This is a genomic window from Streptomyces coerulescens (assembly GCF_042657965.1).
GTDB lineage: Bacteria > Actinomycetota > Actinomycetes > Streptomycetales > Streptomycetaceae > Streptomyces > Streptomyces coerulescens.
This window is the reverse complement of sequence record NZ_JBHSKM010000039.1, coordinates 57,672-100,400: the sequence shown is the minus strand read 5'-3', so window position 1 is coordinate 100,400 and position 42,729 is coordinate 57,672. Positions and strand designations below refer to the sequence as shown.

Sequence of the window (42,729 nt, the reverse complement as noted above, 5' to 3'; positions counted from 1 at the left end):
CGAGCCTGCACGTCTCCGCCCACTGTCCATGACGGCTTACCGGAACCGGCCCCTGAGGCACCGTCAGCCCGCTAAGCTCGAAAGACCGTCTCTGACCAGCGGGAATGGTGAAGTACCACTGGAGTACTAGGGGTCGGGACTACGTGAGCGACGGCGGGTGCGGGTCGTGGGGGCTGGTCGCGCGGTTCCCCGCGCCCCTGAGGTCGGCTCCGGCGTCGCCTGCTCACCCCGCGAGGCTTCGACGCACAACCCCAGCGGCCGGCTCAACCCACCGGACTGGCCACACCCACCTCAACCCGTTCCGCCACCAACCCCCGCGCCTCCACCGGCAATTCGGCCGTCACCACGAACCCCTGACGCGGCCCACGCCCCGCCGTCAGCGTGCCCCCGGCCGTGGCCAGGCGCTCCGTCAGCCCCTTCAGGCCCGTCCCACCGACGGCCCCCGGCGGCATGGCCTGCCCCCGGCCGCCCCCGCCGCCCCCGTCGTCCGTCACCGTCAGCCGAACCCGCTCCCCACCACTGCCCGCCACCACGATCTCGCACCGCGCCGCGCCACTGTGCCGGACGACGTTCGTGACCGCCTCCCGCACCACCCACCCCAACAGGGCCTCGGTCTGCGGCACGAGCGGCGGCCCCGAGCGGCGTACGACGGGCTCGATGCCGGCGGCCCGCAGGGCCGACTCCGCGCGGTCCAGCTCGTCGCGCAAGGTGCCCTGCCGGTATCCCGTGACAGCCTCGCGGATCTCCGTGAGCGCCTGCCGGCCGACCGCCTCGATGTCGTTCAGCTGTGCCTGGGCCGCCGCCACGTCCCCGGCGGCGAGGCGCCGGGCGGCCTCCGACTTCACCACGATCACCGACAGCGTGTGGCCGAGCAGGTCGTGCAGATCCCGGGAGAAACGCAGCCGCTCCTCCTCCACGGCACGCCGGGCCAGCTCCTCGCGGGCCGTGCGCAGCTGCCGTACCGCCTCCGACAGGGACAGGATCGCCGCCGTCACCATCGTCGAGATCCAGGTGGCGTAGGCGATGTCCAGGCCGCTCCAGCCGTCGTGGAACATGGAGACCGCCCCGGCCAGCACACCCACGACCAGGCCGACCGGGCGCAGCCGCGGCATCCGCACCGCCGCGCCCGTGGCCAGCCCGAGCAGCGGGAAGAACAGCAGCCAGTTGCCGCCGTACGCCAGCGCCAGCGCGCAGGTGACCAGGCCAAGGAGCGCCAGGGCCACTCGGGTGGAGGTCGCCTCCCGGGTCTCCTGTGCGAAGGAGCGGAAGGAGACGTAGATGTAGAGCGAGTTGAAGGTGAGCAGCCCGAGCCCGCCGATCCACGGGTCGGGGGTCTCCCCCTGGAAGAGGTTGGAGAAGGCGCCCATGCCCATCAGCAGCCAGGGCAGCAGGCTGTAGCCGTTGGGGCTCCGCTCGTCCCTGAACGTCTCGCACGAGGTCCCGCGGGTCTTGCGCAACCAGGCCATGCCTGCCCCCTGTCGGATGAGAACCGATGACACCGACGGTACGGACCGGGGGCGCCGCGCGGCAGTGGCGGCCGTACGCGATACGGCAGGACAAATGTCACGGCATGTCACTGCACGCCGATCCGGCGAACCGGATCTGATGCCGCGTCAGGAGCCTTCACAACTGCGGTGCGCTCGGCTATACAGAGGTCGCCGGACTGGAACGCGTTCTAGAACGGCCCGTGACGACCTCGGTGCGGCCGACGGTGCGGACGGCCGTACCGAGGTCTTGCTCCGCCACTCGCAGAACCTCCGCCAATGTCAGGAGCCGTATGCCCATCGACGCAGCCAAGGCTCTCGCCGCCGAACCCCGGACCGGTGAGATCTCCTGGAACTCCAAGGACGTCCAGCTCTACCACCTCGGCATCGGCGCCGGTCTGCCCGCCACCGACCCCGATGAACTGCGCTACACCCTGGAGTCCCGGCTGCACGTCCTGCCGAGCTTCGCCACCGTCGCGGGCTCCGAATCACCCGGTGTGATCAGCGGCCTGTCCATGCCCGGCATCGAGGTCGACCTCGCCCGTGTCCTGCACGGCGGCCAGAGCATCGTGCTGCACCGGCCCATCCCGGCCACCGGCACGGCCACCGCCACCAACCGGATCGCCGCGATCTACGACAAGGGCAAAGCGGCCGTCCTCGTACTGCGCACCGAAGTGGCCGACGCGGACGGCCCGTTGTGGACGAACGACTCCCAGATCTTCATCAAGGGCGAGGGCGGCTGGGGCGGCGACCGGGGCCCCTCGGCCCGTCTCGAACCCCCCGCCGGTGCCCCGGACCGGACCGTCGAGCGCACCGTCCGCGAGGACCAGGCCCTGCTCTACCGCCTCTCCGGCGACTGGAACCCGCTGCACGCCGACCCGGAGTTCGCCAAGGTCGCCGGCTTCGAGCGGCCCATCCTGCACGGCCTGTGCACCTACGGCATGACCCTCAAGGCGGTCGTCGACACCCTGCTCGGCGGCGATGTGACCCGGGTGCGCTCCTACGTCACCCGGTTCGCCGGGGTCGTGTACCCGGGGGAGACCCTGCGGATCCGCATGTGGCCCGGCGAGGGCTCCGTGCGGGTCGCCGTGAGCGCGGTCGAGCGGGACGACGCGCCCGTCCTCGCCGACACCGTCGTCGAACACACCTGAGTCCGTACGCCCTGGAGGGGAGCCGCACCATGCGCGCAGCCGTATTGCACGAGATCGGCCAGGACAAGCTGGAGGTCCTCGACGACGTCGAGGCGGTGGGCTTCGGCCCCGGGAAGGTCAGGGTCCGGGTGCGGGCCACCGGGCTGTGCCACTCCGACCTGTCCGCGATGAACGGCGTCCTGCCCCAGCCCGCGCCCTTCGTCCCCGGACACGAGGGCGCGGGCGAGATCCTCGACGTCGGGGAGGGCGTACGGAACCTCAAGCCCGGCGACCGGGTCGTACTGTGCTGGCTGCCCGCCTGTGGCGCCTGCCCCGCGTGCAAGCGCGGCCAGACCGAGCTGTGCCTGGCCGGGTTCATGAACGCCGGGACCCCCAACTTCAAGCGCCCCGGCGGTGACCTGTTCGGCTTCGCGGGCACCGGTACCTTCACCGAGGAGGTCGTCGTCGACGCGGGCTGCGCGGTGCCCATCCCCGACGACGTGCCCTTCGACATCGCCGCCCTGATCGGCTGCGGCGTCACCACCGGGCTGGGCGCGGCCCTCAACACCGCCGACCTTGAGGCAGGTTCGTCGGTCGCCGTCATCGGCTGCGGAGGCGTCGGCATCTCGGCGATCCAGGGCGCGAAACTCCGGGGCGCCGCCGAGATAGTCGCCGTCGACCCGGTCGCCTCCCGCCGCGAGGCCGCGCTGAAGTTCGGCGCCACCAGGGCCGTCTCCCCGGACGAACTGGCCGACGCCAAGCAGCAGGTCACCGCCGGCGAGGGCTTCGACTACGTCTTCGAGGTCGTCGGCAGGTCCGCCACCGCCCGCACCGCGTACGAGAACACCCGCCGCGGCGGCACCCTCGTCGTCGTGGGCGCCGGCGCCATGGACGACTTCCTCCAGCTCAACATGTTCGAGCTGTTCTTCGACGAGAAGCGCATCCTGCCGTCCATGTACGGCGGCGGCGACGTGCTGCGCTCCTACGAACGGACCATCGCGCTGTGGCGGGCCGGCCGGATCGACCTGAACGGCCTGATCACCCACCGGGTGCCGCTGGCCGAGATCAACGAGGCCCTGGACCAGATGCGTACCGGGACGGCCCTGCGTACGTGCATCGAGATCTGAGGACGGTGCCGATGTCACTGCCACTTGAGGGGCTGTCGGCCGTCGTCACCGGTGCCGGTCGGGGCCTGGGCCGGGGCGAGGCGCTCGAACTCGCCCGGCTCGGCGCCGCCGTCGTCGTCAACGACTTCGGGCAGCCGGGCCGCGACGGCTCGGGCGATGCCTCCGCCGCTCCCGCGGAGGAGGTCGCCGCCGAGATCCGCGCGGCGGGCGGGAAGGCGCTGTCGCACACCGGCGACGTGGCGGACTTCCGGCAGGCCGGGGAACTGGTCCGACTGGCGATCGCCGAGTTCGGCAAGCTGGACGTCCTCGTCAACAACGCGGGCATCCTGCGCGACCGCATGGTCTTCTCCATGACCGAGGAGGAGTGGGACTCGGTGATCCGGGTCCACCTCAAGGGCCACTTCAACACGACCCACTTCGCCGCCGCGCACTGGCGCGAACGCTCCAAGGCGGCGGGAGGGCCGGTGTACGGGCGGATCGTGAACACCTCCTCGGAGGCGTTCCTCGCCGGATCCGCCGGGCAGCCCAACTACGCGGCGGCCAAGGGCGGCATCGTCGGCCTCACCACCTCCACCGCCCTCGCACTCGCCAAGTACGGCGTCACCGCCAACGCCATCTGTCCGCGCGCCCGCACCCGGATGACCGAGGACGTCTTCGCCGGCCTCGAACAGCCCGAGGACGGACTCGACCCGCTCGCCCCCGAGCATGTCGCCCCGCTCGTCGGCTACTTGGCGTCCCCGGCCGCCGCCCGCGTCAACGGGCAGCTGCTCGTCGTGCACGGCGGCATGGTCGCGATCGTCGAACGGCCGCGGGTGGCGGCCAAGTTCGACAGCAAACAGGAGACCTTCACCTACGACGAGCTCGACACGCTGCTCACCCCGTACTACGGGGAGCGGCCGTCGGGAGAGACCTTCGCGGCGGCGGAAGTACTGGGCCTGAAGCGGGCGTAGAGACGGAATCGGCCCCGCCCCCCGAAGGGGAACGGGGCCGTACGCCGTTGCTCGTGCGCGGCGTCAGGCCGCAGCCGTCTCGGTCTCCTCGACCGGCTTGCGGTGACGGCCGCGCGGAGCCGTCTCGCCGTCCTGGGCCGACACCGGGCCCCGGTGCCTGCCGTGACCGGCGTCCTTGGAAACGTCGTGAACGTCGGCCGGCCCCGGCTGGGTCGTGCTGGCGTTGCTCATCGGAAAACTCACCCCGTCAACATGATCTTTCTTACAGCCGGGCGAGTTTAACCGGACGACCACGGGCCGAATCCAGGCGGGCACGCCAACCGGCACTACTTCGTTACAAGACCGCCCAATGGGGCTTGCTGCAACGGCACGGGGCGCTTCTGCGCGGGGGCCGAGGGGGGATCTGTGGGTGCCGCGTCATGTCGGTGGTCTGGTGCGGCGCCGTCGTGGTTTGTCGCGCCCGCGCGGCGGTAGCCGCAATTCGAATCCAGCCCCGCGCCCCCTTGGGGCGCTTCACATCGCGCCACTCCACAAGGCACCGCCCCCGTCGCGTACGGCAGTTGAAGCACGCCATCCCTCGTCCACCACCCGGCACCCGGCAACCACCCCTCGGGCGCGGCGAGATGCCGTAGCTCCCGTTCGGCGGGCCGCCACACCCCGACCCAGCTGGCGAGCGGCCCCTCGATGTGCAGCGCCACGCCGCAGCTCTCCGGCGTCAGCACCTGCCCCGGCTGGATCGCGAACGGCGTCACCGCGCACTCCGGCATGCGCAGGCACTCCGGGAAGCGCACCGGCAGCGTGCTGCCCAACACCCCCCAGCCCAACCGTTCCTGCCCGGGCGAGGGCGCGTCCGAGCGGATCAGCAGCAGCCCGCTGTCCGGGTCGGCGAGCAGCACCCGGTCGTCGCTGCCGTCCGCGATCTGCAACAGCGGCGACACCTCGCCGCCCCGCCCCAGATCGACCACCACGGCCTTGGTCCGGCCCTCCGACTCCCGGTCGAGGACCAGCATCCGCCCCTCCCGGTCCAGCCACACCCCGCCCGAACAGCGCCCCGGGATCCGCGCGACGGGCTCCGGCCCGAAGGCGCCGCCCGCCACCAGCCACACCGCGCTGGAGTGCGCGCCCACCGCGAGGGCGTACGCCTTGTCGCCGCCCGGCGCCGGGGGCAGCATCCGCAGCCGGGTCCCCTCCTCGGGGCACTGGACCGCGCCCAGCGGCAGCTCTCCCGTGCCGGGCCCGGTCGGATACAGCAGTGAGAAGACGTGCCGTCCGTCGGTGGGGCGGCGGATGAGGACCCGCCCGTCGCCCATCGGCTGCACCTCGGTGCCGGGCTCCTCCGGCTGGTGGGCGGGCAAAGGCACGGCGTACGGCTCGGGGCCGTCCAGGGTCCAGCGCTCAGGGAACCAGCAGTCGCCGTCCAGGGCTAGACGGGCGGCGTAGGAACCGTCCGCCGTGATGGTGCACCCCGCCCGGGGCGCGTCACCGCCCGCGTGCTCCGCCGCGGGCGGTGGGGATCCCTCCTTCCCGGACTTCTCGAACGAAGCCGAGAGCTCGGGGGACGCACTGGCCGTCATGGTCCGGTCACCTCCGGTGACGACGCTAGTTTTCGCACGCACAGGCGTGGGACCGGGGGAGTTCCGCTTCACACAAAGGTGTGGCAGAGGAACGATTCGCCTGAGGAAACAGGGGTGGATGTGCTGAGCGGAGCCGGCCGTGCGCGCGGGCGGCCACCGGGGCGGACGAGCGGCTCCGGCACCGGTACATCCCCGGGGACCAGCCAGGTAGCCTTGCCCTCGTGCCCCGTCTGTCTGAAGTCATCGCCGCGCTGGAGAACCTGTGGCCCGCCGAACGGGCCGAGTCCTGGGACGCGGTCGGCACCGTCGTGGGCGACCCCGACCAGGAGGTCTCCCGGGTCCTGTTCGCCGTCGACCCGGTCCAGGAGATCGTGGACGAGGCGGTCAAGCTCGACGCCGACCTGCTGGTCACCCACCACCCGCTCTACCTCCGCGGTACGACGACGGTCGCGGCCTCCCACTTCAAGGGCCGGGTCGTGCACACGCTCATCAAGAACGACATCGCGCTCCACGTCGCGCACACCAACGCCGACACCGCCGACCCCGGAGTCAGCGACGCCCTGGCCGGCGCGCTGGACCTGCGCGTCGTGCGCCCGCTGGTGCCGGACCCGACGGACCCCTCCGGGCGCCGCGGCCTCGGCCGGATCTGCGAGCTCGACCACCCGCTCACCGTCCGCGAACTCGCCGCCCGCGCCGCAGAGCGGCTGCCCGCCACCGCGCAGGGCATCCGCGTGGCCGGCGACCCCGAGGCGACGGTCCGCACGATCGCCGTCAGCGGCGGCTCCGGCGACAGCCTCTTCGACCAGGTGCGAGCGGCCGGCGTGGACGCCTTCCTCACCGCGGACCTGCGCCACCACCCGGCCTCCGAGGCCGTCTCCCACAGTCCTCTCGCGCTGCTCGACGCGGCGCACTGGGCCACCGAATGGCCCTGGTGCGAGCTGGCCGCCGCCCAGCTCGACGAGATCTCCGACCGCAAGGGATGGGGACTGCGCGTCCACGTCTCCGACACGGTCACCGACCCCTGGACCGCCCACGCGGCGTCCAACCCGCCCACTAGAAACACGGGAGCCCCCAACTGAACGCCGCGCCGGCCGACCAGATCCGACTCCTCGACGTCCAGGCCCTCGACGTCCGCCTCCAGCAGCTCGCGCACAAGCGGAAGTCGCTGCCCGAGCACGCCGAGATCGAGTCGCTGACCAAGGACCACACCCAGCTGCGCGACCTGCTCGTGGCCGCGCAGACCGAGGAGAGCGACTGCGCCCGCGAGCAGACCAAGGCCGAGCAGGACGTGGACCAGGTGCGCCAGCGCGCCGCCCGCGACCAGCAGCGCCTGGACTCCGGCGCCGTCACCTCCCCGAAGGACCTGGAGAACCTCCAGCACGAGATCGCCTCCCTCGCCAAGCGGCAGGGCGACCTGGAGGACGTCGTCCTGGAGGTCATGGAGCGCCGCGAGTCCGCACAGGAGCGGGTCGCCGAACTGACCGAGCGGGTCGGCGCGGTCCAGGGCAAGGTCGACGACGCGACCGCCCGCCGGGACGCCTCCTTCGAGGAGATCGACGGCGAGGTCGCCTCGGTCACCAAGGAGCGCGAGGTCATGGCCGGTTCGGTCCCCGCGGACCTGCTCAAGCTCTACGACAAGCTGCGCGCGCAGCAGGGCGGCATCGGCGCGGCCAAGCTGTACCAGCGCACCTGCCAGGGCTGCCGCCAGGAGCTCGCCATCACCGAGCTCAGCGAGGTCCGCGCGGCCGCGCCCGACACGGTGGTGCGCTGCGAGAACTGCCGCCGGATCCTGGTGCGCACGGCGGAGTCCGGTCTCTAGGACCCGGTCGGTAAGGGGCTTTGGTCGTGCGGGAGTTCATCGTCGAGGCCGACGGCGGGTCACGGGGCAACCCGGGGCCCGCGGGCTACGGCTCCGTCGTCATCGACGCGGCGACGGGGCAGACGCTGGCCGAGGTGGCCGAGTACATCGGCGTCGCCACGAACAACGTCGCCGAGTACCGCGGCCTGCTCGCGGGCCTGCGTACCGCGCACGAACTCGACCCGACGGCGACCGTCCACGTCCGCATGGACTCCAAGCTGGTCATCGAGCAGATGTCGGGCCGCTGGAAGATCAAGCACCCCGACATGAAGCCGCTGGCCTTCGCGGCGTCGAAGGTCTTCCCGGCCCCTCAGGTGACGTACGAGTGGATCCCCCGGGAGCAGAACAAGCACGCGGACCGGCTGGCCAACGAGGCGATGGATGCCGGGAAGCGGGGGGAGCGGTGGTCGGCTTCGGCGTCCACGGCAGAGCTGGAGGCGGCTGACGCGAGGGCGGCCAGGGCCGCCGCGCAGACGGTTCCCTCGGTTCCCGCCGCCGGCGCCAAGACCGAAGCCGATGTCAGGGCCGCGCGTACCGTGGCCGCGCCCTCCACCGGTTGGGGCCCCGCCGACATGGGAGCGCCCGCCACCTTCGTGCTGTTGCGGCACGGGGAGACGCCGCTCACGCCCCAGAAGCGGTTCTCCGGGAGCGGCGGGACCGACCCGTCCCTCTCCGACGTCGGCCGGGAGCAGGCCGAGCGGGTCGGCGCCGCACTCGCCCGGCGCGGCACCGTCCAGGCCGTCGTGGCCTCACCGCTCGCCCGCACCCGGGAGACCGCCGGTATCGTCGCCGCCCACCTCGGCCTGGACGTCACCGTCGACGACGGTCTGCGCGAGACGGACTTCGGCGCCTGGGAGGGCCTCACCTTCGGCGAGGTCCGCGAACGCTACGCCGACGACCTGGGCGCCTGGCTCGCCGACCCCGAGGCCCGCCCCACCGGCGACGGCGAGAGCTTCGCGGCGACCGCGACCCGGATCGCCGCCACCCGCGACAAGCTGGTCGCGGCGTACGCGGGCCGCACGGTCCTCCTCGTCAGCCACGTCACACCGATCAAGACGTTCGTACGGCTCGCCCTGGGCGCCCCGCCCGAGTCCCTGTTCCGCATGGAACTCTCGGCGGCCTCCCTCTCCGCGGTCGCGTACTACGCCGACGGCAACGCCAGCGTCCGTCTCTTCAACGACACCTCACACCTGCGTCCGTAGCCCCGCCGCCGCCCGGGCCAGCGCCTCGACGCGCCCCCAGTCCCGCGCGGCGACCGCGTCCGCCGGAAGCATCCAACTGCCGCCCACGCAGCCGACGTTGGGCAGCGCGAGATAGTCGGGCGCGGTCGCCGGACCGATCCCGCCCGTGGGGCAGAACCGGGCCTGCGGCAGCGGTCCGTTCAGCGACTTGAGATAGGCGGTGCCGCCCGCCGCCTCGGCCGGGAAGAACTTCATCTCCCGCACCCCGCGCTCCAGCAGCGCCACCACCTCGGACGTGGTCGACACCCCCGGCAGATACGGCACCCCGGACGCCCGCATGGCCTCCAGCAGCAGATCCGTCCAGCCGGGGCTCACCAGAAAACGCGCCCCCGCCTCGACCGCCCGCGTCACCTGCTCCGGCGTGATCACCGTGCCCGCGCCGACCACCGCGTCGGGCACCGCGTCCGCGATGGCCCCGATCGCCTCCAGGGCGGCCGGCGTCCGCAAGGTCACCTCGATCGCGGGCAGCCCGCCATCCACCAGCGCCCTGGCCAGCGGTACGGCGTCGGAGGGGTCGTCGATCACGACCACGGGGACGACGGGCGCGAGATCCAGGACTGAGGTCATGGCCTCATCCTGCCGACGAGATGCATCCTGCGCAAAGCTCGTTGCACAGGATGCAATAGAGAGATGGGGGTGGCCTGGTTAGTGGATCTCCGTCACCAGCACATCCAGCGTCCACGCCCTCCCGGCCCTGGCCGGCGCCTCCACCTCGACCTCGTACCCGAGGTCCCGCAGCGCCTCCACCAGCTCCGCCGGTCCCTGCGGCACGGCACCCGCCGTCAGCAGGCTCCGTACGATCCGCCCCTTGGTCGCCTTGTTGAAGTGGCTGACGACCTTCCGCGTCGGCGCGTGCAGCACCCGCACCGACGCCGTCCGCCCCGCCACCTCACCCTTCGGCTTCCACGCCGCCGCGTACGCCGACGAGCGCAGGTCCAGCACCAGCCCGTCCCCTGCCGCCTCCGGCAGCACCTCCGCCATCGGCGCCCGCCAGTGCGCCCCGAGCGCGCCGAGGCCGGGCAGCTTCACCCCCATCGAGCAGCGGTAGGAGGGGATGCGGTCGTTGACGCGCACCGCGCCCCACAGCCCCGAGAACACCAGCAGCGACCGGGTCGCCCGGCGCTTGGCCGCGGCGTCCAGCGACGCCAGGTCCAGGGCGTCGTACAGCACCCCGGTGTAGATCTCCCCGGCCGGCCGCGCGCCCGCCGTCGGCAGCCCGGCGTTCTTCGCCACCTCGCCCCGCAGGCCCTCGCTCAGCCCGAGCACGTCCCGCGCCTTGTCCTCGTCACCGGCACACAGCTCGACCAGCTCGCGCAGCACCGCCTCCCGCGCCTCGCCCAGCCCCGGCAGGGACAGCGACTCCAGCTTCAGCGGCGCACCACGACCGGACGAGGCCTTGCCTTCGGACGGCGGCAACAGGACAAGCACACGTACTCCCTCACTCGAACTCCGCCACAGCGTACGGCGTGCCGCCCGGCGACCCTCGCCCTACGCTCGACACATGCCCCGCCGCCACATCCGGGTGACCGGCGCCCCCGAGGCCCCCCTCCGGGCCGCCCTCACCGCCCTGCGCCACGAGCTCGGCGTCCCCACCGGCTTCCCGCCCGAGGCGCTGGCGCAGGCCGAGGAGACGGCGAAAGCCCCGGCCCTGCCGCCGGACGACGCCACCGACATCCCCTTCCTCACCATCGACCCTCCCGCCTCCACCGACCTCGATCAGGCGATGCACCTCTCCCGGCACGGCACCGGCTACCGCGTCCGGTACGCCATCGCCGACGTCGCCGCCTTCGTCGTACCGTCCGGCCCGCTCGACCAGGAGGCCCACCGGCGGGTGACCACCCTCTACTTCCCGGACCTGCGCGTCCCGCTGCACCCCGAGTCGCTGAGCGAGGGTGCGGCGAGCCTGCTCCCAGGCCGGGACCGGCCCGCCGTGCTGTGGACGATCGACCTCGACGGGGACGGCCGTACGGTCGCCGTCGACGTCCGCCGGGCCCTGGTGCGCAGCCGGGCCAAGCTGGACTACGCGGACGTACAGACGAAGATCGAGGCCGGGACCGCCGAGGAGCCGCTGGTGCTGCTGCGCCAGATCGGGCGGCTGCGGGAGAAGCTGGAGGTGGAGCGGGGCGGGGTCTCGCTCGCCGTACCCGAGCAGGAGATCGTCGAGCGCGACCACACCTACGAGCTCGTCTACCGCGCCCCGCTGCCCGCCGACGGCTGGAACGCGCAGATCTCCCTGCTCACCGGCATGGCCGCCGCCGACATGATGCTCTCCCTCGGCACCGGCATCCTGCGCACCCTCCCCGCCGCCCCCGACGGCGCGGTGGGCCGGCTGCGCCACACCGCGCACGCCCTGCACATCGACTGGCCGCACCACGTGTCGTACGCGTCGCTGATCCGCTCCCTGGACCCGCGCCGCCCGCACCACGCGGCCTTCCTCCAGGAGTGCACGACCCTGCTGCGCGGCGCCGGCTACACGGTCTTCCGCGGCGGCGCCCTGCCGCCCATCACCACCCACTCGGCCGTGGCCGCCCCCTACGCCCACTGCACGGCCCCGCTGCGCCGCCTCGCCGACCGCTACGCGTCCGAGATCTGCCTGGCGGCCGCCGCCGGCCGACCGGTGCCCGAGTGGGTGACGGCCGCCCTGGACGCGCTGCCCGCCCGGATGGCCGAGGGCAGCCGGCGCGCGGGCACGGTCGAGCGGGAGTGCCTCGACATCGTGGAGGCGGCACTGCTGAAGGACCGGGTGGGAGAGGTCTTCGACGGCTGTGTGGTGGAGGTGGAGGAGCGCCGGCCCGCCGTCGGGACCGTGCAGGTGGAGTCCCCGGCGATCATCGGCCGGGTCGAGGGGGCGGACGGTCGACCGCTGCCGCTGGGGGAACGGATCCGGGTCCGGCTCACCCGGTCGGATCCGGGATCGGCGAAGGTGCGGTTCGAGCCCGTGTGATCGCCTTGACGAGGCTGTCGGCGTCGTCGGCGTGGAAGCGCACGAGCCGTATGTCCTGACGCCGCCCGAGGAAGGTGAAGTGGGCGACTGGCTCGGTGAGTTCGAGGGTCACGGTGGTCTGGGAGCCGATGGCGAGGTTCAGTTCGCCCTCGGCCTTCTCATGGGTGGTGCGCAGCTCGCGGCGGGCCCGGGCGATCTTCTCCAGCGGTATCCGCAGATCGACGTGCGCGGCACGCCGCACGCGCAGGAAGCCGGCATCGAGGACATGCGGTCGTACGACGGAGGCGGCGTGCATCCCGACGATCAGCACCAGGGTGTAGACGTCCACCGTGAACCACGCCCGCTGCACGGCCGGGTGGTTGCGCAGCAGCACGGACATCATGATCGACTCGATCACGATCACGAACCCGAATCCCAGCAGCATGGTGCCCTGGCCGCGCGCGTACCCGAAGCCGGTGCCGGTACCGATCCCGTTCGGGCGTCGGGCCACCCACAGCCCGATACTCACGAGGAGCCGCAGCTCGTGCCGGACGAGGAGGAAAAAGGTCCGCATCAAGGCACGTCTCCTTCCGTTTCCGTTTCCGTTTCGGTTTCGGTTTCGGTTTCGGTGAGGATGCGCAGGGTGCGGCGGATGGCCTCCGCCTGGGCCGGGGCGAAGTCGGCGTAGAAGGCGCGCAGGAACGGGTTGTCGGGGTCGACGGTCAACGGCTCCGGGAACAGGTCGCGGGGCAGGCAGTCGGCGAGGGCGCGGGCCGCCTCGGCCACGCGCGGGTCGTCGGGGTCTGCGTCGGCGAGCCGGTCGAGCAGGGCGTAGGCGGCGAGGGCCCGCTCCTGGCCACCCGGCCGGGCGAGCGCATCGCCCAGTGCGCCCATGAGCTGCTCCCGCGCCGCGGGACCGGCCGTGGTCTCGATCAGCGCGAGCATCTCGCGATCCTTGGCGGCCATGGGGGAGTCGGCGACAAGATGCGCGGTGTCCTTGAACAACGCGGCCAGCTGCGGCGACACGGGCCCCTCGGCGGGCAGCCCGCCCTCCGCCTCCAGCAGCACCCGCAGCCGTTCCCGCCGCTCCCGGATGGCGGCCTCCTGCCGGGCCAGATCCTCATCCAGCTCGCTGAGCACCTCGACGAGATCCTTCCCGGCGTCCTCGGCGAGCACGTCCCGGATCTCCGCGAGCCCCAGCCCCAGCTCGGCCAGCCGCCGGATCCGCGCGAGCACGACGGCATGCCGCAGCGTGTAGTCCCGGTAGCCGTTCGGCCGCCGCTCCGGCTCGGGCAGCAGGCCCTGATGGTGGTAGTGCCGCACCGTCCGGGTGGTGACACCGACGGCGGCGGCGAGTTCTCCGATCCGCATGGGATCAGTAGAGACGTTGACGTTGCGGCAAGGTCAAGCGCGACCGGGTCGCGGTCGGTCAGGTCCTCGGGGGCGGTGTGCAGGTAGTAGCGGGACGCCGCCCCGGGCATGGAAACAGAGCCTCCGTTGTTGAGCCGCTACGGGAGAGGGGGCGTGAAGTGCGCGAACAGGCACTGTGGACGAGGGCCCGGCTCGGCCGGGACGGTCCGCCCCTCGACCTGCTCACCGCCCGCTTCGACCGCCATGTCTACGCCCCGCACGCCCATGACGAATTCACCATCGGCGTCTGTGTCGGCGGCAGCGAGATCATCGACTACCGGGGCGGCCACATCCGTCCAGGACAGGGCTCCATCGTCGTACTGGCACCGGGAGAGATGCACACGGGCGGTCCGGCGGCGACCGGTGGTTACGCCTACCGAGCCCTGTACGCCGAGCCGTCCCTCCTGACCGACGGCACCCTGGGCAACGGCGTTCCACACTTCCACGAGCCCCTCCTCGACGACCCCCAGCTCTCCACCGCCCTGCGCCTCACGCACGCCGAACTCGCCGCCTGCCCGGACCCGCTGGAGGCCGAGTCCCGTATCCCGTGGCTGATGACGGCCCTGACCCGCCGCCACTCCACCGCCCGGGCGACGACGGACACGGTCGCGGGCGCCGGCCACATAGCGCGCACTGTCCGCGACCGCCTCGCCGACGAGCTCACGGCACCACCCTCCCTCGCGTCCCTCGCCACCGACCTCGGCCTCTCCCGCTACCAGCTCCTGCGCGCCTTCCGTACGACGATGGGGGTGCCGCCGTACGCCTGGCTGGCCCAGCACCGCGTGAACCGGGCCCGCGGGTTGCTGGAGTCCGGCCTGCGCCCGGCCGAGGTAGCCGGCCTGGTCGGTTTCGCGGACCAGGCACACCTCACGCGCTGGTTCCGCCGCGTCCTGGGCGTGACCCCGGCGGCGTACCGCAACAGCGTTCAAGACGACGGGCGGTGAAGCGGCCGAAACTCTCCGCATGACTGCACGCGGCTGGTTCCTGTTCGCCCTGATGAGCGTGATCTGGGGCGTCCCCTATCTGATGATCAAGGTGGCGGTGGACGAGGTCTCCCCGTCCATGGTGGTGTTCACGCGCTGCGCACTGGGCGCCGCGCTGTTGTTGCCTTTCGCGATCCGGCAGGGAGGCCTGACCCCGACGGTACGACGGCACTGGCGCCCGATGCTGGCCTTCGCGTGCATCGAGATCATCGGCCCTTGGTGGACCCTGACGGACGCCGAACGCCACCTGTCCAGCTCCACGGCAGGCTTGCTGATCGCCGGCGTACCGATAGTCGGTGTCGCGCTCGCCCGCTTCTTCGGCACGGCAGAACACCTGGGCATCCGCCGTCTGACCGGCCTCGGCCTGGGCCTGGCGGGCGTGGCGGTCCTCACCGTCCCGCACCTGACGGGCGGCGACGCCCGCTCGCTGGCGGAGGTGCTGCTGACGGTGCTCGGCTACGCGACGGCTCCGCTGATCGCGGCGCGCTGGCTGAAGGACGTACCGTCCCTGCAGCTCACAGCGCCATGCCTGGCCCTGGCGGCGGTGGTCTACGCTCCCGCGGCGGCGGTGACCTGGCCTGCTTCGGTCCCCTCGGCCGAGGTCCTGACGGCGCTGGCCGCCCTGGGCGTGATCTGCACGGCGGTCGCCTTCGTGGCGTTCCTGGAGCTGATCAAGGAAGTGGGGCCGACGCGGGCGACGGTGTTCACGTACGTCAATCCGGCGGTGGCGGTGGCGGCAGGGGCCGTGTTCCTGGACGAGCGCCTCACGGCGGGGATCGCTGCGGCGTTCGCCCTGATCCTGGCGGGCTCGGTACTGGCGACGTCCGCACCCCGCAGGCCGGTACCATGGTCGACACGGCAGACGAGCCGGGCGGACGGCCGCGTGAAGTCCCTCAGGGGGCTTCCCGAGGAACGTCCGGGCTCCACAGGGCAGGGTGGTGGCTAACGGCCACCCGGGGTGACCCGCGGGACAGTGCCACAGAAAGCAAACCGCCGGGGACCTCGGTCCTCGGTAAGGGTGAAACGGTGGTGTAAGAGACCACCAGTGCCCAGGGTGACCTGGGCAGCTAGGTAAACCCCACCCGGAGCAAGGTCAAGAGGGGCCGCGGTAAAACGTGGCTCTGCGCGGACGATCGAGGGCTGCCCGCCCGAGTCCGCGGGTAGACCGCACGAGGCCGGTGGCAACGCCGGCCCTAGATGGATGGCCGTCGCCGGGGGCTCCGCGAGGAACCCCCGGAACAGAACCCGGCGTACAGCCCGACTCGTCTGCCTTTCCGGCTCTCGCGCCCCGCCTACGATGGGCCTCCACTCGGACCCGGCGCGAGAGGCAAGGCGGCATGGATGTCCTCGGGATCGACGCCTGTGGCAAGCAGGGATGGGTCGGGATCAAGCTCACGGACGGCGCCTACGCGGGCAGCCTGGTCGACGTCCGGCTCGAGGCGTTGATCGAGCGTGCCGGCAGGGTTGAGGCCATCGCGGTGGACATGCCGCTCGGCCTCGTCGAGAAGGGCTGGCGGACAGCGGATCTCCAGGCGAGGGCGCTGCTACGGGCGCGACGCAGCAGTGTTTTCCTCGTGCCGCCGCGGCCGGTGTGGTGGCAGCTGGACTATGTGGCGGCCGGCGATCTGTGCCATGAGCTCACCGGTCGTCGGCCCAGCCGGCAGGCGTGGGCGCTGGCTCCGAAGCTTCTCGAGGCTCGGGCGTGTTGGCTGGCCGATGAGCGGGTCCATGAGGTGCATCCCGAGGTGTCCTTCCTTGCCCTGGCCGACGGCGTGCCACTTGCCTACGCCAAGAAGACATGGCGCGGCCAGAATGTGCGCCGCCACCTGCTCGCCGCAGCCGGGCTCACGCTGCCCGACGAGCTCGGTGAGGCGGATCGCATTCCTGCCGACGACGTTCTCGACGCCGCTGCCGCGGCCTGGTCTGCGCACCGGATCGCGCTGGGCGCCGCGGGCCGGATTCCAGAGGTCCCTGAGGTGGACGCGGAAGGGCGCGTCATCGAGATCCGGTACTGACGGCCCGCCAGGCGCTCCGTCGGCCGTCAGAGTGCGTCCACCGCGCTCACCTTCCAGCCTCCGTCCGTCCGCGTCATCGTCATCCGCACCCGGTTCAGGTCCACCCGCGCCCCCGACACCTGCGTGCTCTCGGTGACCTGGTTGACGAAGAGCAGGACCACGACCCGGTCCGGGGAGGCCGAGACGACCGAGGCCGCCGGGGTGCCGCCGGAGGAGGGCGCGGCGACCGTAGCCTTCACCACACCCTTGTACTTCGTGGCCGTCGGGCCGACCACCGTCTTCGTGGTCTTCCCGTACTCGTCGCGGAAGTCGCCGGTCAGATGGGCGCGGGCCTGCTCGAAGTCCTCGTCCAGGTGGCGGTAGTCGTACGACAGGACGACCGGCGCCGCCTTCCGCGCGGCCGCGACCGCCTCGGCGCGTGCGTTCTCCGTCTGGCGTCCGTCCCGGTACTGCCAGCCCAGTACGGCAGTCGCCGCCACGCCGGCCGTCAAGAGGACGCCGAGGACCGCCGTGAGCAGGCGGCGTCGGCGAGGCTGACCCTCAGCGTCCGGCGCGTCCTCCTCGAACGGCTCCGGCGACGGCGACGGCTCCGGCGGGTCCTCCCAGCCGTTCTTCGGGGCTTCGATGAGTACCGTGCGTCCGGCGACGGTGGGGGCCGGGTCCGGTTCGCGGTGGCCGCGTTCCGCTCGCTTGGCCGCCGCGCGAGCGGCCGCTGTCATGGACCGCGTCTTCGTCATGGTCGTACTCCTCAATCTTGCTTGTCAGCCGACGAACTCGACGTCGGACGTCAGCCAGCGGCCGTCCCGGTGGACCAGGTCCAGCTGGAGTCGGTACGTGCGTGCCTCGCCCTTCGGTACCGCCGTGTTGGTCACCTTGCTGTCGGCCACCACCAGGACGCGGGCCGAGGTCGCGTCGTAGCGGACGATGCCCGCCTCCAGGACCTGGCCCTCCGAGACCGACTTGTTCTGGGCCACCAACTCCGTCAGCTGCTTCGTCTGTGCCGCGAACTGCTTCTTGAAGTCGCCGGTCGCGGAGGACAGGACGTTCGCGCTGTCGCGGTCGTAGTGGCGGTAGTCGAGCGAGGTGAAGTTCAGGGCGGACTGGCGGGCCGCGGCCAGGATGTCCTGGCGGCGACCCTCCGCCTCGCGTTGGCCGTGGAGGCCGAGAGCCAACCAGATCGACAGCGCCGTGGTCAGGACGGTCGCCGCGATGAGTCCTGCCGTCAGCAGCCTGGGTCGCCTCAGCCTCAGCCCCAGCCCCAGCCTCATGCCATCGGGCCAACGAGCAGCCATTGCCACGACTCCTTTCCGAACACGGCCTGCTGGCCGCCCGTCGAGCCCATCTCGACGGCACTTCCGTCCGGGCCGGTGGCGGTGCCGGTCTCCGGGTCGTACGGCGTCACATATGCCGCCTGGTCCGCGCCGCCGTAACCGGCAGACGCACCCGGCGCGTTCTGCGCGCCCCTCACCGACGACTCGCTCCCGCGCGGCAGCGTGCAGCGGGCCTGCGTGTTCGGCTCGCGGGTGCTCGTGTCCGCCGGGTCGCGGCGCGGCGTGCCGTAGCCCTGCGTGCAGGCCGGGGGATCGTCGGCGTTCACCACCAGGCCGAAGTGGGTCGTGCCGTCGCCGGGGACGACCGTGTAGCTGCCCGCCACCATCACCGGGAAGGTGACCAGGGCCTGCTCAACGCCGGGCAGCCTCGCCAGCGTCACCTGGCCGCCGCTGATCAGGTTCGCCAGCAGGACCGACAGCTCGGGCCCCGCCGACTTCAGCAGCGAGTTCACCTCCTGCGCCGCCGGGCGAGCATTGCCGATCAGCCTGCGCAGGTCTCCGTCGCTCGCCTTCAACTGGGCCGTCAGCGCGGCCAGATCACCCGCGAAGGACTTGATCGACGAACCCTGGTCCGCCTGGGTCTTCAGGACCTTCCTCGAGTCCTCGATCAGCGCGATCGTCTCCGGGAGCGCCTCCGACGCCGACTCGACCAGCTCGTTTCCCGAGTCCACCAGACGGTTCAGATTCGGGCCGGTTCCGGCGAAGGCCTCGCCCAACTCGTCGATCGTCACCCGGAGGTCTTCCTTGCCCACCGAGTTGACCAGGCGGTCCAGGCTCAGGACCAGGTCCGTCGTCGGCAGTGGTACGCGGGTGTTCCGGCGCGGGATGCTGCTGCCGTCCAGCAAGTACGGGCCACTGGACGTGCGCGGCTGCAGGTCGACGTATTGCTCGCCCACCGCCGAGCGGTTCGCCACGACAGCGAGGGTGTTCGCCGGGATGTGCGGCGCTCCGTCCTCGATGTTCAGGGCCACGGAAACACCCTTGCCGCCCGTCAGGCGCAGGGCGCCCACCCTCCCCACCGGCACCCCGCGGTACGTCACCTCGGCACCGGGGAATACGCCCCCGGAGTCGGGGAAGTCGGCGCGGACCGTGTAGCCGCGGTCCAGGGCCTCGTCCACCAGGCCCGTGTACTCGGCGCCTACGTACGACACACCCATGGCGGTGATCGTGGCGAAGGCCAGCAGCTGGATCTTGACCGTACGGGTGATCACGGCTGAACCCCCTTCAGCATCAGCTCGGCCAGTTCGAGGTTGATCCCTTCCGGCCGGTCGCCGCCGGGCGCATAGCCGGCCGTGCACACCGGCGGGCACAGCAGGTCGCCGCCCCCGGAAGGGGCCGAGGGTGCGCTCGGGCTGCTCGGCAGCGCCGTTGGCGTCGGCACCCCCGGCAGCTCCGGGAGGTCCGGTACGTCCGGCAGGTCGGGGGTCCCGGGCAGCTCGGGTCCCTCCTCCTTGTCCCCGTCCTCGCCACCCCGCTCCTCCGTCAAGTTGCCGTAGATCCCCGCCAGATCGAGGTCCGCCGTGATGTGCAGGTTGACGTAGTCGCCCTTGATCGCGTCCACCACATTGCGCGGGAAGGGGTAAGTCGTCAGCAGCTCCAGGGAGTTGGGCAGGTTGTCACCCGCCTTGTTGAGCTGTTGCAGGATCGGGCGAAGTGCCCTCAGGTTGGCCACAGCGTCGTCGTGCGAGGCGTTCACCACCCTGGTGCCCGTCTTGCCGAGCTTCGACAGGGCCGTCAGCATCCTCGTCAGGTCGCGGCGCTGGTCCGCCAGGACCTTCAGCGCGGGCGGCATCTCCTCCACCGCGTCCGCGATGGTCTCCTTCTCCTTGCCCAGCCGCTTGGCGAGGCGGTCCACGGCCTTCAGCGCCCGGACGATGTCGTCCTTCTGCCTGTCCAGGCCGCCGAGGAACGTGTTCAGCTCCTTCAACAGTGACTTGACCCGGTTCTCCCGGCCCTCCAGCGCCTTGTTCAGCTCCACGGTGATCGTCTTGAGCTGGGCCACTCCGCCGCCGTTGAGCAGGGCGGAGAGTGCGGACAGCACCTCCTCGATCTCCGGGTTTCGGCCGCTGCGGGACAGGGGGATCACATCGCCGTCGCCGAGCCGGCCGACCGGCGCCGTGCCCACGGGCTGTGACAGCGCCACGTACTTCTCGCCGAGCATGCTGGTCTGCCGTAGTTCCGCGATCGCGTTACCGGGCAGCTCGACCGAGTCGGCGACCCGCAGCCGTACGCGCGCGTGCCAGCCGTCCAGCTCGACCTTCTCCACCGCGCCGACCGTGACGTTGTTGACCTTCACCGCCGACTGCGGCACCAGGTCCAGGACGTCGCGGAACTCGACGGTGACTTCGTACGCCTTCCCGTCCGCCGCGGCGCCGCCGGGCAACTGCACGTCGTACAAGCCATTGAACTCGCAGCCGGTCACCAGCAGCGAACCGGCCGCCGCCCACGCGGCCGCGGCACCTCTGCGTCGTACGCTCATGCGCTCGCCCCCAGGATTCCGCCGAGGGTGCGGTCGACCGTGCCGGTGACCGCGCCGCCCTGCGCCGGCACCTCCGGCAGGGAGTCGAAGAGGTCCCTCAGTTCCCGGCAGTCGTTCCGCCCACCCGTCTCTCCGGTCGTCCTGAGGATCGAGCACAGCAGGGACGCCGGGTCCTGCGGCTGGTTGGGGTTGTTGCGGGTGTCGAGGGTGCCGGCCGACGGGTTGTAGGCGTTGTTCAGGTTCGACATCCCGGTCGGCGCCACCTCCAGCAGCTCCTCCAGCGCCGCCCGTTGTGTGACGAGCACCTTGGTCACCTTGCTGAGGCCCTCCACGTTCGAGGTCAGCGACTTCTTGTTCTTCTTCACGAAGGCGGACACGTCGCCGAGTGCCGTTCCGAGGTTCTTCAGGGCGGCCGCCAGGTCTTTCCGCTCGGCCGCCAGCTGCTCGGCGACCTTCGCCAGGCTGCTGTTGAACGACCGCACGCTCTTGTCGTCCGCCGCCAGCGCCGCCGTGAACACCTGGAGGTTGCGGACCGTGCCGAACAGGTCCGTGCGGCCGTCGGAGAGGGTGGTGACCGCCGCCGACAGGTCCTCGACCGTCCGGTGGAGGTTCTTGCCCTGGCCGTCCAGGTTGTCCGCGCTGACACCGAGCAGGCGGGACAGAGCGCCGTCCTTGTTGGCGCCGTCCGGGCCGAGCGCCTCGGCCGTGGTGTGCAGACTGTCGAAGACACGGTCCAGCTCGACGGGTACGGCCGTGCGGGACTCGGGGATCTCGTCGCCGTCCCGCAGTACCGGTCCGCTGCCGCGGTACACCGGGAGCAGTTGTACGTAACGGTCGCTGACCACCGAGGAGTTGATGATCGCCGCCTGTGCGTCCGCCGGGACCTTGCGGCCCGCGTCGTACTCCAGCTCCACCCGCACCCGGCCGCCCTCCGGCGTGATCTGCTTGACCTCGCCGATGCGGACACCGAGGACGCGGACGTCCGAGCCCGGGTAGATGCCGACCGTGCGCGGGAAGTACGCCGTGACCCGGACGGGTTCGGGGCGCGGCCACAGAACGTAGGTGAGCCCGGCGACCAGGACCAGGGCCAGCAGCAGGGCCGCGCGCTTCTTCCAACGGTTGCTCACTGGGCTCCTCCCGTCCGCGGCACGACCGGAGCCGCGACCAGGTTCTGGACGTAGGAGTCGAACCAGCGGCCGTTGCCGAGGGTGTTGGTGAAGACCCGGACGAAGGGCGCGAGGAGCTTGATGCTCCGGTCCAGGCCGGATTGGTTCCGTTCGAGCATCTCCACGACTCGGTTCAGGCCCTTGAGCGCGGGGCCGATCTCCTTGTCGTTGTCCTGGACCAGGCCGGAGAGCTGGATGCCGAGCGCGGCGGAGCTCTTCAGCAGGTTGTGGATCGCCTCGCGCCGCTTGCTGATCTCCTTGAACAGCTTGTCGCCGTCCTTGACCAGGGTGGTGAAGTCCGACGACCGGTCGGCCAATACGTCCGTGACGCCGTTCGCGTGGGCGAGCAGTTCGCGCAGCGCCTTGTCGCGGGACGCCACCGTCCTCGAGATCTGCGACAGGCCCTTGATGGACGCCCGTACCTCTTCCGGCGAGTCCTCGAACGTCGTGGAGATGGTGTCCAGCGCCTTCGCCACACGGTCGGTGTCGACCTTCTCCGTTGTCGTGGTGAGGTCGCTGAAGGCCTGTACGACGTCGTACGCGGGGACCGTGCGCCTGAGCGGTATCTCGCTGCCGGGGGCCAACTGGCCCCGGCCCCTGGGGTGCAGGGCCAGGTACTTCGCGCCGAGGATCGTCTTGACCCGGATCGACGCGCCGGTGTCGGTGCCGAAGGCCGGCTCGCCCTTGATCTTGAAGGTGACCTTGACGTGGTCGCCGTCCAGGTCGACCTCCTTCACCTTGCCGACCTTGACCCCGGCGATCCGCACCTCGTCGCCCGGCTTGAGGCCGCCCGCCTCGGCGAAGGCCGCGCTGTACGTCTCTCCGCCGCCGATCACCGGCAGGCGGTCGGCGTTGAACGCGGCCACCGTCAGCAGCGCGAGGGTGGTGAGGCCGACGGCGCCGATGACGACGGGGTTTCGCTCGCGGAAGGGCCTCAGGCGCGGGCGGCGGATGCGCGGGAGCCGTATGCGGGGCGGCTCCACGCGCACCTTGAACAGCGGCTCCGGGCGGCGCGGGCGCGGCCTGCGGCGCGGCAGAAGCCGTATTCTCGGCAGCTTCGGCGGCTCCACCCGCACCTTGAACAGCGGCTCCGGGCGTTTCTTGCGGCTCATGTCCCACACCTCGCCCTCGCCACATGCAGCTCGGGTGTGAGTACCTGCTCGGACTTCGAGCCGGGAGTCGCCGGGAGCACGATCCGGCCGTCGAAGTCGCACAGGTAGAAGTTGAACCACGAGCCGTAGGACGCCGTCCCCGTCAGCTCGGTGAGCTTGTTCGGCAGCCGCTTCAGGACGCCCTCCACGGTCTTCTCGTTGTCGTTCAGCGTTCCGGTGAGCTCGGTCAGCTCGGCGATGTCGTCCTTGAGCGGCGGGCGCGCGTCCTTCAGCAGGCCCGAGGTGGCCTCCGTCAGATCGCCGATGTTCACCAGCGACGCCCCGATGGGCTTGCGGTCGGCGGACAGGCCCGAGACGACCCGGCGCAGCTGCTTCAGCAGGCCGGAGAAGCGGGTGCCCCGCTTGTCCAGCGTCTCCAGCACGGTGTTGAGGTTGTCGATCACCGAGCCGATCAGCTTGTCCCGGCCGGCCAGCGTCGAGGTCAGCGAGGCCGTGTGCGCGAGCAGGCTGTTGATCGTGCCGCCCTCGCCCTGGAGCGTGCGAATGATCTCCGTCGCGAGCTGGTTGACGTCCTTCGGGCTGAGCGCGGCGAACAGCGGCTTGAAGCCGTTCAGCAGGGCGTTGAGGTCCAACGCGGGCTGCGTGCGGGACAGCGGGATCGTCGCGCCGGGCCGCAGCAGCCGGGTGCCGTCGCCCGCGCCCTCGGTCAGCGCGACGTAGCGCTGCCCGACCAGGTTTCGGTACCGGATGACCGCGCCGGTGGCGGTGAGCAGCGGCCGGTCCCTGCTGACCGTGAAGGTGACCTCGGCCAGCGTCCGGTCCTTGATGCGGATGTCTTCGATCTCGCCGACCCGGACCCCGGCCACCCGGATGTCGTCGCCCTCCTCCAGGCCGGTGACGTCGCTGAACACCGCGCGGTACGTGTGCTCGGGGGTGAAGGAGATGTTCACGATCGTGGCGGCCAGCAGGGCCGTCGCCAGTACGGTCACCACCGCGAAGAGGCTGAACTTGATGAGCGGAGCAGCGGTCTGCCTCATGCCACACTCACCGCCGCTCCGCGTGCCAGCGGCCCGAACAGCAGCGTCGCAACCGGCGGCACCTCGTCGGCGGGCACGCCCAGCACCGGCGCCACGAGCGAACCGACCGCCCGCTGCTCGGCCCGGGTGGCGGAGACCCCGAGCGGGCCGCCCGCCGACGGACCCCCGGACTTCGAGCCGTCGTTGAGGTGGACCCCGGGTGCCGGCACCGGCGGACCCGGCAGATCACGGCAGTTGGGCCCCGACCGCTCGCCGTATCGCGGCTCCTCGCCCGGTTCGTACGCGCCCTGCGGCCGTACGACCTCCAGCGTGATGTGCATTTTGCCGCCCCGGAACGCCTCCTCCGAGGCCCTCTCCTGGCGGACCAGCCCGGCCAGCAGGCACGGGTACTCGGGGGAGTAGCGGGCGAACAGCTCCAGGGTCGGGCGGGACACGCGGCCGACGGTGATCAACCGGTCGCCGTTCACGGCGAGGAAGTCCTCCGTCGTACCCGCCACGGTCGCCGTGCTCTTCAGCGCCGCTGCCAGCCGGTCCTCCTGGTCGACGATCGTGCGGCTGGTGGTGACGGTGTTGCGCAGGATCTCCATCAGATCGGGCGCCGCGTCGCCGTACACCTCGGCGACCTCGGCGAAGCGTGCGATGTCCTCCGTGAGGGACGGCAGATGGGGGTTCAGGCGGCTCAGGTAGGCCTCCAGGCGCGTGAGGTTGTCGCCGATCCGGTCGCCGCGGCCTTCGAGTGCGGTGGCGAGGGCGGAAAGGGTGGCGTTGAGCTTGCCGGGCTGGACGGTTCGCAGGAGGGGCAGCAGGTCGTTCAGCAGGTGCTGCACCTCGATGCCGGCCCGGGTGCGGTCCTGGGTGATGACGTCACCGGCGCGGATCGGGCGTGTGGACGAACGGGCGGGCGGCACCAGGTCGACGTACTTCTCGCCGAACAGCGTCTTGGGCAGCAGCCGCGCCCGCACGTTCGACGGGATGGACCGGACGTGCTCCGGCTTGAGCGCGATGTCGAGCGTCGCCTTCGTCCCGTCCGCCCGTACCTCGCGCACCTCGCCGACCAGCAGCCCGCGCAGCTTGACGTCGGCCCGCGGATCGAGCTGGTTGCCGAGGGTGTCGGCCTCCAGCGTGATCCGTACGACCGGCGTGAACGCCTGCTGATAGACCGCGACCGACAGTCCCAGCAGAGTTGCGAGTACGGCGATGAAGACGACGCCGTACAACCGCAGTCTCAGCACGCGCATGCCCCGGTTCACCCCGCGATCCGTACGGTCGTGTTGGCGCCCCAGATCGCGAGCGACAGGAAGAAGTCCAGGACGTTGATCGCCACGATCGACGTCCGCACCGCGCGGCCGACCGCCACGCCGACGCCCGCCGGGCCGCCGCTCGCGTAGTAGCCGTAGAAGCAGTGGACCAGGATGATCAGGACGGCGAAGACGAGCACCTTGCCGAAGGACCACAGCACGTCGACCGGCGGGAGGTACTGCTGGAAGTAGTGGTCGTAGGTGCCGGCCGACTGCCCGTAGTAGCCGGTGGTGATCGTGCGGGCCGCGAGGTACGACGACAGCAGGCCGATCACATACAGCGGGATGACGGCCACGAACCCGGCGATCATCCTCGTCGTCACCAGGAACGGCAGCGAGGGGACGCCCATGACTTCGAGGGCGTCGGTCTCCTCGCTGATCCGCATCGCGCCGAGCTGTGCCGTGAAACCGGCGCCAACGGTCGCGGACAGCGCGAGCCCGGCCACCAGCGGGGCGATCTCGCGGGTGTTGAAGTACGCGGACAGGAACGCCACGAAGTTGGACGTGCCGAGCTGGTTGAGGGCCGCGTAGCCCTGGAGGCCCACCTCGGTGCCGGTGAAGAAGGACAGGAAGGCGATCACGCCGACCGTGCCGCCCACCACCGCCAGCGCGCCGCGGCCGAAGCTCACCTCGGCGAGCAGCCGCAGGATCTCCTTCTTGTAGCGGCGCAGGGTGCGGCCCGTCCAGGCCAACGAGCGGCCGTAGAAGGAGAGTTGGGTGCCCAGTTCCTCGAGTGAGCGCAAAGGGCGTTGCAGCAGTCTCATCGGCTAACCCCTCTGCGGGACGACCTGGAAGTACACCGCGGTCATCACGAAGTTCGTCACGAACAGCAACATGAAGGTGATCACCACCGACTGGTTCACCGCGTCGCCCACGCCCTTCGGGCCGCCTTTCGCCGTGAGTCCCTTGTACGAGGCGACGATCGCGGCGATCGCGCCGAAGACGAGTGCCTTGAGCTCGGCCGCCCACAGGTCGGAGAGCTGGGCGAGGGTGGTGAAGGAGGCGAGGTAGGCGCCCGGAGTGCCGTTCTGCAGGACGACGTTGAAGAAGTAGCCGCCCGCCACCCCGACCACCGACACCAGGCCGTTGAGCAGCACCGCCACCAGCATCGACGCCAGCACGCGGGGGACGACGAGGCGGTGGATGGGGTCGATGCCCAGCACCTGCATCGCGTCGATCTCGTCGCGGATCTTCCGTGCCCCGAGGTCGGCGCAGATCGCCGTGCCGCCCGCGCCCGCGATGAGCAGCGCGGTGACGATCGGCGAGGCCTCGCGCAGCACGGCCAGCACGGAGGCGGCGCCCGAGAAGGACTGGGCGCCGAGCTGGCGGGTCAGGCTGCCGATCTGCAGCGCGATGACCGCGCCGAAGGGGATGGAGACGAGGGCGGTGGGCAGGATGGTGACGCTTGCGACGAACCACGCCTGCTGGATGAACTCCCTTGCCTGGAAAGGCCGTCGGGGGATGGTGCGGACGACGTCCAGCGCCATCGCGAACAGGCTCCCCGAGTGCCGCAGCGCTCCGATCGGTGACAGGCTCATGCGCCGGTCACCTCCTTCTGGTGCAGTGCGGCCTCGCGCCGGGCGATCGCCTCCCAGCGGGGCGGGCGCGGAATGCCGGGACCCGGCAGCAGGCGGGGAGTCATGGCCTGACTGCCGGGAGACTGGGTGCTGCCCTCGCCGTCGCCCAGCGCCGCGAGCTCCTGCTCGACCTGCGCCGCGTCCTTCTCCTCCGCCATGCCGATCGGGCCCTGCATCCGGCCGTTCAGGAACTGCCGTACGACCGGCTCGTCGCTGGTCAGCAGCTCCTCGCGGGGACCGAACATGACCAGTTCGCGGCGGAACAGCAGCCCGATGTTGTCCGGGACCTGGCGGGCCGAGGCGATGTCGTGCGTCACGATCAGGAAGGTCGCGTCGATCTGGGCGTTGAGGTCGACGATGAGCTGATTGAGATACGCGACGCGTACGGGGTCGAGGCCCGAGTCCGGCTCGTCGAAGAGGATGATCTCCGGGTCGAGGACGAGGGCCCGGGCCAGCCCGGCCCGCTTGCGCATGCCTCCCGAGATCTCGCCGGGCAGCTTCCCCTCGGCGCCGATCAGGCCGACCATGTCCATCTTCTCCAGCACGATGCGCCGGATGTCGCTCTCGGACTTGCGGGTGTGCTCGCGCAGCGGGAAGGCGATGTTGTCGTACAGGTTCATCGAGCCGAACAGCGCGCCGTCCTGGAACAGCACGCCGAAGAGCTTCCGCACCTCGTACAGGTCGTGCTCACGGAGCTTGGTGATGTCCCGGCCGGCGACCTTCACCGACCCCCGCTCCGGCTTCAGCAGTCCGACGAGCGTCTTGAGGAACACCGACTTGCCCGTGCCCGAGGGGCCGAGCATGACCGAGACCTCCCCGGCGGGCAGCGTCAGCGAGACGTCCTGCCAGATGACCTGGTGACCGAAGGACTTGGTCAGCCCTTCCACACAGATCTCGACACCCATCCGGTCCCACCCTTCGCCCGTGCCCGTGGAGCAGCTCTGACATCTGCTCTACGGGGAGGGGGCGGGCGTCCGTCGTTTTCGTGGCGGATTTTTTTCGGGCGGGTTTCGGGTGGGGGGTTTGCAAGGGTTTACGGCAGCGGGGTCGCCGTCGGGAGGGGGAGCGAGGCGGACGGTACGCCCGAGGGCTCGACCGGCAGGTCGGGTGTCTCGGGCAGTTCCGGCAGCTCCGTAACCTGCGCGACCTCCGGCGCGGACAGCACCGGCAGCGGCGACACCGGGACCTCGGGAACCGACGGCTCCGGCAGCGGCGGCAGGGGCGGCACGGACAGCGGAAGGATCGATTCGCCGGACCGCGACTCGACCGCCTTCCGCTCTGCCGCCGTGGCCGCGGGGGCGTTCCCCTGAGGCGTACGGCCCTCTCCGGCCCCGTCCGGCCGCAGCGTCTCGGCGCCCGGTGTGGCGGCGGCCGGCCGAGGCGCCGTACCGCCTCCGTCGCCGCCCCCGTCGAGCGTGTACGGCATGACGAACCCCGCCACCGCCAAGGTCGCCGCTGTCCCGGCCACCGCCGCGGCCTGCACCTTGCCGCCGCCGCGCGGCCGCCCCCACCCGATGACGAACAGGACGGACCCGAGCGTCGCGGCCAGCGACTGCCGCAGCGTCCGCCGCGCCCGCGCCAGCAGCGACTCGACGGTCCGGTAACTGAGGCCCATCCGGACGGCGACCTGTCCGACGTCGAGGTCCTGCGACTTCAGCCGCAGCGCCTCGGCCTGCCGCGCGGGCAGCTCGCCGCTGCGCACCGCCAGCCACTTCGCCTCGGCCCGGTCGCACACCGCCTCCTCGACGGGCACGGGACCGGGCGCGACGAGGGTCGGGCTGGTGCGCACCTCGGCCTCACGGTTCACCTGCCGGTAGCGGTCGACGCACAGCCGCATCGTGACCGTCGTCAGCCAGGCCGCGAGCCGCTCGTCGTCCAGGTCGGGACGCTCGGCGGCGCGCAGCATCGCCTCGTGCACCGCGTCCTCGGCGTCCTCGGCACTCATCGACCTGCGCCGGGCCACCTTGAGCAGCTGCTCGCGGTGGCTCCACATGTGCTGCCAACGGTCGTGGGAGTCTTCCGTCTCCGCAGGCATGTCCGTCGCCATGAGGGCCCCTTCGCGCTCACCCACCGGTGTCGTTCCGACCGGCGGGGCGCGACATTACCGCCCAGTATCGGCTGTTGTGGAGGGGGCGGCGGGCATCGAGTCCGCGCTGTTACTGGTCAGCGGGCCGCCGCTGGGCAGCAGGTCTTCGCCGGGGACCTCGATGTCCGGTTCGGGGAGGGGGAGTTGCGGTTCCTCCGTCTCGCCGGGTTCGGTGGCCGGCCGTGATGCGGTCGGGGCCGGTGAGGCATCGGGGGGTCGGTGTACGGGGCGGTGCGTCCGTCGCGCGGTTTTCCGCACCTGTCGCTACGGCGGGTGCCGGATATCACCGTTTCGGGCTATTCCTGGAGGCCGGACCTCCGGGGTTCCTCTACTCAGGAGAAGTGGACCCCGGTGCTCTCGGAGGCAAGGCGTGGACAACAACCGCAGACTTCCCCTCGTCTACGTCCGAGGCTTCGCCGGCGGGACCGGTGGGATCAACAAAGCCGTCGACGACCCCTTCTACGGCTTCAACGAAGGCTCCGTCCACGTCCGTGTCGGTGCCCACAACCAACCCCTCTTCCACCAGTTCGAGAGCCCCCTGCTGCGCCTGCTCCGGGAAGAGGGGTACGAGCTGCTCGTGAAGGGGGATCAGGCCGCCTACCTCGCCCGGCACGCGGAGATTCCCGCCAACACCATCTGGATCCACCGGTTCTACGACCGGTCCGCGACCACCTGGGGCGGCAGCCCCCAGGAGTACCGGCTGGAGCACGCCGCCGCCGACCTGCTCGATCTGATCGACCGGCTCCGGGAGAAGACCGGCGCGCCGGCCGTCCACCTCGTGGCGCACTCGATGGGCGGGCTCATCTGCCGGTGCCTGCTGCAGAAGATCCTGCCCGACCGGGGCCGCGCCGCCGCCGACTGTGTCGCGAAGTTCTTCACCTACGGCACCCCGCACGGCGGCATCACCTTCGACCTCGGCGGCGGACTGCTGGAGCGGATCCGGGACAAGGTCGGCATCCAGGGTGCGGACATCTTCGGGCCCCGGCGGATGTACGAGTTCCTCACTCCGCAGGCCCTGACCGACCCCGACGGGCCGCCCGACGGCTGGGACGCCCGCCCGATGCCCGAGGGGCCGGGGACCCTGCCGCTGGAGCGCGTCTTCTGCCTCGTCGGCACCAACCCGACGGACTACGACGTCGCCCTCGGTCTGTCGTCCGCCGCCGTCGGACCGCACAGCGACGGACTCGTGCAGATCGAGCGGGCGTATGTGCCGGGCGCCCACCGGGCCTACGTGCACCGCAGTCACAGCGGGCGCTACGGCATGGTCAACTCCGAGGAGGGCTACCAGAACCTGCGGCGGTTCCTGTTCGGGGACACCCGGGTCGAGGCCTCGCTGGTCGGCCACCGGCTGTCCGGCGACGACGACCTGGTCTGGCAGGCCGAGACCCGGCTCTCGGTGCGCGGGCTGCCCGTCCCGATGCACGAACGGTTCGCGGCCCACTGGAGCCCGATCCAGCTCGACCCACGCCCGGACGGGCAGGAGACGCCGGTGCCGCTGGCGACCACGTTCCTCAACAGCGGTCTGCGGGCCGCCGAGGGCGAGCCCATGCGGTTCACGCTCGATCTACGGCTGATCTCGCTGCGCGAGGAGGGCGGCATCCTGAACCTCTTCGACCATCTGGAGCAGTCCGCCGACTTCGCCGACACGCTGGTCATCGACGTGGGCACCCCCGAGGGCGATCCCGACGTCCAGGGGATCCGGGCCGCCTGGAACTCGGAGATCGAGGGCGCCATCCGCGACCACAGCGCGGCCGCCACGCCTCGCGCCGACGAGGACCCCGCCCCCGACCGCTGGGTCGCCCACATCCCGCTGCCGGCCGTCTCCGCCCCGCTCGTCGGCCCCGACGCGAGGATCCGGCTCGTCGCCACGCCCTGGACCTGAGCGAGGTGGCCGGACCCGGTCGGCGTTCACTTGCCTCAGGCAACCCGCCGGTACAGTGGCCGTATGCCGAAGCCGCCGTCGACCGACGCGGTCCCGGCGATACCTGACGTCCTGCTCGTCGTCGGTGAGCCACGCACCTCCGAGCCGCTCTCCGCCCTGCCGCGTGCGGAACCCGCCCTCTTCGCCCAGGGGATGCCGGGGATGGCTCGGCGGTTCGCGGGGCTGCCGGTCACGCCGGACGGGGAACTGCTGCTGTCGGGGAACGGGGAGGGGACGGTGTTGCGGCTGACCCCAAGGGCTCCGCTGTGAGTGCCGCGATCTGTCGTAGGTCGTCTGCGGCGTCGTCGCGGCTGGTCGCGCAGTTCCCCGCGCCCCTCACGGGGCGCTGTCCGCACCGTCCTTCGTCAGAGCCGTTCCCAAGGACCGCTTCGTCACCCGCTCCAGATGCCGGGCGAACACCTCACGTGTGTCCGGCGTCAGAGTCCGCAGGGCGACCAGTGCCGTGATCACCACGTCGCACAGTTCGCCCTGTACGTCCTCCCACGTGTGGGTGACCCCCTTGCGCGGGTTCTGGCCGGTCGCTCCGATGACCGCCTCGGCGACCTCGCCCACCTCCTCCGACAGTTTCAGGATGCGCAGCAGCACGCCCTCGCGGCCGTCGACCGGCTGGTCGGTGTCGAGCCAGGTCAACAGGGCGTCGATGGAGGTCCACAGGTCGGCGGTCGTCTCGGAGGGCATGGCCTGATCAGTCATGCGGGCAGCTTGGCACAGGGACCGCGACCCGATCGGACGAGCCCGCTCACTCTTCGAACAACGGCTCCCGTCACTCCTCGAACCACGGCTCCCGTCACTCCTCGAACAACGGCTCCTGCCCGTCGAACCGCTCATCCTTCTCCGGGCGGTCGAGTCTGCGTTGCCGCGCTCCCACCACCAGCGCCGTGACCGCGGCCGTCGCGGCCAGTGCCGTGGGGACCATCCAGCCGCGGTCGAAGAGATGGCCCATGGTGTGGTCGAGGGAGAGCCGGCCGGGGCCCGTGACGGCGAGGCCGGCCGCGGCCAGGCCCAGGGTCGCCGCGGTCTCGTAGCCGCCCTCCTGGGCGAAGAAGCCGTTCGGGGCGTGCACCGCGGACGCCCCCGCCATGCCGCCGGCCGCCGCGGCGCCCGCGAGCGGGGTGGCCAGGCCCAGCGCCAGCAGCGTGCCGCCACCGGCCTCGGCGAGCCCCGCCGCCGTGGCGCTCGCCTTGCCCGGCCGATAGCCGACCGACTCCATGAACTGGCCGGTCCCCTCGATGCCGTGCCCGCCGAACCAGCCGAACAGCTTCTGCGTGCCGTGCGCGGCCAGCACCCCGCCGGCACCCAGCCGGAGCAACAGCAGGCCCAGATCACGTCGGTCGTATGCACTCACAGTGACTCCCGGAGCAGACAGCAGGGACAGATCCCCTCCCGCCTCTCCACCGTCGCACCGGAGGCACCCGACCGGCCTGCCTTCGCCGCCGTTCGGGTGGCGGGCCGCGGAGCGCGGTGTGACGCTGACCGGTATGACGATTCAGACGTCCAGACTCACCGACCCCACCGTCCGTGCCTTCGTCACCGCCGTCAACGCCCACGACCGCGAGGGCTTCATGAGCATCCTCGCGCCCGGCGCGACCATGGCGGACGACGGCAGCGACCGCGACCTCGCCGACTGGATCGACCGGGAGATCTTCTCCTCGAACGGTCACATGGAGGTCGACAACGAGTCGAACAACGGCCGCGACCTCCTCGCCAGCTACCGCAACGACACCTACGGCGAGATGCGCACCCACTGGCACTTCGAGGTCGAGGAGGACGGCCGGATCTCCCGCTTCGAGACCGGTCAGGCGTAACCAGTCAGGTGTAACCGGTTTCGGGAGTCGCGCCCGGGGGCTTGCCTTCGTGTGCGCTCCAACTCCTAACGTCCCACCTCATGGAGACCAAGAGGACTTTGGGACATACCGGTATCGGGGTAAGCGCTCTCGGCTTCGGCTGCTGGGCCATCGGTGGTGAGTGGCAGTCCGTCGACGGGCAGCCCCTGGGCTGGGGCAAGGTCGACGACGAGGAGTCGGTACGGGCGATCCGGCGCGCCCTCGACCTGGGCGTCACCTTCTTCGACACCGCCGACACCTACGGCGCCGGGCACAGCGAGCGTGTCCTCGGCCGTGCCCTCGGCAAGCGCCGCGCCGACGTCGTCGTCGCCACCAAGTGGGGCAACGTCTTCGACGAGGAGACCCGCACCCTCACCGGCGCGGACGACTCCCCGGAGTACGCCCGCCGCGCGCTGACTGCCTCCCTGAAGCGCCTGGACACCGACCACATCGACCTCTACCAGCTGCATCTGTCGGACGCGGACCCGGCGCGCGCCGCCGAACTGCGCGATCTCTGCGAGGAGTTCGTGCGCGAGGGGCTGATCCGCGGCTACGCGTGGAGCACCGACGACCCCGCCCGCGCCGCCGTCTTCGCGCGCGGCGAGCACTGTGCGGCCGTACAGCACATGGCGAACGTGCTCCAGGACGCGCCCGAGATGTTCGCGCTGTGCGAGGAGCTGGGGCTGGCCAGTGTCAACCGCAGCCCGCTGGCGATGGGTCTGCTGACCGGCAGGCGCCGCAGCGGGCAGGCGCTGGAGGCCGGGGACATCCGCAGCCGGCCGCCCGAGTGGCTGAAGGGCTTCGAGGACGGGTCGGGTGCCGATCCGCGGTGGCTGGCCCGCGTCGACGCGCTGAAGGACGTCCTCACCAGTGACGGCCGTACGCCCGGTCAGGGCGCCCTCGCCTGGCTGTGGGCCCGCAGCCCGCGCACCGTGCCGATCCCGGGGTTCCGTTCCGTCGCCCAGGCCGAGCAGAACGCGGGTGCCCTGGAGATGGGGGCGCTCACGCCGGGGCAGGTGGCGGAGATCGACCGGATCCTGGGCCGCTGAGCGCCGCCTACTGAACGCACGGCAGCCGTTCCACGCACCGGTGCGTATCCCGCGGTCCCGCGCGAGATCCACCCCCACCCGGTGTCGTGGAACGGCTGCCGTCCCCCCTCGGTTTGGTCCGCGGAAGCTCCCTGCTCCAAATGTGAAGCTCTGGTGCAGGTGAACTTGAGCATAAGTCGCCTACCGGCGCCGACGCAGCGGAACTTCATATTCCGATTGTGCAAGTTGTGGAGGCAACTACCGGCCGTCCGATCTCAGCCACGCCCCACGTACGGCATCGCCGTCGCCAGTACGGTCGCGAACTGCACGTTCGCCTCCAGCGGCAGCTCCGCCATGTGCCGCACGGTCCGCGCCACGTCGGCGACGTCCATCACGGGCTCGGGTGCCACCGACCCGTTCGCCTGCAGCGCGCCGGTCTGCATGCGCGCCGTCATGTCGGTGGCCGCGTTGCCGATGTCGATCTGGCCGACGGCGATGTCGTACGGCCGCCCGTCCAGCGAGAGCGCCTTCGTCAGGCCGGTCAGCGCGTGCTTGGTCGCCGTGTAGGCCACCGAGTGCGGGCGGGGCGCGTGCGCGGAGATCGAGCCGTTGTTGATGATCCGGCCGCCGCGCGGGTCCTGCTCCTTCATCTGGCGGTACGCGGCCTGCGCGCACAGGAACGCCCCGTTGAGGTTGGTGTCCACCACATGCCGCCAGGCGTCGTAGGGCAGCTCCTCCACCGGCACCCCGCCGGGTCCGAACGTCCCCGCGTTGTTGAACAGCAGGTCGACCCGCCCGAACCGTTCGACGGTGGCGCTGAACAGCCCCGCCACGTCCTCCTGGCGCGAGACATCGGTCCGTACGGCGATCGCGGGCCCCTCCGGCACCAGCCCCGCCGTCTCCTCCAGCGTCTCCATCCGTCGCCCCGCCAGCGCCACCGACCAGCCCGCGCGCAGCAGTTCCGCCGCGACCGCCCGGCCGATGCCGGAGCCGGCGCCGGTCACCACGGCGATCCTCGTGTCCGTTTGCCTGTTCGTCATGGGCTCGCAGCGTAGGCGACGGTCCGCCATTCGGAACTCATCTGTCTGCCATCCGGGTGTTGTGTACGCGCCAAGCTGGTGTCGTCACCGGCCACTCCAATGCCTCGTGCATCCATCAGCAAGGGGAGGACCGGATGACCACCACGACAGACCTGCCCCAGCACAGCTCCGAACTGCGCGCGGCCGCCCGCCACATCGGGCGCCGCCGCTTCCTGACCGCCACCGGCGCGGCCGCCGCGCTCGCCTTCGCCGTGAACGTGCCGGCCGCGGGCACCGCGAGCGCCGCCCAGTTCGACGCCCGCAAGATCACCGACAACCCCTTCACCCTCGGCGTCGCCTCAGGCGACCCGCTGCCCGACTCCGTCCTGCTGTGGACCCGCCTCGCGCCCGCCCCGTACCAGCCCGACAGCGGGCTGCCCGCCCAGCGGATCACGGTGCACTGGGAGCTGGCGCACGACGAGGGGTTCACCAGGATCGCCAGACGCGGCGCGGCCATCGCCTACCCGGAGTTCCACCACACGGTCCACGTCGAGGTCGCCGCCCTCGAGGCGGACCGCGTCTACTACTACCGCTTCAGCACGGGCACCTGGATCAGCGAGACGGGCCGCACCCGCACCGCGCCCGCCCGGACCGCCGCGGCGAGCTCCCTCACCCTCGCCGCGGTCTCCTGCCAGTCCTACACCGACGGCTACTACACGCCGTACCGCCATCTCGCCCAGGACGACGTGGACGTCGTCCTCCACCTCGGCGACTACCTCTACGAGTACGCGGTCAACGCCGTCGGCGGCTACCGCAACTACACCGACCGCACGCTCCCGGCGCTCTTCAACCGCGAGACGGTGACCCTGGAGGACTACCGGCTGCGCTACGCCCTGTTCAAGTCCGACCCGGACCTGAGGGCCGCGCACGCCGCGCATCCCTTCGTCGTCACCTGGGACGACCACGAGACCGAGAACAACTACGCCGACGACATCCCGGAGAACAGCGTCCCGCCGGAGGAGTTCCTGCTGCGCCGGGCCGCCGCCTACCGCGCCTACTGGGAGAACCAGCCCCTGCGCCTGCCGCAGCGCCCCACCGGCCCCGACATGCAGCTCTACCGCCGGCTGCACTGGGGCAGGCTCGCCCAGTTCGACGTCCTGGACACCCGGCAGTACCGCTCCAACCAGGCCTACGGCGACGGCTCCCAGATCCCCGGCCCCGAGGTCGACGACCCGGCGCGCACGATGACCGGCGCGACCCAGGAGCGGTGGCTGCTCGACGGCTGGCGCGCCTCGGACGCCCTGTGGAACGTCGTCCCGCAGCAGGTCACCTTCTCCCAGCGCAAGTTCGACCTGACCACCCCGTCACGGGTCTCCATGGACGCCTGGGACGGCTACCGCGCCTCCCGCCGCCGCGTCCTGGACGGTGCCGAGGCCGCCGGCGTCGAGAACCTGATGGTGCTCACCGGTGACGTCCACGTCGGCTACGGCTTCGACATCAAGGACGACTTCGACGACCCCGACTCCGCCACCCTCGGCACGGAGATCGTCGCCACGTCGATCGCCAGCGGCCGCGACGGCTCCGACCGGCCCGCCAACTGGGACACGTACATGAAGGCCAACCCGCACATGCGGTTCTACAACGGGCGGCGTGGCTACGTGACCGTCACGCTGGGACAGCAGCTCGCGCGGGCCGACTTCAAGACGGTGCCGTACGTCACCACGCCCGGGGCGCCGATCACGACGGCCGCGTCCTTCGTCACGCAGGTGGGGGAGCAGGGGCTCACGCCGGCGTGAGTGCGGGCTCCTCGTCGGGGGCGGCGTCGGGGGCCTCGCCCGGGTAGCGGACGCCGACGCGGTCCCGGATCGCGTCGAGCGTCCGCATCACGGCGAGCGTGCCCTCCAGCGGAACCAGAGACGACTCCGTCTCACCGGCCCGCAGGGCCCGCATCACCTCGGCGGCCTCGTGCCGCAGGGTGTTGCGGGGCCCGTCCGCCGGGTCGGCCGTGAACTCCTCGGGATCCCGGCCGTCCCGGTGCAGCACGAAGCTCTCCGGGAAGAAGAAGCCGCTCGGTACGTCGATACGGCCAGCCGAGCCGGTGATCGACGCCGAGGTCGCCGTACCGCCGGCGATCGAGCAGTGCAGCGAGGCGAGCGCGCCGCTGTCCCAGGAGAGCAGCGCCCCCGTCTGGAGGTCGACGCCCTCGGGCGACATCATGGCGCGCGCCGTCACGTCCGACGGCTCCCCGAGCAGCAGCTGCGCGAAGGACACCGGGTACACGCCGAGGTCGAGGAGGGCACCGCCGCCCTGCGCCGGGTCACGCAGCCGATGCGAGGGCGGGAAGGGACCGGCCAGCCCGAAGTCGGCCTGGACATGGCGCACTTCGCCGATCACGCCGTCGTCCACCAGGGCCTTCAGCCGCCGGACCAGCGGGTTGCAGTACATCCACATGGCTTCCATCAGGAAGCGGTTCCTCGAACTCGCCAGCGCGACGAGCTCCTCGGCCTCGCGGGCGTTGAGCGTGAACGCCTTCTCGCACAGCACGTTGCGCCCGGCCTCCAGGCACAGCCCCGCGGCCTCGCGATGCGCCGAGTGCGGGGTGGCGACGTACACGACATCGATGTCGCCGTCCTCGGCGAGCGCGGCCCAGTCGCCGTAGGCCCGGGGGATGCCGAACCGCTCCGCGAACGCGTCCGCGGACTCCTGCCGCCGTGAGGCGACGGCGACCACCTCGGCGTCCGGCAGATCGACGAGATCCGCGGTGAACGCGGCGGCGATCCCGCCGGTCGCCAGAATCCCCCACCGCACCTTCTGCTCGGCCATCGCGGCCCCGCCCCTCGCTCATGTGTCCCCAGGCACTGCGTACGAGCTGAGAGCATAGAGGGCGGATCACTCGGAGAGGTCGGAGAGGGAGGGGCGCATGGGCGACCATGGGGGGCCGATACAGGACGTGCCGCAGTCGGCGGCACCGAAGACGGACCGACCAGCCACCCGTACCCCGCGCGTCACCGGCCTTCTGGTCACCTTCATCCTCGGCGGTCTGACGGCCACGCCCCCGCTGGCGATGGACATGTACCTTCCGGCGCTGCCCGAGGTCACCGGTTCCCTGCACGCGGGCGCCGCGACCGTCCAGCTCACGCTCACCGCCTGCCTCGCCGGCATGGCGTTCGGGCAGCTGGTGGTCGGCCCGATGAGCGACCGCTGGGGCCGCAGGCGCCCACTCCTGGCGGGCCTCGCGGTCTACGTCGTGGCCACCGCACTGTGCGCCCTCGCACCCACCGTCGAGTCCCTGGTCGCCTTCCGGCTGGCGCAGGGCCTCGCGGGCGCGGCGGCGATCGTGATCGCACGGGCGGTCGTCCGCGACCTCTACGACGGCCTCGCCATGGCCCGCTTCTTCTCCACCCTGATGCTGATCTCCGGGGTCGCGCCAATCGTGGCGCCGCTCATCGGCGGGCAGATCCTGCGGGTGACGGACTGGCGGGGTGTGTTCGTCGTGCTGACGGTCGTCGGCGTGCTGCTGGCCTGTCTCGTCTGGCGCAGGCTCCCGGAGACCCTGGCGCCGCAGGACCGGCACGCCGGCGGGGTGGGCGAGGCGCTGCGCGCCATGCGCGGTCTGCTCGCCGACGGCGCGTTCGCCGGATACACGCTGGCGGGAGGCTTCGCCTTCGCCGCCCTCTTCGCCTACATCTCGGCGTCTCCCTTCGTGATCCAGGAGATCTACGGCGCCTCCCCGCAGACCTTCAGCCTGCTGTTCGGGCTCAACTCGGTGGGCCTGGTGGCGGTCGGCCAGCTCAACGGCAAGGTGCTGGTCGGTCGGGTCGCCCTGGACCGGGTGCTGGGCGTGGGCCTGGCGATCGTCATCCTCGCCGCGACGGCGCTGCTGCTGATGTCCCTCGGCGTGTTCGGCGAGGTCGGACTGGTGCCGGTGGCCGCCGCGCTGTTCGTCCTGATGTCCGCGATGGGCATCACGCTCCCCAACACCCAGGCCCTCGCCCTCCAGCGCACCAAGCAGGCCGCCGGGTCCGCCTCCGCGCTCCTCGGCACGTCCTCCTTCCTCATCGGCGCCGTCGCCTCCCCCCTCGTGGGCATCGCGGGCGAGGACACCGCCGTCCCGATGGCCGTCGTCCAACTGGCCGCGGCACTGGTGGCGCTGGCCTGCTTCATGGGAATGTGCCGTCCTTGGAACAGACGTGCGGATGGTCGCGCGGATGGACGTCCGGTCGCGGAGGGAGCGGAGAGCTGAGCGCGCCGAGACTGCGCGGGGACACGCCGGAAAGGGCCGGACTCGACCCCGAGGAGATCCGACATCTCGTCCGCGAGGTCCACGACCTCACCACCGGCCCACGTCCCTGGGCGGCCGGAGCGGTGCTGATCGTGGGCCGGGGGCCGTACCTCGCCGTCGAGGAGGCGATGGGCTGGGCCGTGCGGTACGCCTCCTACGACGTGGAGAAGGACTCGGGCGAGGAACTCCCGCCCGGCTCCCGCGTCCCGATGACCCCCACCACACCCTTCGACCTGGCCTCCCTCACCAAGCTCTTCACCTCGGTCGCGGCGGTGCAGCAGATCGAGCGCGGCACGCTGGGCATCGACGCGCGGGTCGGGGCGTATCTGCCGGACTTCCGGGCGGCGGCCGTGCACGACATCACCGTGCGCCAGCTGCTCACCCACACCTCCGGGATGCGGCCCGAACTGCCGCTGTACGACTGCGCGGACGACGCCGAGCGGCTGGAGATGCTGCGCGGGGAGGCGCCGATCGGTGTCCCCGGCACGTACTGCTACTCCGACCTGAACATGCTGCTGCTCCAGCACGTCCTGGAACGCATCACCGGCCGCGGCCTGGACGTCCTGATCCACGACTGCATCACGCGTCCGCTGGGCATGACCGCGACCCACTTCGGCCCCTGCCCCGGCGCGGCGGCGACCGAGGACCAGCGCCGGCCCTGGGCCAAGGCCGACCGGGGCATGCTGCGGGGTGTCGTCCACGACGAGAACGCGTGGGCGCTGGGCGGTGTCGCGGGCCACGCGGGCCTGTTCTCCACCGGCCGTGACCTCGCGGTCTTCTGCCGTGCCCTGCTGTCGGGCGGCGCGTACGGCCCCGCCCGCGTCCTCGGGCCCGACTTCGTGGAACTCCTCCTCACCCCGCCCGGGTTCGGCTTCGCGGTCGACCAGCCGTGGTTCATGGGGGAGCTGGCGGGGCGGGGGGCGGCCGGGCACACGGGCTTCACGGGGACGTCGCTGGTGCTGGACCCGAGCACGGACACTTTCCTGATCCTGCTGGCGAACACGGTGCATCCGCGGCGGCGGGGGCCGGACAGCCGGCCGAGGGCGCAGGTGGGGACGCGGGTGGCACGAGCGGTACGGGGCCGCTGACAGCACCTTCCTGACGCCGGAGGGGCTGGGTATGTCAGCCCCTCCGGCGTTTTGAGGAGCGGGGTCTGGGGCGGAGCCCCAGAAGGATGGGACGGGTAGGGGCGGCGGGGGCGAGGAAAAGCCGGGGCCGCGACCACCCCCACCCGCCCTCATAGAATCGCCGGGTGAACGCCCCCGTCCCCCCGTCGGCCGAGACCCTGCGCACCGCCCTCGCCACCCTCCTCGACGACCTCCCGCCCCGCCAGGCCGCCCAGGCCGTCGACCGCCTGATCGCCACCTACCGCGGCGCCACCCCCACCGACGCCCCCATCCTCCGCGACCGCGCGGACGTGGCGGCCTACGCCGCCTACCGCATGCCCGCCACCTTCGAGGCGGTCCACGCGGCACTGGAGGCGTTCGCGCAGACCGTCCCGGACTGGACCCCCGCGAGCCACACCGACGTGGGCGGCGGAACCGGCGCCGCGACCTGGGCCGTCTCCACCACCTGGCCGGGCGAGCGCCGCGTCACCGTGCTGGACTGGGCCGAGCCCGCCCTGGCCATCGGCCAGGAGATCGCGGCCGCCAACCCGGCGCTGGCCGAAGCCCGCTGGCAACGCGCCCGCATCGACGCGGAGCTCACCCTGGACCCCGCGGACCTCGTGACGGTCTCCTACGTCCTGAACGAACTCACCGCCCCCGACCGCGCCGCTCTCGTCGACACCGTCGCCTCCACCGCCCGGGCCGTGGTGATCGTCGAACCGGGCACCCCCGACGGCTACACCCGCGTCATCGAGGCCCGCGACCGCCTCGTCGCCGCCGGTTTCCGTATCGCCGCCCCCTGCCCGCACAGCGCGGCCTGCCCCATCGTCCCCGGCACCGACTGGTGCCACTTCTCGGCACGGGTCAGCCGCTCCTCGCTGCACCGCCGGATCAAGGGCGGCTCCCTCGCCTACGAGGACGAGAAGTTCAGCTACGTCGCCGCCACCCGCCTCCCGGCCACCCCGGCCCCCGCCCGAGTGGTCCGCAAACCCCAGATCCGCAAGGGCCAGGTCCTCCTAGACCTCTGCGAGACCGAACCGTCCCTGCACCGCACGACGATCACCAAGCGTCATGGGGACCTCTACAAGGCGGCTCGCGACACGGAATGGGGCGACCCCTGGCCGCCGGAGGCGCCGTAACGCCCCCGGCGGTACCCGGCTAGGACGTCTCCTCGTCCTGTGTCTCCGCTTCAGCTTGCCTCTCCTGGAGCTTGCGCAGCAGCTCCCGTTTCTGGGCCTGAGGGTCGAGGCCGCCGCCGATGTTGCTGTTCTGTCCGCCGCCGCGCAGCGCCTTGCGGCCGAGGTTTCGGCGTGTGCCGCCGACTCCGAGCATGTTTCCGCCTCGGGACATGCGAGGCTCCTTTCGGGATCAGAGGTCAAACGAGACGTATCGTCTCGCAGGGTTGAACCCTCCCAGAGTCCGGCGAGACGCTCCGTCTTGTCAACCTGATAAATTCGAGCCATGGCAGCCCAGAAGTCCGCTCAGAAGTCCGATCCGCGCGCGCCCAGCTCCACCCGTCGCAGTGAGAAGTCCCGGCGGGCCATCTACGACGCCGCCCTCGCGCTCGTCGCGGAGGTCGGCTACCCCAGGACCACCATCGAGGGCATCGCCGCCCGGGCCGGTGTCGGCAAGCAGACGATCTACCGGTGGTGGTCGTCGAAGGCCGAGGTGCTGATGGAGGCGTTCCTCGACCTCGGGGAGCAGTCCGCGCAGGCCATGGGGCACGAGCCGTACGCCATCCCGGACACCGGCGACCTGGCCGCCGACCTGAAGGCCGTCCTGCGGGCCACCGTGGACGAGCTCAAGGACCCCCGCTTCGAGGCGCCGTCCCGTGCCCTCGCCGCCGAGGGCGTGGTCAACGAGCAGCTCGGGCGGGAGTTCGTGACCAAGCTCCTCGAACCCTCGCTCCAGTTGTACGTCGAGCGGCTGCGCACCGCCCAGGAGGCCGGCGACATGCGCCCGGACATCGACCCGCGCATCGCCCTGGAGCTCTTCGTGTCGCCGCTCGCCCAGCGCTGGCTCCAGTACACGGGCCCGATCTCGTACGAGTACACGGACACCCTCGTCGACTACGCCCTGCACGGCCTCACACCGCGCACCCGCTAAGTCGGGAAAGTCCGTAAATCCTGTCAAAGCGGTGCATAACCCCTGATCGCAGGGCTGTGCACACCTCGCCCCACCTGGCCCTGTTGTCCGCTACGGCCCCCCAAGGCGCACGATGGTGGGACCATAGGGCATGCTGTTCCGCACGACAGCGAGGCAGGGGATAGATGAGCGCGGAGTTGGGCGGCCGGACCGGACTACAGGGCAAACTCACCCAGTGGCTGCGCGGACGCCGCCCCAAGGACACCGCCGACGACGGCGGCCGTGAGGCCCTGCTGCTCGCCACCGCGGCGGCGGGACTGCCGCTGGCGCCCGCCGCGCACCCGGCCGGCTACCGCTGCTCCTGCGACCGGGTCGGCTGTCCCACCCCCGCCCGGCACCCGGTGTCGTTCGCCTGGCAGACGCAGTCCACGACCGATCGAGGCCAGATCGAGCGGTGGGCCCGGCACCAGCCGCAGGCCAACTTCATCACCGCCACCGGCATGGTCCACGACGTGCTCGACGTGCCGGTCGAGGCCGGACGCGAGGCCCTGGAGCGGCTGCTCGACGCGGGCGTCGAGGTGGGGCCCGTCGCCGAGAGCGACGACGGCCGGCTGCTGTTCTTCACCGCCACCCGCGGCACCCCCGAGGACGAGGACGAGTGGT

Annotated in this window: 43 protein-coding genes, 1 other RNA gene and 1 pseudogene (1 of these 45 cut by a window edge); 21 read left to right on the top strand and 24 right to left on the bottom strand. The window is 71.6% G+C overall.

The features are described 5' to 3' along the window. Nucleotides 1-263: 263 nt before the first annotated feature. Nucleotides 264-1,466 carry an ATP-binding protein gene (locus ACFPQ9_RS35565; RefSeq protein WP_380862681.1) on the bottom strand — a complete coding sequence of 401 codons (1,203 nt, stop codon included), beginning with the start codon at nt 1,464-1,466 and terminating at the stop codon, nt 264-266. 311 nt (nt 1,467-1,777) lie between these two features. On the opposite strand from ACFPQ9_RS35565, the gene ACFPQ9_RS35560 reads away from it, so the two are divergent. From ACFPQ9_RS35560 to ACFPQ9_RS35550, 3 genes are read left to right on the top strand one after another with little or no spacing between them, the layout of a single operon-like run. Continuing rightward, entirely contained in the window at nt 1,778-2,635 is an 858-nt protein-coding gene (locus tag ACFPQ9_RS35560; RefSeq protein ID WP_380862679.1) for a MaoC/PaaZ C-terminal domain-containing protein, read from the top strand. Nucleotides 2,636-2,664: 29 nt separating this feature from the next. Continuing rightward, the gene (locus ACFPQ9_RS35555) at nt 2,665-3,741 is read left to right on the top strand and encodes a Zn-dependent alcohol dehydrogenase (RefSeq protein WP_380862677.1); all 1,077 of its coding nucleotides are present in this window, start codon (nt 2,665-2,667) and stop codon (nt 3,739-3,741) included. An 11-nt stretch (nt 3,742-3,752) separates the two neighbouring features. After that, nucleotides 3,753-4,691 carry a 3-oxoacyl-ACP reductase gene (locus tag ACFPQ9_RS35550; RefSeq protein WP_380862675.1) on the top strand — a complete coding sequence of 313 codons (939 nt, stop codon included), beginning with the start codon at nt 3,753-3,755 and terminating at the stop codon, nt 4,689-4,691. Nucleotides 4,692-4,754: 63 nt separating this feature from the next. On the opposite strand, the gene ACFPQ9_RS35545 is transcribed toward ACFPQ9_RS35550, so the two are convergent. Both ACFPQ9_RS35545 and ACFPQ9_RS35540 read right to left on the bottom strand, forming a co-directional pair. Further along, a complete protein-coding gene (locus tag ACFPQ9_RS35545; RefSeq protein WP_380862673.1) occupies nt 4,755-4,922 on the bottom strand; it encodes a hypothetical protein in 168 nt (55 codons plus the stop codon). Between the two features lie 95 nt (nt 4,923-5,017). Then, the gene (locus ACFPQ9_RS35540; RefSeq protein ID WP_380862671.1) at nt 5,018-6,265 is read right to left on the bottom strand and encodes a hypothetical protein; all 1,248 of its coding nucleotides are present in this window, start codon (nt 6,263-6,265) and stop codon (nt 5,018-5,020) included. Nucleotides 6,266-6,486: 221 nt separating this feature from the next. Here ACFPQ9_RS35540 and ACFPQ9_RS35535 point away from each other — a divergent pair, with 221 nt between their 5' ends. The 3 genes from ACFPQ9_RS35535 to ACFPQ9_RS35525 are packed head-to-tail and all read left to right on the top strand — an operon-like array spanning nt 6,487 to nt 9,325. Then, complete coding sequence (locus ACFPQ9_RS35535) at nt 6,487-7,344, top strand: Nif3-like dinuclear metal center hexameric protein (RefSeq protein ID WP_380862669.1); 858 nt, start codon at nt 6,487-6,489, stop codon at nt 7,342-7,344. Then, nucleotides 7,341-8,084 (top strand): zinc ribbon domain-containing protein, encoded by a 744-nt coding sequence (locus ACFPQ9_RS35530; RefSeq protein WP_380862685.1) that lies wholly within the window; start codon nt 7,341-7,343, stop codon nt 8,082-8,084. The genes ACFPQ9_RS35535 and ACFPQ9_RS35530 overlap by 4 nt, the downstream gene beginning before the upstream one ends. A 26-nt stretch (nt 8,085-8,110) precedes the next feature. Next, complete coding sequence (locus ACFPQ9_RS35525) at nt 8,111-9,325, top strand: bifunctional RNase H/acid phosphatase (RefSeq protein ID WP_380862667.1); 1,215 nt, start codon at nt 8,111-8,113, stop codon at nt 9,323-9,325. Here ACFPQ9_RS35525 and eda read toward each other — a convergent pair. Then, nucleotides 9,308-9,931 carry a bifunctional 4-hydroxy-2-oxoglutarate aldolase/2-dehydro-3-deoxy-phosphogluconate aldolase gene (gene eda / locus ACFPQ9_RS35520; protein ID WP_380862665.1) on the bottom strand — a complete coding sequence of 208 codons (624 nt, stop codon included), beginning with the start codon at nt 9,929-9,931 and terminating at the stop codon, nt 9,308-9,310. The two genes, ACFPQ9_RS35525 and eda, sit on opposite strands and share 18 nt — an antisense overlap. A gap of 78 nt (nt 9,932-10,009) precedes the next feature. Further along, nucleotides 10,010-10,792 carry a peroxide stress protein YaaA gene (gene yaaA, locus ACFPQ9_RS35515; RefSeq protein ID WP_380862663.1) on the bottom strand — a complete coding sequence of 261 codons (783 nt, stop codon included), beginning with the start codon at nt 10,790-10,792 and terminating at the stop codon, nt 10,010-10,012. Nucleotides 10,793-10,865: 73 nt separating this feature from the next. Between yaaA and ACFPQ9_RS35510 the strand changes: the two genes are divergently transcribed. Next, on the top strand, nt 10,866-12,308 hold the full coding sequence (locus ACFPQ9_RS35510) for an RNB domain-containing ribonuclease (RefSeq protein WP_380862661.1): 1,443 nt from the start codon (nt 10,866-10,868) through the stop codon (nt 12,306-12,308). On the opposite strand, the gene ACFPQ9_RS35505 is transcribed toward ACFPQ9_RS35510, so the two are convergent. Beyond that, on the bottom strand, nt 12,259-12,861 hold the full coding sequence (locus ACFPQ9_RS35505) for a hypothetical protein (RefSeq protein ID WP_380862659.1): 603 nt from the start codon (nt 12,859-12,861) through the stop codon (nt 12,259-12,261). The genes ACFPQ9_RS35510 and ACFPQ9_RS35505 overlap by 50 nt on opposite strands. Next, nucleotides 12,861-13,658: a MerR family transcriptional regulator gene (locus tag ACFPQ9_RS35500; RefSeq protein ID WP_380862657.1), complete on the bottom strand. Its 798-nt coding sequence runs from the start codon at nt 13,656-13,658 to the stop codon at nt 12,861-12,863. Before ACFPQ9_RS35500 ends, ACFPQ9_RS35505 begins: the two co-directional genes overlap by 1 nt. 158 nt (nt 13,659-13,816) lie before the next feature. Here ACFPQ9_RS35500 and ACFPQ9_RS35495 point away from each other — a divergent pair, with 158 nt between their 5' ends. The 4 genes and pseudogenes from ACFPQ9_RS35495 to ACFPQ9_RS35480 all read left to right on the top strand — a co-directional run bounded on the left by ACFPQ9_RS35495 (nt 13,817) and on the right by ACFPQ9_RS35480 (nt 16,695). Continuing rightward, nucleotides 13,817-14,641 carry an AraC family transcriptional regulator gene (locus ACFPQ9_RS35495; protein WP_380862655.1) on the top strand — a complete coding sequence of 275 codons (825 nt, stop codon included), beginning with the start codon at nt 13,817-13,819 and terminating at the stop codon, nt 14,639-14,641. 19 nt (nt 14,642-14,660) lie between these two features. After that, nucleotides 14,661-15,440 (top strand): annotated as a pseudogene (locus tag ACFPQ9_RS35490) (DMT family transporter); the annotation flags it as partial. Between the two features lie 103 nt (nt 15,441-15,543). Then, nucleotides 15,544-15,949: RNase P RNA component class A (rnpB, locus tag ACFPQ9_RS35485), an RNA gene on the top strand. A 68-nt stretch (nt 15,950-16,017) separates the two neighbouring features. After that, nucleotides 16,018-16,695 carry a DUF429 domain-containing protein gene (locus ACFPQ9_RS35480; protein WP_380862653.1) on the top strand — a complete coding sequence of 226 codons (678 nt, stop codon included), beginning with the start codon at nt 16,018-16,020 and terminating at the stop codon, nt 16,693-16,695. Between the two features lie 26 nt (nt 16,696-16,721). Here the strand turns inward: ACFPQ9_RS35480 and ACFPQ9_RS35475 are convergent, their stop codons facing one another. The 12 genes from ACFPQ9_RS35475 to ACFPQ9_RS35420 all read right to left on the bottom strand — a co-directional run bounded on the left by ACFPQ9_RS35475 (nt 16,722) and on the right by ACFPQ9_RS35420 (nt 28,742). Next, complete coding sequence (locus tag ACFPQ9_RS35475; protein ID WP_380862651.1) at nt 16,722-17,432, bottom strand: hypothetical protein; 711 nt, start codon at nt 17,430-17,432, stop codon at nt 16,722-16,724. A 24-nt stretch (nt 17,433-17,456) separates the two neighbouring features. Beyond that, a complete protein-coding gene (locus ACFPQ9_RS35470; protein ID WP_380862649.1) occupies nt 17,457-17,987 on the bottom strand; it encodes a hypothetical protein in 531 nt (176 codons plus the stop codon). Continuing rightward, complete coding sequence (locus ACFPQ9_RS35465; RefSeq protein ID WP_380862647.1) at nt 17,960-19,237, bottom strand: MCE family protein; 1,278 nt, start codon at nt 19,235-19,237, stop codon at nt 17,960-17,962. The genes ACFPQ9_RS35470 and ACFPQ9_RS35465 overlap by 28 nt, the downstream gene beginning before the upstream one ends. After that, the gene (locus ACFPQ9_RS35460; RefSeq protein WP_380862645.1) at nt 19,234-20,505 is read right to left on the bottom strand and encodes an MCE family protein; all 1,272 of its coding nucleotides are present in this window, start codon (nt 20,503-20,505) and stop codon (nt 19,234-19,236) included. Before ACFPQ9_RS35460 ends, ACFPQ9_RS35465 begins: the two co-directional genes overlap by 4 nt. Further along, a complete protein-coding gene (locus ACFPQ9_RS35455) occupies nt 20,502-21,632 on the bottom strand; it encodes an MCE family protein (protein WP_380862643.1) in 1,131 nt (376 codons plus the stop codon). Before ACFPQ9_RS35455 ends, ACFPQ9_RS35460 begins: the two co-directional genes overlap by 4 nt. Next, nucleotides 21,629-22,609 (bottom strand): MCE family protein, encoded by a 981-nt coding sequence (locus ACFPQ9_RS35450; protein WP_380862683.1) that lies wholly within the window; start codon nt 22,607-22,609, stop codon nt 21,629-21,631. The genes ACFPQ9_RS35455 and ACFPQ9_RS35450 overlap by 4 nt, the downstream gene beginning before the upstream one ends. A 170-nt stretch (nt 22,610-22,779) precedes the next feature. Next, nucleotides 22,780-23,820 carry an MCE family protein gene (locus tag ACFPQ9_RS35445; RefSeq protein ID WP_380862641.1) on the bottom strand — a complete coding sequence of 347 codons (1,041 nt, stop codon included), beginning with the start codon at nt 23,818-23,820 and terminating at the stop codon, nt 22,780-22,782. Beyond that, on the bottom strand, nt 23,817-25,058 hold the full coding sequence (locus ACFPQ9_RS35440) for an MCE family protein (protein WP_380862639.1): 1,242 nt from the start codon (nt 25,056-25,058) through the stop codon (nt 23,817-23,819). Before ACFPQ9_RS35440 ends, ACFPQ9_RS35445 begins: the two co-directional genes overlap by 4 nt. A gap of 8 nt (nt 25,059-25,066) precedes the next feature. After that, a complete protein-coding gene (locus ACFPQ9_RS35435; RefSeq protein WP_380862637.1) occupies nt 25,067-25,882 on the bottom strand; it encodes an MlaE family ABC transporter permease in 816 nt (271 codons plus the stop codon). Between the two features lie 3 nt (nt 25,883-25,885). Next, a complete protein-coding gene (locus tag ACFPQ9_RS35430) occupies nt 25,886-26,656 on the bottom strand; it encodes an MlaE family ABC transporter permease (RefSeq protein WP_380862635.1) in 771 nt (256 codons plus the stop codon). Further along, nucleotides 26,653-27,600, bottom strand: coding sequence for an ABC transporter ATP-binding protein (locus tag ACFPQ9_RS35425; RefSeq protein ID WP_380862633.1), 948 nt, complete (start codon nt 27,598-27,600; stop codon nt 26,653-26,655). The genes ACFPQ9_RS35430 and ACFPQ9_RS35425 overlap by 4 nt, the downstream gene beginning before the upstream one ends. Nucleotides 27,601-27,728: 128 nt before the next feature. Then, nucleotides 27,729-28,742 carry an RNA polymerase sigma factor gene (locus ACFPQ9_RS35420; protein WP_380862631.1) on the bottom strand — a complete coding sequence of 338 codons (1,014 nt, stop codon included), beginning with the start codon at nt 28,740-28,742 and terminating at the stop codon, nt 27,729-27,731. A 409-nt stretch (nt 28,743-29,151) separates the two neighbouring features. On the opposite strand from ACFPQ9_RS35420, the gene ACFPQ9_RS35415 reads away from it, so the two are divergent. Next, on the top strand, nt 29,152-30,663 hold the full coding sequence (locus tag ACFPQ9_RS35415; protein WP_380862629.1) for an esterase/lipase family protein: 1,512 nt from the start codon (nt 29,152-29,154) through the stop codon (nt 30,661-30,663). 63 nt (nt 30,664-30,726) lie between these two features. Continuing rightward, the gene (locus tag ACFPQ9_RS35410) at nt 30,727-30,972 is read left to right on the top strand and encodes a hypothetical protein (RefSeq protein WP_380862627.1); all 246 of its coding nucleotides are present in this window, start codon (nt 30,727-30,729) and stop codon (nt 30,970-30,972) included. 66 nt (nt 30,973-31,038) lie between these two features. Here the strand turns inward: ACFPQ9_RS35410 and ACFPQ9_RS35405 are convergent, their stop codons facing one another. Together ACFPQ9_RS35405 and ACFPQ9_RS35400 are read right to left on the bottom strand one after the other, a co-directional pair. After that, nucleotides 31,039-31,416, bottom strand: coding sequence for a MazG-like family protein (locus ACFPQ9_RS35405; protein ID WP_380862625.1), 378 nt, complete (start codon nt 31,414-31,416; stop codon nt 31,039-31,041). A gap of 94 nt (nt 31,417-31,510) precedes the next feature. Continuing rightward, nucleotides 31,511-32,068 (bottom strand): DoxX family membrane protein, encoded by a 558-nt coding sequence (locus tag ACFPQ9_RS35400; protein ID WP_380862623.1) that lies wholly within the window; start codon nt 32,066-32,068, stop codon nt 31,511-31,513. A gap of 133 nt (nt 32,069-32,201) precedes the next feature. Here ACFPQ9_RS35400 and ACFPQ9_RS35395 point away from each other — a divergent pair, with 133 nt between their 5' ends. Both ACFPQ9_RS35395 and ACFPQ9_RS35390 read left to right on the top strand, forming a co-directional pair. Continuing rightward, nucleotides 32,202-32,528, top strand: coding sequence for a nuclear transport factor 2 family protein (locus ACFPQ9_RS35395; protein WP_380862621.1), 327 nt, complete (start codon nt 32,202-32,204; stop codon nt 32,526-32,528). 80 nt (nt 32,529-32,608) lie between these two features. Further along, nucleotides 32,609-33,595, top strand: coding sequence for an aldo/keto reductase (locus ACFPQ9_RS35390; RefSeq protein WP_380862619.1), 987 nt, complete (start codon nt 32,609-32,611; stop codon nt 33,593-33,595). A gap of 254 nt (nt 33,596-33,849) precedes the next feature. Here ACFPQ9_RS35390 and ACFPQ9_RS35385 read toward each other — a convergent pair whose 3' ends face one another. Next, nucleotides 33,850-34,614 carry an SDR family oxidoreductase gene (locus tag ACFPQ9_RS35385; RefSeq protein ID WP_380862617.1) on the bottom strand — a complete coding sequence of 255 codons (765 nt, stop codon included), beginning with the start codon at nt 34,612-34,614 and terminating at the stop codon, nt 33,850-33,852. Nucleotides 34,615-34,748: 134 nt separating this feature from the next. On the opposite strand from ACFPQ9_RS35385, the gene ACFPQ9_RS35380 reads away from it, so the two are divergent. Beyond that, entirely contained in the window at nt 34,749-36,389 is a 1,641-nt protein-coding gene (locus ACFPQ9_RS35380; RefSeq protein ID WP_380862615.1) for an alkaline phosphatase D family protein, read from the top strand. Here ACFPQ9_RS35380 and ACFPQ9_RS35375 read toward each other — a convergent pair. Next, nucleotides 36,376-37,416: a Gfo/Idh/MocA family protein gene (locus tag ACFPQ9_RS35375; RefSeq protein WP_380862613.1), complete on the bottom strand. Its 1,041-nt coding sequence runs from the start codon at nt 37,414-37,416 to the stop codon at nt 36,376-36,378. The genes ACFPQ9_RS35380 and ACFPQ9_RS35375 overlap by 14 nt on opposite strands. Nucleotides 37,417-37,513: 97 nt before the next feature. Between ACFPQ9_RS35375 and ACFPQ9_RS35370 the strand changes: the two genes are divergently transcribed. The 3 genes from ACFPQ9_RS35370 to ACFPQ9_RS35360 all read left to right on the top strand — a co-directional run bounded on the left by ACFPQ9_RS35370 (nt 37,514) and on the right by ACFPQ9_RS35360 (nt 41,120). Beyond that, nucleotides 37,514-38,836, top strand: coding sequence for a multidrug effflux MFS transporter (locus tag ACFPQ9_RS35370; protein WP_380862611.1), 1,323 nt, complete (start codon nt 37,514-37,516; stop codon nt 38,834-38,836). After that, nucleotides 38,764-39,963: a serine hydrolase domain-containing protein gene (locus ACFPQ9_RS35365; protein ID WP_380862609.1), complete on the top strand. Its 1,200-nt coding sequence runs from the start codon at nt 38,764-38,766 to the stop codon at nt 39,961-39,963. The genes ACFPQ9_RS35370 and ACFPQ9_RS35365 overlap by 73 nt, the downstream gene beginning before the upstream one ends. Before the next feature lie 164 nt (nt 39,964-40,127). Further along, entirely contained in the window at nt 40,128-41,120 is a 993-nt protein-coding gene (locus ACFPQ9_RS35360) for a small ribosomal subunit Rsm22 family protein (protein ID WP_380862607.1), read from the top strand. Between the two features lie 19 nt (nt 41,121-41,139). On the opposite strand, the gene ACFPQ9_RS35355 is transcribed toward ACFPQ9_RS35360, so the two are convergent. Continuing rightward, nucleotides 41,140-41,331 carry a DUF6243 family protein gene (locus tag ACFPQ9_RS35355; protein WP_380862605.1) on the bottom strand — a complete coding sequence of 64 codons (192 nt, stop codon included), beginning with the start codon at nt 41,329-41,331 and terminating at the stop codon, nt 41,140-41,142. Nucleotides 41,332-41,442: 111 nt separating this feature from the next. Between ACFPQ9_RS35355 and ACFPQ9_RS35350 the strand changes: the two genes are divergently transcribed. Next, the gene (locus ACFPQ9_RS35350) at nt 41,443-42,087 is read left to right on the top strand and encodes a TetR/AcrR family transcriptional regulator (protein WP_380862603.1); all 645 of its coding nucleotides are present in this window, start codon (nt 41,443-41,445) and stop codon (nt 42,085-42,087) included. Nucleotides 42,088-42,251: 164 nt separating this feature from the next. After that, nucleotides 42,252-42,729, top strand: partial view of a bifunctional DNA primase/polymerase gene (locus ACFPQ9_RS35345; protein ID WP_380862601.1) — the 5' portion only. Its footprint extends 257 nt past the window's final position; 478 of the gene's 735 nt are visible here — the first part of the coding sequence; the start codon lies at nt 42,252-42,254; the stop codon falls past the right edge of the window.

Bases quoted from the DNA above. Each gene is read 5' to 3' on its own strand.
- ACFPQ9_RS35565 (WP_380862681.1), bottom strand. From the start codon at position 1,466: ATGGCCTGGTTGCGCAAGACCCGCGGGACCTCGTGCGAGACGTTCAGG.
- ACFPQ9_RS35560 (WP_380862679.1), top strand. From the start codon at position 1,778: ATGCCCATCGACGCAGCCAAGGCTCTCGCCGCCGAACCCCGGACCGGT.
- ACFPQ9_RS35555 (WP_380862677.1), top strand. From the start codon at position 2,665: ATGCGCGCAGCCGTATTGCACGAGATCGGCCAGGACAAGCTGGAGGTC.
- ACFPQ9_RS35550 (WP_380862675.1), top strand. From the start codon at position 3,753: ATGTCACTGCCACTTGAGGGGCTGTCGGCCGTCGTCACCGGTGCCGGT.
- ACFPQ9_RS35545 (WP_380862673.1), bottom strand. From the start codon at position 4,922: ATGAGCAACGCCAGCACGACCCAGCCGGGGCCGGCCGACGTTCACGAC.
- ACFPQ9_RS35540 (WP_380862671.1), bottom strand. From the start codon at position 6,265: ATGACGGCCAGTGCGTCCCCCGAGCTCTCGGCTTCGTTCGAGAAGTCC.
- eda (WP_380862665.1), bottom strand. From the start codon at position 9,931: ATGACCTCAGTCCTGGATCTCGCGCCCGTCGTCCCCGTGGTCGTGATC.
- ACFPQ9_RS35510 (WP_380862661.1), top strand. From the start codon at position 10,866: ATGCCCCGCCGCCACATCCGGGTGACCGGCGCCCCCGAGGCCCCCCTC.
- ACFPQ9_RS35505 (WP_380862659.1), bottom strand. From the start codon at position 12,861: ATGCGGACCTTTTTCCTCCTCGTCCGGCACGAGCTGCGGCTCCTCGTG.
- ACFPQ9_RS35500 (WP_380862657.1), bottom strand. From the start codon at position 13,658: ATGCGGATCGGAGAACTCGCCGCCGCCGTCGGTGTCACCACCCGGACG.
- ACFPQ9_RS35480 (WP_380862653.1), top strand. From the start codon at position 16,018: ATGGATGTCCTCGGGATCGACGCCTGTGGCAAGCAGGGATGGGTCGGG.
- ACFPQ9_RS35475 (WP_380862651.1), bottom strand. From the start codon at position 17,432: ATGACGAAGACGCGGTCCATGACAGCGGCCGCTCGCGCGGCGGCCAAG.
- ACFPQ9_RS35470 (WP_380862649.1), bottom strand. From the start codon at position 17,987: ATGGCTGCTCGTTGGCCCGATGGCATGAGGCTGGGGCTGGGGCTGAGG.
- ACFPQ9_RS35460 (WP_380862645.1), bottom strand. From the start codon at position 20,505: ATGAGCGTACGACGCAGAGGTGCCGCGGCCGCGTGGGCGGCGGCCGGT.
- ACFPQ9_RS35445 (WP_380862641.1), bottom strand. From the start codon at position 23,820: ATGAGGCAGACCGCTGCTCCGCTCATCAAGTTCAGCCTCTTCGCGGTG.
- ACFPQ9_RS35440 (WP_380862639.1), bottom strand. From the start codon at position 25,058: ATGCGCGTGCTGAGACTGCGGTTGTACGGCGTCGTCTTCATCGCCGTA.
- ACFPQ9_RS35435 (WP_380862637.1), bottom strand. From the start codon at position 25,882: ATGAGACTGCTGCAACGCCCTTTGCGCTCACTCGAGGAACTGGGCACC.
- ACFPQ9_RS35430 (WP_380862635.1), bottom strand. From the start codon at position 26,656: ATGAGCCTGTCACCGATCGGAGCGCTGCGGCACTCGGGGAGCCTGTTC.
- ACFPQ9_RS35425 (WP_380862633.1), bottom strand. From the start codon at position 27,600: ATGGGTGTCGAGATCTGTGTGGAAGGGCTGACCAAGTCCTTCGGTCAC.
- ACFPQ9_RS35420 (WP_380862631.1), bottom strand. From the start codon at position 28,742: ATGGCGACGGACATGCCTGCGGAGACGGAAGACTCCCACGACCGTTGG.
- ACFPQ9_RS35410 (WP_380862627.1), top strand. From the start codon at position 30,727: ATGCCGAAGCCGCCGTCGACCGACGCGGTCCCGGCGATACCTGACGTC.
- ACFPQ9_RS35405 (WP_380862625.1), bottom strand. From the start codon at position 31,416: ATGACTGATCAGGCCATGCCCTCCGAGACGACCGCCGACCTGTGGACC.
- ACFPQ9_RS35395 (WP_380862621.1), top strand. From the start codon at position 32,202: ATGACGATTCAGACGTCCAGACTCACCGACCCCACCGTCCGTGCCTTC.
- ACFPQ9_RS35390 (WP_380862619.1), top strand. From the start codon at position 32,609: ATGGAGACCAAGAGGACTTTGGGACATACCGGTATCGGGGTAAGCGCT.
- ACFPQ9_RS35385 (WP_380862617.1), bottom strand. From the start codon at position 34,614: ATGACGAACAGGCAAACGGACACGAGGATCGCCGTGGTGACCGGCGCC.
- ACFPQ9_RS35380 (WP_380862615.1), top strand. From the start codon at position 34,749: ATGACCACCACGACAGACCTGCCCCAGCACAGCTCCGAACTGCGCGCG.
- ACFPQ9_RS35375 (WP_380862613.1), bottom strand. From the start codon at position 37,416: ATGGCCGAGCAGAAGGTGCGGTGGGGGATTCTGGCGACCGGCGGGATC.
- ACFPQ9_RS35370 (WP_380862611.1), top strand. From the start codon at position 37,514: ATGGGCGACCATGGGGGGCCGATACAGGACGTGCCGCAGTCGGCGGCA.
- ACFPQ9_RS35355 (WP_380862605.1), bottom strand. From the start codon at position 41,331: ATGTCCCGAGGCGGAAACATGCTCGGAGTCGGCGGCACACGCCGAAAC.
- ACFPQ9_RS35350 (WP_380862603.1), top strand. From the start codon at position 41,443: ATGGCAGCCCAGAAGTCCGCTCAGAAGTCCGATCCGCGCGCGCCCAGC.